The sequence below is a fragment of the Pseudomonas sp. CF161 genome, assembly GCF_000416215.1.
In the GTDB taxonomy this organism is placed as follows: Bacteria; Pseudomonadota; Gammaproteobacteria; order Pseudomonadales; family Pseudomonadaceae; genus Aquipseudomonas.
The window spans coordinates 57,672-109,537 of record NZ_ATLP01000118.1; the positions used below are offsets into that span (position 1 = coordinate 57,672).

The 51,866-nt window shown below is 58.1% G+C and carries 74 protein-coding genes and 1 tRNA gene (1 of these 75 only partly in view); 30 read left to right on the plus strand and 45 right to left on the minus strand.

The genetic code is table 11. The features are described from left to right. The 13 genes from CF161_RS28490 to CF161_RS28550 all read right to left on the minus strand — a co-directional run. Positions 1 to 780: the 5' portion of a hypothetical protein gene (locus tag CF161_RS28490; RefSeq protein ID WP_020300102.1), read on the minus strand. It extends 456 nt beyond the left edge of the window; only the first 780 of its 1,236 coding nucleotides appear in the window; its start codon is at positions 778 to 780; the stop codon falls past the left edge of the window. After that, positions 777 to 1,115 (minus strand): phage tail protein, encoded by a 339-nt coding sequence (locus tag CF161_RS28495; RefSeq protein ID WP_020300103.1) that lies wholly within the window; start codon positions 1,113 to 1,115, stop codon positions 777 to 779. Before CF161_RS28495 ends, CF161_RS28490 begins: the two co-directional genes overlap by 4 nt. A 47-nt stretch (positions 1,116 to 1,162) precedes the next feature. Beyond that, entirely contained in the window at positions 1,163 to 4,384 is a 3,222-nt protein-coding gene (locus CF161_RS28500) for a phage tail tape measure protein (protein ID WP_020300104.1), read from the minus strand. Next, complete coding sequence (locus tag CF161_RS28505) at positions 4,381 to 4,653, minus strand: DUF1799 domain-containing protein (protein WP_020300105.1); 273 nt, start codon at positions 4,651 to 4,653, stop codon at positions 4,381 to 4,383. Before CF161_RS28505 ends, CF161_RS28500 begins: the two co-directional genes overlap by 4 nt. 44 nt (positions 4,654 to 4,697) lie before the next feature. Beyond that, positions 4,698 to 5,078 carry a phage tail assembly chaperone gene (locus CF161_RS28510; protein WP_020300106.1) on the minus strand — a complete coding sequence of 127 codons (381 nt, stop codon included), beginning with the start codon at positions 5,076 to 5,078 and terminating at the stop codon, positions 4,698 to 4,700. Between the two features lie 3 nt (positions 5,079 to 5,081). Next, the gene (locus tag CF161_RS28515; protein ID WP_020300107.1) at positions 5,082 to 5,738 is read right to left on the minus strand and encodes a phage tail protein; all 657 of its coding nucleotides are present in this window, start codon (positions 5,736 to 5,738) and stop codon (positions 5,082 to 5,084) included. A gap of 70 nt (positions 5,739 to 5,808) precedes the next feature. After that, complete coding sequence (locus CF161_RS28520; RefSeq protein ID WP_020300108.1) at positions 5,809 to 6,225, minus strand: phage tail terminator-like protein; 417 nt, start codon at positions 6,223 to 6,225, stop codon at positions 5,809 to 5,811. Then, the gene (locus tag CF161_RS28525; RefSeq protein WP_020300109.1) at positions 6,222 to 6,875 is read right to left on the minus strand and encodes a hypothetical protein; all 654 of its coding nucleotides are present in this window, start codon (positions 6,873 to 6,875) and stop codon (positions 6,222 to 6,224) included. The genes CF161_RS28520 and CF161_RS28525 overlap by 4 nt, the downstream gene beginning before the upstream one ends. After that, complete coding sequence (locus tag CF161_RS28530; protein WP_020300110.1) at positions 6,872 to 7,240, minus strand: hypothetical protein; 369 nt, start codon at positions 7,238 to 7,240, stop codon at positions 6,872 to 6,874. The genes CF161_RS28525 and CF161_RS28530 overlap by 4 nt, the downstream gene beginning before the upstream one ends. A gap of 431 nt (positions 7,241 to 7,671) precedes the next feature. Next, positions 7,672 to 8,172 carry a DnaT-like ssDNA-binding protein gene (locus CF161_RS28535; RefSeq protein WP_020300111.1) on the minus strand — a complete coding sequence of 167 codons (501 nt, stop codon included), beginning with the start codon at positions 8,170 to 8,172 and terminating at the stop codon, positions 7,672 to 7,674. Positions 8,173 to 8,175: 3 nt separating this feature from the next. Then, positions 8,176 to 8,487, minus strand: coding sequence for a hypothetical protein (locus CF161_RS28540; RefSeq protein ID WP_020300112.1), 312 nt, complete (start codon positions 8,485 to 8,487; stop codon positions 8,176 to 8,178). Between the two features lie 53 nt (positions 8,488 to 8,540). Continuing rightward, on the minus strand, positions 8,541 to 9,509 hold the full coding sequence (locus tag CF161_RS28545; RefSeq protein ID WP_020300113.1) for a major capsid protein: 969 nt from the start codon (positions 9,507 to 9,509) through the stop codon (positions 8,541 to 8,543). 11 nt (positions 9,510 to 9,520) lie between these two features. Further along, positions 9,521 to 10,228, minus strand: coding sequence for a hypothetical protein (locus CF161_RS28550; protein WP_020300114.1), 708 nt, complete (start codon positions 10,226 to 10,228; stop codon positions 9,521 to 9,523). 124 nt (positions 10,229 to 10,352) lie between these two features. On the opposite strand from CF161_RS28550, the gene CF161_RS28555 reads away from it, so the two are divergent. Beyond that, complete coding sequence (locus tag CF161_RS28555) at positions 10,353 to 10,661, plus strand: hypothetical protein (protein WP_156882749.1); 309 nt, start codon at positions 10,353 to 10,355, stop codon at positions 10,659 to 10,661. Positions 10,662 to 10,698: 37 nt separating this feature from the next. Here CF161_RS28555 and CF161_RS28560 read toward each other — a convergent pair whose 3' ends face one another. Genes CF161_RS28560 through CF161_RS28575 form a run of 4 tightly spaced genes read right to left on the minus strand, consistent with a single transcriptional unit; the run spans position 10,699 to position 15,307 of the window. Continuing rightward, positions 10,699 to 11,784 (minus strand): minor capsid protein, encoded by a 1,086-nt coding sequence (locus tag CF161_RS28560; RefSeq protein WP_020300116.1) that lies wholly within the window; start codon positions 11,782 to 11,784, stop codon positions 10,699 to 10,701. Beyond that, positions 11,759 to 13,219 carry a DUF4055 domain-containing protein gene (locus CF161_RS28565; RefSeq protein WP_020300117.1) on the minus strand — a complete coding sequence of 487 codons (1,461 nt, stop codon included), beginning with the start codon at positions 13,217 to 13,219 and terminating at the stop codon, positions 11,759 to 11,761. The genes CF161_RS28560 and CF161_RS28565 overlap by 26 nt, the downstream gene beginning before the upstream one ends. After that, positions 13,219 to 14,706: a phage terminase large subunit gene (locus CF161_RS28570; protein WP_020300118.1), complete on the minus strand. Its 1,488-nt coding sequence runs from the start codon at positions 14,704 to 14,706 to the stop codon at positions 13,219 to 13,221. Before CF161_RS28570 ends, CF161_RS28565 begins: the two co-directional genes overlap by 1 nt. Position 14,707: 1 nt before the next feature. Further along, positions 14,708 to 15,307, minus strand: a complete 600-nt coding sequence (locus CF161_RS28575; RefSeq protein ID WP_020300119.1) for a hypothetical protein — start codon at positions 15,305 to 15,307, stop codon at positions 14,708 to 14,710. Positions 15,308 to 15,398: 91 nt separating this feature from the next. On the opposite strand from CF161_RS28575, the gene CF161_RS28580 reads away from it, so the two are divergent. After that, positions 15,399 to 15,602 carry a hypothetical protein gene (locus tag CF161_RS28580; protein ID WP_020300120.1) on the plus strand — a complete coding sequence of 68 codons (204 nt, stop codon included), beginning with the start codon at positions 15,399 to 15,401 and terminating at the stop codon, positions 15,600 to 15,602. A gap of 31 nt (positions 15,603 to 15,633) precedes the next feature. On the opposite strand, the gene CF161_RS28585 is transcribed toward CF161_RS28580, so the two are convergent. The 14 genes from CF161_RS28585 to CF161_RS28655 all read right to left on the minus strand — a co-directional run bounded on the left by CF161_RS28585 (position 15,634) and on the right by CF161_RS28655 (position 23,180). Further along, positions 15,634 to 15,888 carry a hypothetical protein gene (locus CF161_RS28585; RefSeq protein WP_020300121.1) on the minus strand — a complete coding sequence of 85 codons (255 nt, stop codon included), beginning with the start codon at positions 15,886 to 15,888 and terminating at the stop codon, positions 15,634 to 15,636. A gap of 61 nt (positions 15,889 to 15,949) precedes the next feature. Beyond that, entirely contained in the window at positions 15,950 to 16,198 is a 249-nt protein-coding gene (locus CF161_RS28590; RefSeq protein ID WP_020300122.1) for a hypothetical protein, read from the minus strand. A gap of 47 nt (positions 16,199 to 16,245) precedes the next feature. Continuing rightward, on the minus strand, positions 16,246 to 16,590 hold the full coding sequence (locus CF161_RS28595) for a hypothetical protein (protein ID WP_020300123.1): 345 nt from the start codon (positions 16,588 to 16,590) through the stop codon (positions 16,246 to 16,248). Beyond that, on the minus strand, positions 16,587 to 16,925 hold the full coding sequence (locus CF161_RS28600; RefSeq protein WP_043230687.1) for a hypothetical protein: 339 nt from the start codon (positions 16,923 to 16,925) through the stop codon (positions 16,587 to 16,589). The genes CF161_RS28595 and CF161_RS28600 overlap by 4 nt, the downstream gene beginning before the upstream one ends. Before the next feature lie 413 nt (positions 16,926 to 17,338). Beyond that, positions 17,339 to 18,016, minus strand: coding sequence for a hypothetical protein (locus CF161_RS28605; RefSeq protein WP_020300125.1), 678 nt, complete (start codon positions 18,014 to 18,016; stop codon positions 17,339 to 17,341). Next, a complete protein-coding gene (locus CF161_RS28610; RefSeq protein WP_020300126.1) occupies positions 18,013 to 18,615 on the minus strand; it encodes a recombination protein NinG in 603 nt (200 codons plus the stop codon). Before CF161_RS28610 ends, CF161_RS28605 begins: the two co-directional genes overlap by 4 nt. After that, positions 18,615 to 18,863 (minus strand): hypothetical protein, encoded by a 249-nt coding sequence (locus CF161_RS28615; RefSeq protein WP_020300127.1) that lies wholly within the window; start codon positions 18,861 to 18,863, stop codon positions 18,615 to 18,617. The genes CF161_RS28610 and CF161_RS28615 overlap by 1 nt, the downstream gene beginning before the upstream one ends. Continuing rightward, a complete protein-coding gene (locus CF161_RS28620; RefSeq protein WP_020300128.1) occupies positions 18,863 to 19,279 on the minus strand; it encodes a recombination protein NinB in 417 nt (138 codons plus the stop codon). Before CF161_RS28620 ends, CF161_RS28615 begins: the two co-directional genes overlap by 1 nt. Continuing rightward, positions 19,276 to 20,058, minus strand: a complete 783-nt coding sequence (locus CF161_RS31845) for a hypothetical protein (protein WP_020300129.1) — start codon at positions 20,056 to 20,058, stop codon at positions 19,276 to 19,278. The genes CF161_RS28620 and CF161_RS31845 overlap by 4 nt, the downstream gene beginning before the upstream one ends. Beyond that, positions 20,055 to 20,555, minus strand: coding sequence for a hypothetical protein (locus tag CF161_RS28635; RefSeq protein WP_020300130.1), 501 nt, complete (start codon positions 20,553 to 20,555; stop codon positions 20,055 to 20,057). Before CF161_RS28635 ends, CF161_RS31845 begins: the two co-directional genes overlap by 4 nt. A 1-nt stretch (position 20,556) precedes the next feature. Further along, positions 20,557 to 21,366 carry an ATP-binding protein gene (locus CF161_RS28640; RefSeq protein WP_020300131.1) on the minus strand — a complete coding sequence of 270 codons (810 nt, stop codon included), beginning with the start codon at positions 21,364 to 21,366 and terminating at the stop codon, positions 20,557 to 20,559. Continuing rightward, on the minus strand, positions 21,356 to 22,168 hold the full coding sequence (locus CF161_RS28645; protein WP_371106559.1) for a replication protein: 813 nt from the start codon (positions 22,166 to 22,168) through the stop codon (positions 21,356 to 21,358). The genes CF161_RS28640 and CF161_RS28645 overlap by 11 nt, the downstream gene beginning before the upstream one ends. A gap of 110 nt (positions 22,169 to 22,278) precedes the next feature. Next, positions 22,279 to 22,893 (minus strand): hypothetical protein, encoded by a 615-nt coding sequence (locus CF161_RS28650; RefSeq protein WP_020300134.1) that lies wholly within the window; start codon positions 22,891 to 22,893, stop codon positions 22,279 to 22,281. Between the two features lie 50 nt (positions 22,894 to 22,943). Continuing rightward, positions 22,944 to 23,180 carry a hypothetical protein gene (locus tag CF161_RS28655; protein WP_017479602.1) on the minus strand — a complete coding sequence of 79 codons (237 nt, stop codon included), beginning with the start codon at positions 23,178 to 23,180 and terminating at the stop codon, positions 22,944 to 22,946. 112 nt (positions 23,181 to 23,292) lie between these two features. Here CF161_RS28655 and CF161_RS28660 point away from each other — a divergent pair, with 112 nt between their 5' ends. The 5 genes from CF161_RS28660 to CF161_RS33500 all read left to right on the plus strand — a co-directional run bounded on the left by CF161_RS28660 (position 23,293) and on the right by CF161_RS33500 (position 26,899). After that, entirely contained in the window at positions 23,293 to 24,117 is an 825-nt protein-coding gene (locus tag CF161_RS28660; RefSeq protein WP_043230760.1) for a S24 family peptidase, read from the plus strand. 113 nt (positions 24,118 to 24,230) lie between these two features. Further along, positions 24,231 to 25,370 (plus strand): hypothetical protein, encoded by a 1,140-nt coding sequence (locus tag CF161_RS32960; protein WP_156882750.1) that lies wholly within the window; start codon positions 24,231 to 24,233, stop codon positions 25,368 to 25,370. Beyond that, positions 25,367 to 25,696: an STAS-like domain-containing protein gene (locus CF161_RS32580; protein WP_084471764.1), complete on the plus strand. Its 330-nt coding sequence runs from the start codon at positions 25,367 to 25,369 to the stop codon at positions 25,694 to 25,696. Before CF161_RS32960 ends, CF161_RS32580 begins: the two co-directional genes overlap by 4 nt. Before the next feature lie 2 nt (positions 25,697 to 25,698). Continuing rightward, on the plus strand, positions 25,699 to 26,178 hold the full coding sequence (locus CF161_RS28665) for a hypothetical protein (RefSeq protein ID WP_020300137.1): 480 nt from the start codon (positions 25,699 to 25,701) through the stop codon (positions 26,176 to 26,178). A 145-nt stretch (positions 26,179 to 26,323) separates the two neighbouring features. Further along, on the plus strand, positions 26,324 to 26,899 hold the full coding sequence (locus CF161_RS33500) for a hypothetical protein (RefSeq protein ID WP_020300138.1): 576 nt from the start codon (positions 26,324 to 26,326) through the stop codon (positions 26,897 to 26,899). 48 nt (positions 26,900 to 26,947) lie between these two features. Here the strand turns inward: CF161_RS33500 and CF161_RS28680 are convergent, their stop codons facing one another. Continuing rightward, on the minus strand, positions 26,948 to 27,259 hold the full coding sequence (locus tag CF161_RS28680) for a DUF1654 domain-containing protein (RefSeq protein WP_020300139.1): 312 nt from the start codon (positions 27,257 to 27,259) through the stop codon (positions 26,948 to 26,950). 513 nt (positions 27,260 to 27,772) lie between these two features. On the opposite strand from CF161_RS28680, the gene CF161_RS33505 reads away from it, so the two are divergent. From CF161_RS33505 to CF161_RS28745, 15 genes are all read left to right on the plus strand, one after another. Continuing rightward, positions 27,773 to 27,901 (plus strand): hypothetical protein, encoded by a 129-nt coding sequence (locus tag CF161_RS33505; RefSeq protein WP_020300140.1) that lies wholly within the window; start codon positions 27,773 to 27,775, stop codon positions 27,899 to 27,901. A gap of 25 nt (positions 27,902 to 27,926) precedes the next feature. Then, positions 27,927 to 28,406, plus strand: coding sequence for a DUF1566 domain-containing protein (locus CF161_RS28685; protein ID WP_020300141.1), 480 nt, complete (start codon positions 27,927 to 27,929; stop codon positions 28,404 to 28,406). 435 nt (positions 28,407 to 28,841) lie between these two features. Further along, complete coding sequence (locus CF161_RS28690) at positions 28,842 to 29,090, plus strand: hypothetical protein (protein WP_020300142.1); 249 nt, start codon at positions 28,842 to 28,844, stop codon at positions 29,088 to 29,090. Further along, complete coding sequence (locus CF161_RS28695; protein ID WP_020300143.1) at positions 29,087 to 29,305, plus strand: hypothetical protein; 219 nt, start codon at positions 29,087 to 29,089, stop codon at positions 29,303 to 29,305. Before CF161_RS28690 ends, CF161_RS28695 begins: the two co-directional genes overlap by 4 nt. A gap of 53 nt (positions 29,306 to 29,358) precedes the next feature. Then, positions 29,359 to 29,853 carry a hypothetical protein gene (locus tag CF161_RS28700; RefSeq protein ID WP_020300144.1) on the plus strand — a complete coding sequence of 165 codons (495 nt, stop codon included), beginning with the start codon at positions 29,359 to 29,361 and terminating at the stop codon, positions 29,851 to 29,853. A gap of 8 nt (positions 29,854 to 29,861) precedes the next feature. Next, a complete protein-coding gene (locus CF161_RS33510; protein ID WP_020300145.1) occupies positions 29,862 to 29,990 on the plus strand; it encodes a hypothetical protein in 129 nt (42 codons plus the stop codon). A gap of 10 nt (positions 29,991 to 30,000) precedes the next feature. Further along, complete coding sequence (locus CF161_RS28705; RefSeq protein ID WP_020300146.1) at positions 30,001 to 30,867, plus strand: ATP-binding protein; 867 nt, start codon at positions 30,001 to 30,003, stop codon at positions 30,865 to 30,867. Then, positions 30,864 to 31,535 carry a 3'-5' exonuclease gene (locus CF161_RS28710; RefSeq protein ID WP_020300147.1) on the plus strand — a complete coding sequence of 224 codons (672 nt, stop codon included), beginning with the start codon at positions 30,864 to 30,866 and terminating at the stop codon, positions 31,533 to 31,535. Before CF161_RS28705 ends, CF161_RS28710 begins: the two co-directional genes overlap by 4 nt. Before the next feature lie 9 nt (positions 31,536 to 31,544). After that, on the plus strand, positions 31,545 to 32,072 hold the full coding sequence (locus CF161_RS28715; RefSeq protein ID WP_020300148.1) for a hypothetical protein: 528 nt from the start codon (positions 31,545 to 31,547) through the stop codon (positions 32,070 to 32,072). A 78-nt stretch (positions 32,073 to 32,150) separates the two neighbouring features. Further along, positions 32,151 to 32,462 carry a hypothetical protein gene (locus tag CF161_RS28720; RefSeq protein ID WP_043230701.1) on the plus strand — a complete coding sequence of 104 codons (312 nt, stop codon included), beginning with the start codon at positions 32,151 to 32,153 and terminating at the stop codon, positions 32,460 to 32,462. A gap of 59 nt (positions 32,463 to 32,521) precedes the next feature. After that, positions 32,522 to 33,115, plus strand: coding sequence for a DUF1566 domain-containing protein (locus CF161_RS28725; protein ID WP_020300150.1), 594 nt, complete (start codon positions 32,522 to 32,524; stop codon positions 33,113 to 33,115). A 75-nt stretch (positions 33,116 to 33,190) separates the two neighbouring features. After that, on the plus strand, positions 33,191 to 33,811 hold the full coding sequence (locus tag CF161_RS28730) for a DUF1566 domain-containing protein (RefSeq protein WP_020300151.1): 621 nt from the start codon (positions 33,191 to 33,193) through the stop codon (positions 33,809 to 33,811). A 54-nt stretch (positions 33,812 to 33,865) separates the two neighbouring features. After that, a complete protein-coding gene (locus CF161_RS28735) occupies positions 33,866 to 34,222 on the plus strand; it encodes a four helix bundle protein (RefSeq protein ID WP_043230706.1) in 357 nt (118 codons plus the stop codon). A gap of 272 nt (positions 34,223 to 34,494) precedes the next feature. Further along, complete coding sequence (locus tag CF161_RS28740) at positions 34,495 to 35,586, plus strand: RNA-directed DNA polymerase (RefSeq protein ID WP_020300153.1); 1,092 nt, start codon at positions 34,495 to 34,497, stop codon at positions 35,584 to 35,586. A 44-nt stretch (positions 35,587 to 35,630) separates the two neighbouring features. After that, entirely contained in the window at positions 35,631 to 36,404 is a 774-nt protein-coding gene (locus CF161_RS28745) for a hypothetical protein (RefSeq protein ID WP_020300154.1), read from the plus strand. Here the strand turns inward: CF161_RS28745 and CF161_RS32965 are convergent. Then, the gene (locus CF161_RS32965) at positions 36,396 to 37,070 is read right to left on the minus strand and encodes a hypothetical protein (protein ID WP_156882751.1); all 675 of its coding nucleotides are present in this window, start codon (positions 37,068 to 37,070) and stop codon (positions 36,396 to 36,398) included. The two genes, CF161_RS28745 and CF161_RS32965, sit on opposite strands and share 9 nt — an antisense overlap. Positions 37,071 to 37,133: 63 nt before the next feature. After that, positions 37,134 to 37,367 carry a hypothetical protein gene (locus CF161_RS28750; protein WP_020300155.1) on the minus strand — a complete coding sequence of 78 codons (234 nt, stop codon included), beginning with the start codon at positions 37,365 to 37,367 and terminating at the stop codon, positions 37,134 to 37,136. Positions 37,368 to 37,438: 71 nt separating this feature from the next. Here CF161_RS28750 and CF161_RS28755 point away from each other — a divergent pair, with 71 nt between their 5' ends. The 6 genes from CF161_RS28755 to CF161_RS28780 all read left to right on the plus strand — a co-directional run bounded on the left by CF161_RS28755 (position 37,439) and on the right by CF161_RS28780 (position 42,158). Beyond that, a complete protein-coding gene (locus CF161_RS28755) occupies positions 37,439 to 37,981 on the plus strand; it encodes a hypothetical protein (RefSeq protein ID WP_020300156.1) in 543 nt (180 codons plus the stop codon). Between the two features lie 72 nt (positions 37,982 to 38,053). Next, positions 38,054 to 38,602: a hypothetical protein gene (locus CF161_RS28760; protein ID WP_084471767.1), complete on the plus strand. Its 549-nt coding sequence runs from the start codon at positions 38,054 to 38,056 to the stop codon at positions 38,600 to 38,602. Between the two features lie 46 nt (positions 38,603 to 38,648). Continuing rightward, positions 38,649 to 40,076, plus strand: a complete 1,428-nt coding sequence (locus CF161_RS28765) for a DNA methyltransferase (RefSeq protein ID WP_020300158.1) — start codon at positions 38,649 to 38,651, stop codon at positions 40,074 to 40,076. Positions 40,077 to 40,244: 168 nt separating this feature from the next. After that, positions 40,245 to 40,472, plus strand: a complete 228-nt coding sequence (locus CF161_RS33515) for a hypothetical protein (RefSeq protein ID WP_020300159.1) — start codon at positions 40,245 to 40,247, stop codon at positions 40,470 to 40,472. 223 nt (positions 40,473 to 40,695) lie between these two features. Beyond that, entirely contained in the window at positions 40,696 to 41,109 is a 414-nt protein-coding gene (locus CF161_RS33520) for a hypothetical protein (protein WP_224450796.1), read from the plus strand. Next, entirely contained in the window at positions 41,031 to 42,158 is a 1,128-nt protein-coding gene (locus CF161_RS28780; RefSeq protein WP_256206968.1) for a tyrosine-type recombinase/integrase, read from the plus strand. Before CF161_RS33520 ends, CF161_RS28780 begins: the two co-directional genes overlap by 79 nt. A gap of 69 nt (positions 42,159 to 42,227) precedes the next feature. Here the strand turns inward: CF161_RS28780 and CF161_RS28785 are convergent. The 9 genes from CF161_RS28785 to thrS all read right to left on the minus strand — a co-directional run bounded on the left by CF161_RS28785 (position 42,228) and on the right by thrS (position 49,682). After that, positions 42,228 to 42,304: transfer RNA gene (locus tag CF161_RS28785), tRNA-Pro, on the minus strand. 90 nt (positions 42,305 to 42,394) lie between these two features. Continuing rightward, positions 42,395 to 42,751 carry a MerR family transcriptional regulator gene (locus tag CF161_RS28790; RefSeq protein WP_007920509.1) on the minus strand — a complete coding sequence of 119 codons (357 nt, stop codon included), beginning with the start codon at positions 42,749 to 42,751 and terminating at the stop codon, positions 42,395 to 42,397. After that, the gene (gene ihfA, locus CF161_RS28795) at positions 42,732 to 43,034 is read right to left on the minus strand and encodes an integration host factor subunit alpha (protein WP_002553164.1); all 303 of its coding nucleotides are present in this window, start codon (positions 43,032 to 43,034) and stop codon (positions 42,732 to 42,734) included. Before ihfA ends, CF161_RS28790 begins: the two co-directional genes overlap by 20 nt. 3 nt (positions 43,035 to 43,037) lie before the next feature. After that, entirely contained in the window at positions 43,038 to 45,416 is a 2,379-nt protein-coding gene (gene pheT, locus CF161_RS28800) for a phenylalanine--tRNA ligase subunit beta (protein ID WP_020300162.1), read from the minus strand. A gap of 26 nt (positions 45,417 to 45,442) precedes the next feature. After that, positions 45,443 to 46,459: a phenylalanine--tRNA ligase subunit alpha gene (gene pheS, locus CF161_RS28805; protein WP_020300163.1), complete on the minus strand. Its 1,017-nt coding sequence runs from the start codon at positions 46,457 to 46,459 to the stop codon at positions 45,443 to 45,445. Positions 46,460 to 46,568: 109 nt separating this feature from the next. Further along, positions 46,569 to 46,925 carry a 50S ribosomal protein L20 gene (gene rplT / locus CF161_RS28810; RefSeq protein ID WP_002553161.1) on the minus strand — a complete coding sequence of 119 codons (357 nt, stop codon included), beginning with the start codon at positions 46,923 to 46,925 and terminating at the stop codon, positions 46,569 to 46,571. Between the two features lie 28 nt (positions 46,926 to 46,953). Continuing rightward, entirely contained in the window at positions 46,954 to 47,148 is a 195-nt protein-coding gene (gene rpmI / locus CF161_RS28815) for a 50S ribosomal protein L35 (RefSeq protein ID WP_002553160.1), read from the minus strand. 60 nt (positions 47,149 to 47,208) lie between these two features. After that, positions 47,209 to 47,760 (minus strand): translation initiation factor IF-3, encoded by a 552-nt coding sequence (infC, locus tag CF161_RS28820; RefSeq protein WP_170827566.1) that lies wholly within the window; start codon positions 47,758 to 47,760, stop codon positions 47,209 to 47,211. Next, positions 47,760 to 49,682 carry a threonine--tRNA ligase gene (thrS, locus tag CF161_RS28825; protein WP_020300164.1) on the minus strand — a complete coding sequence of 641 codons (1,923 nt, stop codon included), beginning with the start codon at positions 49,680 to 49,682 and terminating at the stop codon, positions 47,760 to 47,762. The genes infC and thrS overlap by 1 nt, the downstream gene beginning before the upstream one ends. Before the next feature lie 375 nt (positions 49,683 to 50,057). On the opposite strand from thrS, the gene CF161_RS28830 reads away from it, so the two are divergent. Both CF161_RS28830 and CF161_RS28835 read left to right on the plus strand, forming a co-directional pair. Beyond that, the gene (locus CF161_RS28830) at positions 50,058 to 50,357 is read left to right on the plus strand and encodes a hypothetical protein (protein WP_020300165.1); all 300 of its coding nucleotides are present in this window, start codon (positions 50,058 to 50,060) and stop codon (positions 50,355 to 50,357) included. A 293-nt stretch (positions 50,358 to 50,650) separates the two neighbouring features. Next, positions 50,651 to 50,863, plus strand: coding sequence for a cold-shock protein (locus tag CF161_RS28835; RefSeq protein WP_003179963.1), 213 nt, complete (start codon positions 50,651 to 50,653; stop codon positions 50,861 to 50,863). Positions 50,864 to 50,936: 73 nt separating this feature from the next. Here CF161_RS28835 and CF161_RS28840 read toward each other — a convergent pair whose 3' ends face one another. Together CF161_RS28840 and CF161_RS28845 are read right to left on the minus strand one after the other, a co-directional pair. Next, positions 50,937 to 51,248 carry an I78 family peptidase inhibitor gene (locus CF161_RS28840; RefSeq protein ID WP_020300166.1) on the minus strand — a complete coding sequence of 104 codons (312 nt, stop codon included), beginning with the start codon at positions 51,246 to 51,248 and terminating at the stop codon, positions 50,937 to 50,939. Positions 51,249 to 51,398: 150 nt separating this feature from the next. Next, positions 51,399 to 51,704 carry a hypothetical protein gene (locus CF161_RS28845; RefSeq protein ID WP_020300167.1) on the minus strand — a complete coding sequence of 102 codons (306 nt, stop codon included), beginning with the start codon at positions 51,702 to 51,704 and terminating at the stop codon, positions 51,399 to 51,401. Positions 51,705 to 51,866 lie beyond the last annotated feature (162 nt).

Genomic DNA, 51,866 nt, shown 5'->3' on the forward strand with positions numbered 1-51,866 from the left:
AAAAGTCCCATCACCACAAAGAAACTTGAGCTGATCCCCGGCCACCGGAGCCGGAACAAGCCCAGCAGTCCCCGCTAACGACGCCGAGGCGCCGGCCATGGCCTTGGTATAAAACGCCGCGTTCTGGCCATTGAGCAGCGCAGAATCAGCGGCCTTCGCGGACAGGCCAAGCTTCTGGTTGAGCTGCCCCTGCGCACGCCCCAGGGCCACTAGGATGCTGTCCGCCGACGTGATAGCGGCATTCTCCAGCGACAGGCCGGCCAGGGTGATAGCGCGAACTGCTGCCGCCAGGTCGCTGATGGTCGCCGCAAGCTGGGTCCCGGTGTGGGTCGCGCGGTCGCGCAAGGCGGCATCCGTGGCGTTCTTGGTGGCGTCCGTGGCCACGCCTGCGAGCTTGGTCTTCTCGGCAGCCGTGAAGTCGCTCGATGACAGTCCTTTGCCCGCGACCTTGTCGACCTTGTTGTCCAGGCCAAGCGCAGAGGACAAACCTGCAGTTGGGATATCACCACCCCCGTCCGGAGTGACGCCCGCAACTGTCTGGACAGTCCCGGCACCACCACCCGATGCGCTGATAACAGGGTGATCAGGATCGGTTCGGTCGATCAGGATGTTTTCGCCCGCAACCAGTGTCCGTTCGGCAGCGTCGGCGGCGGCCTGGGCGGCGGCAGTCCTGGTATCGAGTTCGGCAAAGTTGTCGTTTATGACCTGACCGCCGGAGCGCAAGTCTTGCCCAGTGCCGTCATCAGGCGCACTGCCAAGATTCAGTGGGTCAATACTCATGGGTGGAATGCCTGTTCGAAGGTGGCAGTCAGGGTGTACGTGTCACCGCCCATGGCCTTGGGCTGATACTCGGCGCAGCGGTAGAGCTGCTGGTCACCAAGTGGATCGGTCCAGTAAAACGGTGTTGCACCCGCCTGCCGATCGAGGAACGCCATGATTTCCTTGATGCGCGCCTTCTGGCCGGAGAACGTGAGGGGCCAGGACTGCGTGCGGTTGTTGATGCCGTCCGCAGCCTTCTGCTCATAGCCATCACCGAACTTGGCAGACTTCGTGCGAAAGTTGATGGTTGCCGCCGGGTCGCCGTTCGGTGTCCAGGTGAAAGTTTCCGTAGCCATGTTTTCCTCCTGGCATAAAAAAGCCCCACCGAAATGGGGCTGCTGATTTATCGACCGTTGATTGCGGCCCAGATCTGGCCGCCGGGGCGAAGATCCTTCGCGATCTGCTCCTGGGCGCCCTGCTTGGCCGACTTCGCATAGGCCTGGGCCACGGCCTGGCTGTCCGCGTCACTCGCACCGCCTTGCCCTTCAGGCACCGCAAAGCTTTGCTGGATCACCACCTGGTTGTTGCTGGAGCTCTGTCCGCCCCCCAGCGCTCGCACGCCCAGCGCGCCGCCTGCGGTTCGGGTCAAAGGCATGATTGCCTCGGGCCCAGCCTCACCCATCATTCCAGCCTGCCCGCCCGCCATACCGAACGCGGTAGGCTTGCTGACGATGGAGTTGGTGAACGCCCCGCCATCCGCGAACATCTGCACGCCGCCCGACCACATGCCGCCATTGGCCTGGTAGCTGGAGAAGTCCGTTCCTGAGGTGTAACCGGCTTGGGTAGAGCCCGCGGAGGCAGCGCCGCCGAAGTACGAACCAGCAGCGGACGCCGCCATACCAAACAGCGAGCTAAGCGCGGAGGATGCCGCCTGTCGGGCCGCAATCCGCGCCATGTCGGCAATGATCGATTTGGCGAAGTCCGCGAAGGAAAGTTTCCCGGTCAACGCGAAGTTGACGATCGCGTCTTCCATCGAGCTGAAGGCGTTGGTGAACAGGCTTTTGGTCTGGCCGGCCACATCTCGCGCCGAATCCAGGTAGTTCTGCCAGGCCGAGGACGCTCCGTTCGTCCAGTCGCCCTGGGCAGCCGACATATCGTCGTAATTGCTGACGACCGTGTCGTGGAGCTTCTGCTGGGTTGCCTCGAGCGCCTTCAGCTTGTCGTTGTACTCGTCGAGGCTCATGCCTCGAGAGCCATCGCCATACTGGTTCGCCAAATCCAGCTTCTGCTGGTTGATCCTGTCGTCGATGCCGTTCTGCTGATTTGTCAGATCTCGCTGGCGGTCACCTTGGCCAAGTCCAGCTGCAGCTCGAATACCTTGCTCCCGCAGAGTATCGACCTGCTGTTGCAGCGCACTGGTGTAGGTCTTTACCGCCAGTTCTTGCTTCTTGAGTCTGCCCTCTTCGTTCTTGGCCAGCACGCTCAGCTCGGTATCGGCATCCTTCTGCGCCTTGACCATGGCCGCACGCGCATCTGCGATCTTCTGGTCCAGCTGGATACGCTGCGCAGCCGATGTGCCGGCCTTCCCTTTCGCGGCCTCAAGCGCTGCGATCTCGGCTTCATACGCCGCCGAAACCTCGTCACGCTCGTTGCCGATCATGGCCTGGCGCTTCAGCAGGTAGTCGGCCTGAGAGACCAGGCCAGCCTTCTGCGCGGCGTCCAGCTCCTTCTGCGCATTCTTGTACTCGGCCAGGATACCGGTGAGCGTATTCTTGGAGTCGTTGAAAGCAGTTAGGTCGACTGAGCCAGCTGCAGTTTTGGAGTCTTTGAACTTGTCGTTGATGTTCGAGACGTTCTTTGCGACGACGTCCTTATCAAGGCGCTTATCGCTGGGATTCGCCTTGCGGATATCGTCTAACTGTTGCCGATACTCCTTCAGCGCTTCCGTACGCTTTTGCTCGTTCGTCCAAGCGGACTTGGCAAGGGCATCGACCTTAGTCATCGCCGCAACCGCGTCTTTCTGGATTTTTGCCTGCTCTCCTTCGAACTTGGCAATATCCGCTTCGGCTGCTTTTTGGTCCTCCAGCATATTGAGACGGTTGCTGTAGAACTCGATCATCTCATTCTTGTTCTGGAAGGCCCCAACATCGCCCTTTTGAGCCCGCGCAAGGTCCAGACGGGCCTGATCAATGTCCGAACCGATATCGCGACGACCAATATTCTTGAGGTTGTCCGCTGCCCGCGCGACTGCGTTGTAGCCCTTCTCCCAAAAACTCAGGTTTTCGAGGATTCTCGGGGTGCGCTCGTTGATCGCATCGGCGTATTGCTCAGTGGCCAGCTTTACCGCGCCAGCGTGATCGCCTTGTTCCTCCAGGGCAGCAATCTGCGAATAAACAGACGCGGTCAGGTAATGGTATTGCTCGTTGAGCGCCGCGGACGCTTTCACCGGGTCATCCGCGATCTTCACAAACTCGGCAATCGTCTCGCCCACTGCCTTGCCAGTGGCTTCCTGCATCGACACAGCGGCCTGAGTAATGCTTTGAAAGCTCTCGCCGGCAATCTTGCCATTGCTGGCCAATGCAGCGAGCGCATCGGCGGCGGCGCCAGTGGTGCCAACCAGTGAGCCAACTTGGCGGGCCATGTCCCCGAGCTGACCAGCACTCACTCCGGCAGCGCCACCAGTTAGAATCAGCGACTTGTTGTATTCGTCCTGCTCCTGGGTGCCCTTGTAATAAGAGACGCCAAGCGCAGCCACAGCGGCTGACACCAAAGCAATTGGTCCCAATACTGCCAACAGGCTTGCAGCAGAGGCCCCGGCGCCTGCGCCAAGCTGTGCGACCGCACGAACCCCGCTCCCCCAATCTCCAGACGACAGGGCGTTGCCCAGTTGAACAACGTTTTCCTGAGCTTGGCGAGAACCGAGTCGTAGCTTGTCGAAGCCAGTGGCAGTTTTCTCCAGGGCTGCGCGGTCACCGCCAATTTTTGCAAGCGCTGCACTGTAGCGGTTGGCATCAACCACACCGGCTTTGTGAGCGGCTTCCAGGGCCTTTTCCTGCGCCTCAAGCTTGGCGAGTTTTGCCGTCACGGGGTCAATGCTGTTGACGGTGCGCTTCAGCGCTTCGATCTGGCGATTCTCGGCCTCAATCAGCCGTTGCTTCTGTGCAGCCTCTTTAGCTTCCGCCTTTTCGATCTTGTCGTAGGCCTTGCCCAGTTGATCCTGGTAGCGGGTCTGCTCCTCAATCGTGACCAGGCCACCCTTGCGTGCGCGCTCCAGCAGCCCTTCGGCTTGAATCAATTGCTGGATGCTGTCGAGGCTACCCGTCATCGCCTTGTCGAGCTGGCTGATCACCGCTATTTCGCTGGTGGCGCTTTCTGTAGCTTTCCGCTGGGCGCCAGCCTGCCGCTCCCGCGCGCCGGTGGACTTATCGATCCCCTGAGCGGCCTCTGTTTCAGCCTGAACAATCTTCTTGCCAGTGCTGGCCAATCCATCGCCAGCCTTGCCCAGATCATCTACAGCCTTCTCCGCGCCCTCGGCAGCGACTACCAGCTTTCCCAGATCTTCGGCCGCTTTCACAGCTCCCGACGACTCAACTGCAATGCCAAGCGATGCGAAGTTGGTGCTCATTTGTTGTCTCTCTGTTCCGCCATCACCTGCAGGGCCTCAGCTTCCATATGCCGGATATCGCTGAAGATGCTTTGCCGTTCGCTGGCGGGCACACCACACATTCGAATGACGCTCGGAAGGACGGCATAGTCCAAACCGGTAGCGCCGCACGCACCCACGCGCCACTGGGTGCTCATTGCCTCGAAGACGGTGAAGGCCGGCCAGTTATCTGGCCAGACCTCACAGTCCTGTCCGGAGAGATCGCCGACCAAGAAGCCAAAGGTCTTCAACTCTTCAGCCGAAGGACCTTGCGCGTAGAGGGCGCGTGCAGCGCTTAGGAGTTTCCCAGGCGGGATTGGTTGAAGGCCTCGGAATATGCAGCCAACACAGCGCTGGGTACCGAGACAATGGAGCTGACGAGGATGCGGATATTCTCGTCGTTCAACTCCTCCTCAAACTCCCAGCCGGCCACAACCGCCTTGACCTGATCCACCTGCAGATCAATCTGGGCCGCGGTAAACGACTTGAGGTCCATCTCCTCGACCTTCAAGCCAAGCGCCTTATGGCGCTCTCCCCAGTCGGCATACAGATCGGCGAGCGCGGTTCGGTCCAGGTACTTGAACTCGAACCCAACCTGCACCGGATCGCCACCGACCTGAGGAACCATGACGGTCGCGTGAAAGGTCGGCCTCTGGATCAGCGTGAACTTGGCCATGGGTTAGATCACCGCAGTCAGGTAGCGAGTGGGCTCGGACTGCAACGCCAAGCTCACGGTACGAGTGAGCAGGTTGTTGCGGGAAACGGCCGGCTGCTTGGAGAACGAGGTGTATGCCCCGTAGAACAGCGTGTCGTTACCTGGAAGGTTCAAGCGAGCTGCTTCAACCTGCTTCCCGGCATCGGCCTTCATCAGCACACCGTTGAATGGCTGTGCAGGGTCATCAGCGATAGTCAGCACCATGCTGGCCGCCGACTTATCGGTGGGGATCTGCTTGCCCTGGTCGTTCTCGAGGAACACCACATCCAGGTAGTTCTGCTCGCCGCCGGAGAAGGCCAGGTCAGTTACCTGCGGGATCTGTACCCAGGTCAGCACCTTCTTCAGGGTGCCCGCACCGTTGCCGGCCGGGAAGATCTGGGTATCGGTGGTGTCGATACCTTCCAAGGTGATGGCGGCCGCTGTCGCGGCCTTCACGCGCACGACCTTGTTATCCAGCTTGCTCCAGCCGGAGGTGATCAGCACGATGTCGCCGGCATCGAGATCAGCACCGACGACAGTGGCCACCGCCTCAGCAGCATTGGAGATAGCAGTGAACGGCAGTACAGCCTCATAGGTGGCTGCGTGCTGGAAAGTGCCGCCGTTAGGAATTTTGTATCCCATGGGTTTTTCCTCTTTGCAGAAATGACAAAACCCGCTCAATGGCGGGTTCTGGGTTTGCCCAATGGGCGAATTAGTTGGTGTCAGCGCGGTACTGGAAGGACACGGGCACGGTGTAGGTGGTGTCTCCCTGAATACCCGGGCCCTGGTCTGGTGGCGTCATGGTGATCACTATCAGGCCGCCCTTCTCGCTTCGCTCATATAGCGGAAACAGCGCGCTGATCTCGTCAGCCAGGCCGCCGGCCGGACCGCGGTACTTGCCCGATGGCACTACTACGCTGGCCTGGAAGACGCCGGTGTACAACCGGTGATCGCCGCCCAGGGTGTTGCTCGTAGTATCCGCCGGCAGCGTGTAGGCACGGAGGTAGGTTTCTCCGTCTTTTGGCATGTAGGCCTCGTTCTCAACCACCACCTTCAACGGCGGAACCCTGGCTTTCGCCCAAGCAATAACCCGGGCCTGGAAGATAGTGGCGATAACGTTATGGCTCATACCTGGTTGTTCCTGATGGCTTCGTCGACGATCTGCTGGAACCTGGCGAGCGTGATTCGAACCATGCCGCCGGGGGCCTGCTTGGAATGCCCGTACTCGAGCGGAACCGCATAAGGCAGGTTGTTCACGATGTAGGCTGTCTGGCCTGCTGTCAGCTGCCCGACCTGCAGCCGCAGCTTGGCCAGGGTCACACCTCCAGAAGGATCGACCTGATCCAGCGTGCCGTCGGCCGGCGTATCGATCGAAAACTGCCAGTTCCCCCGGAAGCGGCCGCCGATATAGTCCTTGCCGGCGACCAGGCCGTTCACGTTGAAGTTCTGGTCGCGCTCGGTCTTGGTCAGGGGCTTGGCGTACTTCACACCGCGGCGCAGCTTGCCGGCCTTGGTGAAGTTGCTTTCGTCCAGGTTGATCAGCGTGTTGCGCACCGAGACCTTGAAGTCGTAGTCGTCGGCTGCGCGTGTATTGTTTGTGCGGTGCGCCACGTTGGCCGCCCAGATCTCCGGATTACCCACCGGAGACATGCGAATCACGCTGCTGCCGATCTCGATCACGATCTCGCGAAAGGTGGCGTCAATGCCCGCCTGGGCCTGCTCGGCAAACTGGCGGATGTTCTCGGCGAAGCTGCCGTTCCTGCCCACGTACCGGTTCATGACCGCACCTGCAGCTCGTAAAGAATCGGCGTACCGGCAGGGTTGATCTCTTTCAGCGGCGGAACGATGGACCAGGTCAGGCCCTGAATGACTACCTTGTTCAGCAGATCAGGCGCCCACTCCAGCCCCTGGGCGGCGATCTTGAGCTTCTTGTCGCCCTGCTTGATGAGACTGTTGTTCTGGAATTCTTGCCCGGTGAAGTCGAGCAGGATGCCCTGCGCGGTTTGCTCGATGATGGTGTCAGGGCCGGCCGAGTCGGTATCAGGATCGTACTCACCGGGCTTGATGTCGCGGATAATAACGGCCTGGCCGAACTCTGTGATCGTCTCCAGAGCCATCACGGCCATTTCGTCGTAGAAGGTCATGATAGCTCCAGAGCCAAAAAACCCAGCGCGATGGCTGGGTTTTAGTAAGACAGTGATGATCAGCCGAAAGTCAGCGTAACCGTCGAGTTGGATGGATCCAAGGCGTTAAGAATGTCCACTCCAACTTCGGGTAGCAACATCCATTGAGGTTTTCCGAAAGTCTGCGGGTAGCCCATACCCCCATCTTCATGCCATCGACACGCAACGCTTAGATTAGGCTGGCCATCCCAAAATCCCGATGCGATTGCAAACTCACCATTATTGAAAATGATGCTCTGGACTTTGAATTTGTTTGTGCTATTCAACATGCTAATAACCTCTGTCGTTATCTGATTATCCCTTCGCTTTCAGCCACCTCAGTTGCGGCTCTACTTGCTCGGGGAGTAGCTACGATCCACCAAACGAAATGCTCTGTCAAACAACCAAGGGCTTCATGCCCGAACCGCAAACAAGCCTCGCTTTTGCAGGTAATCAGCAAACTGAGTAGCACTCGGCCGATCCGGCGCCGCCGGCAACAGCCTGGTGCTGGTGCTGGGGATAGCCGCGTATTGCCGCGTCACCGCGCCCTCAACACGATCTAGCAGCACCGCCCCCTTCCGTTTCTCTACCGGATCAATATCGTCCTGATGAATCTCAGCGGCCAAGGCCATCTGCCCGTACTGGATTCGCGCCGGCAGGTAGTTGTTTGGCTTGATCTCCTGGTCCAGCAGCACCTCCCGGCGCGGCCAGGACAGGCCTTGCTCACTGTTGGTCTTGCGCCCCTTCCAGGTCATGCCATCCATCGCCAAGGCCGCCCGGCGCAGCAACGCTTCCTGCTCAGGAACACCCGCAGGAATGACCGTGCCGAACTTCACGGCATACATGGCCAGGTCCTCGGCGCTTGCGTAGCTGTCGGCGTCAGGCTTGCCGGTGCCGTCCTCGATGATGAGCATTTGTCAGTCCTGTGCTTTGAGCAGTTTCAGCAGGGTTGGCTGATCAGCCTTGTCGTCGAAGGTTACTGACTTTTCTGTCAGGGCGGCCTTCACTTGGTCGAGATCGAACTTGTCGCGAGGATCAGCCGCAGCTTTGCCCGACTCGCGATACTCAGCCTTGAGCTTTGCCTTGGGCGGCTTCTCGGCTTCATTGTCACGGTTTTCGGTCATGTTCGCATCGATGATGCGCAGGCCGGCCTTCTTCGCGAGAGCCTTTACGTCATCTTCATAGCGGTGGAAAGGGCCCGGGAGATACCAGACGTTTTTATCAGTCATCGTTGTCACTCCGCTGGGCCAGGGCTCAACACCCCGGCGCAGTCATTGAATGGTTACTTGGAGGCGTCGCCGATCAGAGCAACACCAGCGGTGTGCTTGATACTGGTGGCGGTCTTGTCCCAGTTGGTACCGGTCGCCAGCTCGGCGTCCGTTGGAGACTTGCCGCCAGTGGTGGTGTCCCAGGTGTAGCCCTTCATGCCCAGGCCGAAGGTGTAGTCGGTTTGAAGCGTAGTTTCGATACGCTCCTTGCCGTTGGTGGTCTGGACGTTGCTGATGATGTCGCGGCCGTCGTGAACCAGCGCAGCGCCTTGCACCAAGGACAGGATGATTTCCTTGTTCGGGGTGCCGGCCTGCATCAGAGCCGGGGCATCCGTCACAACGGAGATCTTTCCGAGGATGTCCACCACGCGGACGTTGCCCGCCTGGAACAGCTGCTGCTGGTTCGCCAGGTTCTGACCCACCAACTTGTGGTAGCTGGTGCCCTGCATCACCTGGGTGACCAGGTTCTGGCTTGCGTCGCCGAACTTCGCGTGAGCGTTGTTCAGGCCAGCGTAGGTGATGCCGGCGGTAGCCGACACATCGTTGACCGCGGCGGCCTGGGCGGTGATTGCTGCAACCAGAGCGGCGATCGCGGTGTTCAACTGGTCCTTCAACAGGATTTCAGCGAACGCGCGGCTGGCGACTTCGATACCTTGCGCGGTTGGACGCTCCAGCCAGGTCATCTGCGACGGCTCGTAGCGGATCGGGCCGAAGCCACCGGCGACTTTCACCGAAGTGTTCTTCAGCTCGGTCAGGTCGGTGGCAGCAACGGTGGCGTTGGTGCTGTAGCGATCCACCCGGCGCTGAGCAGCCGCCAGGGTCTGGAAGAACGACTCTTGAAGGAAGTCGCCAGTAAAACCATCAGGAGAGAGCACGATTGCGCCACGGCTGGCAGCGTTGAAAGCGGCGAGATACTGATCCAGCGTCTCGAGAGTCGCCGGCATGATGTATTCGTTGAAGACCTGCATTTGAGACAGGGACATGGGTTAAATCCTTAACTGAGAGGGAGATCTGGGAACTTGCCGGCGATTGCGGCAGTGCGTTCCGTTTTGGTGCCGCCGATGTTTCCTTTTGCGGCCCCGCCGCCACCTCCAGCACCGGCAGCCCCGCCGCCCGATGCCTTACTACCCGCGATCAACGGCGCGAAGGCCGTGTCGTTTGCGAATTCTGCTTTCAGCTCATCCAGCGTTGCCGCCGAGAGCTTGCCCTGCTGGTCGAGAACGACCACAACAGGCTTCCCGTCGCGCTGCTCGACGCTCAGGCGGCGTTCAATGTGCGGCAACAGGGCTTTGGCGCTGCCTGGGATTGCCAGGGCAGACGCGATGTCAGTAGCGGTACGGCCAACGGTCAGATCCCGGATCTGCCCACTCAGCGCCCCACGCTCCTGTTCCAGCTGGCCGCTCAGCTCAGCTTCACGGCGCGCGTACTTTTCGGACCAGGACTTTTCAAGCTCATCAACGTTGCCCGATTTGCGTGCGAGTTCTTCTCGCTCAAGACGAGCTGCTTCTTCGGCTTCGCGCGCCTTCTTCTCTGCGGCTTTCTTCTCGCCGAGCAGCTCATCAACCTTGGCCTTCAGGCCAGTTACATCTTCTTGCTGCGGCAGACCTTCAATGCCGAGTACGAACTTGCCGTCCTTCTCGGTGTAAAGGGCGCGCACGGCTTCATCTACCCCTTCCAGGGTATCCAGTTGGAATTTCAGCATTGGTTGTCTCCCAGAGACGTAGGTGCAGGCCCTGCCTGCGTTATGAGCGAATCATGCTGTGGTGTATGGTTGGAATTGGCTGCAGACATAGACCCCTATGACTGGCCGAACCGAGTGCATCAACATGATTGGTGATAAACAGTGGCGCTCTGACAAGCGCAAAAAAGGGGCAGCCCTGAAGGAGTTAGACGCCTTCATAGAGCTGCAGCGTAACCATGGCAATCTGCTTGAAGACACTTTGACTGGTGACTTCGGCCGCAGCCACGGCGACTACAACCTCGCGAACCAGCAGGCCAAGGCTTGCGTCACGTTCGTCGAGGCGATGATGGATGGTCGCACCGAACTTCCTGCAGTACTGAAGGAGGCGGTTGCTGCCAAGCGGGCCAAACCTGCGGCTGACGAGGCAGAAGTTGCCGCGCCAGCCATCGCGTAACACCGCAATAAGAGCGCGGAACTAATCACTCCGCGCTTTACAAGCCGGCCCGCTCGAACGCCAGAGGCTCAAGAGCCTTCATCTGCACGAGGGTCAGAGGTGAAAAGTTTCGATCAAGCTGCAGTTCGGCGAAACGTTCGATGCTCAGGCCGCCATCCCGCAGTAACTGGGCGCGTTTCGGGCCTATAGCCTTGTTCTGAAACGCCGCCGGTTGCCGTACAAGCCAGTCGTAGTAGCTGAGGTCTGCCCTTACCTGCTGCGGGCCAGCATCGCCGACGGAAGCCCTCGTAGCGCCCTCGGCGAACAGCGTGCTAAATCGGGTCACCGCCACCACCGTCGAGCGACAGTTGATGTGGATCGGCGGTCTTGGCCCCTCAGTCAGCTTGAAACGGCGCTTATCAAGCGTCCGGCATTGGCTGGTTGTCTTCGAATCCAGGGTGCTGACCCACTCCACCGACTGCACGACGTCGCTGTTTTCCTTCAGCGTCTCCATGCGCGCCTGGGTGGCGACGTGCTGCACCGCCGTCCGCACGATTGCGCCGGCGTTGCGGTTGGTCGTGGCCAGGATGCCGTCGTTGTAGTTGAGCGCTTTGGTGCCCCGAATGTTCTTGATGATCTGGAAGTTGGTCTGGCCTTCGAAGAAGCCCTGCCTGATCGCGCCTGTGAGGCGTTGTCGCTCGGTGGAGGTGAAGCCATCAATGAACGACTTGAGCAGCTTGCCGCCGTCCACACCGCGCACACTGAGCGGATTGGTGAGGATGGCCGTCTTGATTGCAGCAGCGCCTGGCACCGCTGCTTCGAATGACACGCCCGCCGGGGCCGCGCGAGTGAGGCTGGTGGCTTCAAACTGCGCCTCGTAGTTGGCGATATCAACCAGGTCGAGATTCAGCTTCTCGCTGTACTGATCGAAGATCCCCAGCAGCAAGCTGTCGACTTCGCTCAGTAGCCGCTCCAGGCGGGCGACGGTGTAATCAGTCAGGTCCGCCCGGGTGAGCCGCTCGCGTATCGAGCGGTCGATCTCCTTGAGGAAAGGCGCAAACTTCTCAACCTCCCCCGACTTCAGTTGCTCCAGGAAGACGGCGTGGCGAATCGTGGCATCAAGGATTGCTTGGTTTGCCGCCATTCGGGATTACCTCATCGTCATCCAAGTCAGGGCCAGTGCTTTGGGCTTCGAGCTCGCCCCGGATTTCGTCGTCCGTCTTCTCTGGGTCTATCACGCCGCGATCGCGCAAGTACTGCCAGAAGTCGCCCTCCGGTAACTTGCCGCCCTGCACCGCATTGAACAGTGCCACCAGGATCGTCGGATCCAGAGTGATCTGGCTGAAGTCCTGGTTGAGTTTGTAGATCGCTTCGCCAGGAGCATTCACGAACTCGGCCATCCAGGCCAGGCACTGGCTATACGCTTCGCTGACGTTGCTCACCACCAGAGAGAGAACGCTGTGTTCGGCAGCGCTGTCGTTGTCGGCCTGGGTTGCGGTCTTCACCGCGCTACCACGCTCGATCAATCGGGCGCCCAGGGACACCATGTCCTGCTTCTTGGCGTCCATGGCCTCCTTCACCAGCGTGTTCGGCTCAGGCTGAGCAAACCCGCACGATCCACTGGCTGGAAGTGTCAGCGGCGCCCTGGAGCCGACATAGATGCCATTGACTTCAAGGTGGTCTCGCCAAGCTTCGTCCAGGCCGGAGATCCAGAACTGCGGCTGCCCCGAGAACCAGACCGAGTCTTCATAGTCCGCACTGTTGCAGTAATGGCCGATGTTCAGCACGGCCATGTCGTACAGAGGCGAGTCGTCGATGCTGGTGTCGTTGTTCTCACTGCCGAGAAACTGAAAGGGGATAACGCGCCAAGGCTGGCCGGCGCCGCTCAGTGGTGTAAACGGCGGGATGATCATCGCCGTTTCACTTGAGTTCTCCTGCCAAACTTCCTGGGTATAGAGGCCAGCCTCATCCAGGCGCAGCACGCGATACCGCACGACCTTTTCGCTACCAAAGCCATCATCAGTGTCTATGTCAGCTTCTTCACGCAACACGACCAAGCTCAGCAGGTGCTGACCGCCGACCCTGCGGGTCTTCCAGTTCCTGATGGATTCGGCCGGATAGCTCGCCACATTGGCCCGCGCACGCCCCGCTTTTTCATCAGCCTTGCTCACCGTGCCAGCCTGAACAGCGGCGTAGTCCACCAGCAATCCGTGCCGGCCAACCTCAAGCAAATGCCCGATGACAGACTGCGACTGCTGATAAACACTCACGCCCTGCCCGTCGATATCCGTGGCGACGTAATCGAGTGCGCCAGGAACAGTCAGGGTTGGCCAGGTACGGAACACTGCGCCCACCAGGCTATGCTTCGTTCGGCCTGTGGCGTTGTAGAAGACGGCGCGTTGCTTATAGGACTTGTACCGCTCGATGTTCTCAGGGCTCGTGTCGTGATGATTGGGCTTGGGCAAATACACATCGCCGCGCCCCTTTACCGTCTCAGAGCCCTTGCACACGTCGCGCACCAGACGCCAACGGGACTGCGCCGCGTCGTATTCCGGGCGGGTGTATGTGACGTCTGCCATTAGCGTGCGAATCCCATTTTGATTGATTTGACCGGTTTCCTCGCGCTCTTCGCGACAGCGAAGTACCGGAAGCCATCGGAGCCGTGAGACGTCCAATCGTGAAGCGGCTTGTCTTTCCAACAGCCGCGCTTGTCGTCCCATTCCTTGCGGTAGTTCTCAAGGCAGGACACACCCTGTTCGCATTTCGAGTCATCAAAGACGCACTTGGGCAGTATCTCCCGCACCTGCTCGATGCCGTCATTGACGCCGAGCTTCGGAACGACCTGGAACGTCATGCAGTACTTCTGACCGTCGATGTCATAGCCCTCACGAGCCAGCTCTCGACGGGTCTTGGCATCGCTGCCGAACTCTCGGTTGTCGATGTCGTGCGGCCCCCAGTGCTCGGAGTAGGTGTAACCCTTGTCCTTGAGCACCTTCATGTAGTGCCGCAGACCCTCGCCTGAGTTTTCGTAGTAGTCGATGACGTGAAACTCTTCGCCGACCTGGCGCACGAACCAAATGGCCGTGGAGTCACCGACACCGATGTCCCAGAAGGTCATCACTGGAAGGTGGCTATTGTCGGGAATCACCCCGATCCGCTGCTGGGCGTAAAGCTTGGTCAGCTGCTGCGCGTAGTAAGCGCCCTCGACCGACTGCTGGAAGGCTTCGACGGGGATTGACGGATATTCCCGCTTCATGTCGTCGCCGAGTGTCTTTTCCTTGGCTGCGTACCAGGCGCGCTGGCCGTCATCGGTGACGATGCCATGCTTGGCGTGCAACTCATTGAAGTAGTCGGTCAGGCGCTGTGGGATGACCACATCGGTCGCGTCTAGGCTGTAGGCCTTGTTGTTCCACCAGCTGAAGAAAAAGAACTTCCAGTCGAGCAGGCCCAGCGGTACACCGGAAAGCTGCTGCCTCTCCGCCGATTGGCTGTAATCAAAGAAATACCCCGCCCGGCCCTCTGCCGTTGACTCGATGGTGACGAAGCACTCAGCGGCCACCGCCTCGAAAGCGCCGGTGACGATCTCCCGCGCCTTATGCGGGAACTTGGCGCAGATCTTCCCAAACTCGGATACGTGCAGGTAGCGCAGCGTGCCGCCCCGGAACGAGGTTGAGACATACAGCGAGCCGCCCTTACTGAACACCAGCTCACCCGCAGCGTCGTTGCGCGCCGGGTTGGCAGCACGGAGCTCTTTCGGCAGATTGTCGTAGGCGTACTTGACCTTCTCCCGGAAAAGCCGCTTCGCGTCGTTGAGTGTGTGAGCGATAAGCGCGCACTTCGCAGCCTCGAACAGCGCCGCATCCAGCTGGACGATGCACACCAGTGTCGTGAAGCCCAACTGCCGAGCCTTCAGGATGATGTTTCGGGTATGCATCCCCTGGAAGTAATCGATCTGCTCCTGCGTCATGCGGAAGCGAACCTTCTTACCCTGCTTGTCGGTGATGAAGTAGAGGTTATTCAGTCGCCAGAATCGATCCCGAAGCAGCTTCAAGTGCTCGGGCTTCATGTCAGGCGTCCTGTGTTAGTTCATCCATCATCTTCGAGATCTCGTCGGCGTCGTCCGTCTTCTCCTTCTCGTCCAGGCTGAATGCCTGACGCTCCAGGACTTGCAGGTTCTTCATTGCAGAGGAAAGCTGGAACAAGGTTTTGGAATTGCTGGGTAGCGCGACAGCAGCGAGCATTGAGGCCCGACGCATGCCGTTGTTGTCTTCGCTTGTCTCGTCGATGATCGCGTCTTCGATCTCTTCGCGGCGCTGGATGGTATTGAGCAGGTCATCCATCAGCAGGTTCGCAAGGTTCGAGGCCTTGCGAATATCTCGGCGATGGCTGCGAACCACCCGAGCGCCTTCTTCTGCGGCCTCTTCGATGATCTCGGCGTCAAGTTCGCAGTTCGCGCCTTGGTCGTTGCGAACCTCTCCGCGAACCAGCTTGCTGCGAACCTCTTTACGTACCTGGTCGGAAAGGTCTCTCGCCCATCCTTGAACCTTGGCTTTCTTCCGGATTGCCGTGTCGCTCACGCCTTGGCGCTCTGCGATGGTCCTGATGGAAAGCGCCCCGGCCCGGTAGGCGCGTTCGATTGCCTCCCAGTCGGGTTGCTTGGTTGTCATAAATTATCTCAGGCAAGCCTAAAGGCGGGATTGAAATAGTGGTGCGTTGCCGGTATTGATGAGGATCAATCGAACGGAAGGAGCAATACTGATGCCAACGCTTTTGGAAACCGTCCACTCTGCTGGCAAATACATAGAAACGCCGGTCGTATCTCGCCCTTACGCTGTAGCGGCCGCACTAGAAGTGATTGCGGGCCTCGCGGCGAGTGGCAGCCCGGCCACGAACCTGGCTGCCGAGTTCGAAAATCTCTCGCTTTACGCTGACAAGATCCAAGAAGCCCTGAAAGTTAAGTGACCCATCTGTGCCGCACTCACCTGCGGCACACCTACCCTTCCCCGATGTCGAGCAGCACATCAATCAGCTTCTGCTCACCCAGGCGCATCGCGCCAAGGCATTGCAGGTCGTCGCACTTGGGGCCGAGACCGAACACGGTCACCTCTCCTTTCGCTCCGATAAGCGTCAAGGCGCCTACAGTGCATTCCGGATGCTCACCTGCATCAAGGTCGTCGGCGATCTTACGCAGGGTCTTGGCAGCGTCGCGCCAGTCCTCCCGCTTGAACTGCAGAACGTTGATAGTCATGCCGCCCCTCACACTTGCGCGCCACGATTTGGCGCATTCGAAAACGTGGCGCGGATCGCAGTTACCCGACGCGCTGGCCGGAGATCACCTCGCCGAGCGTCAGGCCATGCCGGCTTCGCTGTGACTCGATACCCGCCGCTATATCCTTGGCGACCATCCCTTCCGCAACGTCGTCGGCGATCTGCCCGTTGGCGAATTCACCGATGACACTGGATGCTGCACCGTGCTGCGAACCGTCCTGATTCGACATTGCTTCGTAGCGAGTCACGACGTAGCGAGTTACTGGGCGAACTTGGTATTCGTTACTCATAAAGCCTCCGGCCTGCGCACAGGCTGATTGTGGGTGAAGCGTGTCTGCTACTTAACCCGCCGCTCGATACCACCTGGCGCCTTGTCGCAGTGCAGGCAGTGCTCGCAATTCAGAGTCCGACACAGCCAGGCTTTTACGGGCTGCCAGTACGTGACCATGAAGATGTGCCGGGCACCGGCCAGGGCCAGGGACACATGCAGCGTCAGGCCGGCCGAGCTCGGACCGAAGAAGATGTTCTGACTGCGCGCCATCACGACAAACCCGCTGATGGCGATCGCCGAGTAGATCAGCTTGCCGAGGATGCCGTCTCTCACCTTCCCGCTCAGAACGCACCAGGTAGCCCACAAGGCGATCAGGCCGCAGGCAATGGAGTTGATCAGTTCAAGATTCATGGTGGATTGCCTCCCCCGAACCTCTGGCGGATAAGAGCCCAGAGGTCAGCGGATTTGATAGCTCGGTTGATGGCAGCCAGAAGCGAGCCGCCGAACGCCCCCAGGAGAAAGCCGACACCCGCAACGATCTTCGGCTCGGTAACGCCAAGGTAGGTGCTGACCATGCTCGTCAGGTAGATCGAGCAGGCCATGCCTGTGATCAGAAAGATCACCCAGGCTCGCCAATCACTCAGATCGTCCTTGTGCCACCAGCTGGCGATCACGGCACCAACGAGGCCTGCGATCAGCAATTCGAACCTGTCGATCTTGTCGAGCAGGCGCTGTAGATACTCCATGCGCTCGACTCCGGGGGGCATGATTGAAGAAAAAAGGCCTGCGTCGGCCTGGGCATTGCCCAAAACAAAAAGGCCCCGATCAATGTCGAGGCCCTGAATAGGTGCGCAGTCTTTCCCGCTGTCAGCCAAAGACCTCCCCAGCGTCGACGCCCCTATGCATCGATCTCGCTGTTCTTGTCTCGCACCACCTCGTAAGCATGTGAGTCCGAGGCGCGCGGGCTGCCGGTGTTGATTCCGTACGTCGCACTATCCGGCTATCGACGTCCAGGCGTTCCCGAGGGCTGTCCTGGCTACAGTTGGATTTTGGGCAATAAAAAACCCGGCGCTGGGCCGGGTTCAGGGTTTCGTGTGCGTTTCGCGTTACTTGTGCACTATGGGAAAAGTACGCGTAAAACCCCGTCATGTCAATATTATTATGCCGCTTCTTGATCTTTTTCCGAGTGGATCACCTGCCATAGCGGCTGCTGTGCCTGAATATCCACTTCCTTTATCACTTCTTTCAGGGATTCCCATAGGTCTAGCCAGTCGCGCGTCCAGTTCTTCGGGTCGATGGTGACGCCGAAGAATGTCAGCATCTCAGCGGCAACACGGGCCGGCCCCCACTCTGCCGATCCGGCGACCTCCCCCTTGTACGATTGCAGGGCCAGCGTGACCAGGTACTGCGCCTTAACGCGCTTGGCCGATGTAAGGTCTGGCAATGCAGCCTTGGCGGTGATCAGCAGGACCGCATTCAGCAGGTGCCGCATGTTCATCGCCGGGTGATACAGGTAGTGTCCGAACTGCTGCACCTGGAACGGCAGCGTGTCGATGGCCCGCAGCACCTTGCCGATCGTGGCCAGGTGCGCGGCGCGGGCGGTTGACCGGCCAAGCGGCGTACCGCGCGTCTCGCTGATGCTGATCTTCTGGCGCACAACCTGAATGCGCTCCTCCTTGTCTTCCCCAAGCGCAGCGAACACGGCCTCGGCGCGGCGCATACGCTGCCCCTTCTTTATCGGTGCCGATTGGGCCTTGTCGATGGCCACAGCGCTGATCGACGCATTCGATTCGTGCTGAGCCTCAGTCCATACCTGCCTTGCGTTGATCAGTTTCATGCTGCGAGCCCCTTTTTCAGTTCTTTGGTCTTTGCCCGGTACTCGGCCTTGATGGCCTTGATCTCTTCCACGGTGTACTTGCAGGCGGGATGCAACCCTTCCAACCAGGCCACCTTCTCGGCGCCGATGCGCTGCACCAAGCGGATTCGGTACTCCACGGCGTTGCCGGACAGGTTGCGGTTGCACTTAACGCACTGCCGGTGGATGTTCAGCGGCTCGAAACGCAGCTCAGGGCATGCGCCCACGGAGCGGTAATGCCCGGCGTCCCACCGGCTTCCGGTCATGAGGTCGCTGTCGTTCGGCGTCGAGTCGCAGCTGATGCACGGCAGGTGCGCGTCACGCAGGCGCACGTACTCGTTAACCGCGGCCTGGGCTTCGCGCAGGTGATCCGCCCGGCTCTTGAGCTTCTCCTTGCGGACCCGGATCTCAGATCGCTCGACCTGGCCCAGCGACTTGCGCGCCTTCGCCTCGTTCACGTCCTTGATGGCCAGGCCGCACTTCGGGCTGCACACGGCCTGCCCCAGACGCTGCGGGACGAATAAGGCCCTGCATGCTGGGTTCTTACAGGTCTTGGGCTTGGGTTGCTTGGTGGCGAGCATCAGCGGTCCTCCCGCTTCTGGCGCATGTAAAAGTTCGCCACCACTTCGGCAAGAAAACGGCAGCCAAGCTCAGACAGACCGCTGGCGAACTCGCAGGCCGCTTCTGCCCGACTCGCATACTCTCTATCCAGTCGAAGCGCGACAGCACTGCAAAAACCTGCAATGTCTTCCGCGTCCATTTCCTTGACCAGCTTGTCGACGGACAAAAACACGGTCGTTTCGGTGGTTATTCCAAGTCCGTCGCTCATCAATACCGCCCTCCCCAATTGTCTTTCTGCGTCCACCGAACCTGGTGTTCGGCGCCAAAAGCAAAAACCCATTCGATCAACTCGGAGCACTGCTTCACGGTGAGCTTGCTTGTGCGCTCGTAGATGACGTCGAAGCCGTTGCCGTCTACCGCTGGGATCATCTGCGGCTTGTCGCCCGTCTCGCGAAGCCAAGCAGCCGTCAGCAGGCGCTTCCAGATCAGGACGTCCCACTTCTTCCCGGCGTGCTCGACCTGGGCGGCGATATCGGCCAGCGCCGCGTGCAGGGCCTTGTTCTGCTCCCCACTGCGATCCACGTCGGTGATGGCCAGCTTCTTGGGCTTGGCCAGGTCCAGACCGGCGATATAGCCCATGGCCTTGGTGCGCTCTGATTCGTTGCGGATCTGGAGGCTGGTCATGGCCGATCTCCCTTGCCCATGGCGGCGCGGCGGCCTTCGTGGAACGCCATAACCTCTTGCATCCCGTCATCGACGGCGACAATCTCCCGGTCGAAGTAGGCCTGACTGTCGGTTTCACCTTCTGGAGGCAGCTCGCCAGGGCCCGCCAGCGAGTTGTAGATCCACTCCATTGCGGCAGCCGGGCCCTTGCCATGCTCTTCCTCGATGAGAGCCGACCGCATGGCGAGGATGTAGCGGCCAAAAAGCAGGTCCATCTCCCTGATCCGCATGCACGAGAGTTCGTAGTCAGCCTTCAGCCCCTTATTCACGGACTCATAGGCTTCGTAGCCGGTGCGCAGGCCAGCGAGTTCGGACTTGAGCTGGTCGCGCTCGGCAGCCAGCGCTTCGAAATCTTCCAGCGGCCCAAGAACGCCATCCCCGCCGCAGGTGCCGCACACGTCCATGTCAGGTTCTGGCGGCTGGTTGTGACCCTGGTAGGAACTGTGACCGGAATAGACTTCGCCCTGGCCACCGCAGTCGCGGCACACGAAAAGACGAGCCTTGACGCGTTCGTTCTCGGCGATCAGGGCCAGAATGGTCGCGGGATTGGCAGCAAGCACCAGATCCGCATAGTCCTTGTTCTGCGCCATGAAATCTGGGAATGACCGGTTCTGATGAACGTCAAAGACGATGCCGTTGTCATTGCGGATGTACAGCGCGCCGTGACTGGGCATGAAACGAAGCGGCTGATGCTGCTGGCACGTCTCGGCAATCGCTTTCAAATCGCGGAAGTCATTCATTCGGCGAACTCCTTAAGCAGTTGGCGAGCGCCCATGACGGCCCCCTTGTCGCCGGATGTGCGACTGATGTCCTTGAGCCATTCCAGCATTCGCGTGTTCTGAGCTTTCAGGTCGATGACAAACCCGAGCAATGCATCGCCGTCATCGTCCATATCTGCCTTGAGCGCTTCTCCGATCGCGCCAATGTCGCAAGCGGCGGCCAGAAGCATGCGTTTATGGCTCTCAAGATCCTTGATCAGGGCCAGGACGCCTTCCCGCGCCGCAACCATGAATTTCGCAAAGTCGGCATTGCAGGCTTCAACGTAGGTCTGGCCGTCGTAGTCGTAGTCCTCACCCTCGAGTCGGAATGGCTTGCCGTAGACGGAGTAAAAACCAGTCGCGCCTCCGCCCAACGATTCCCCCGCTGGGCCATTGAAGAACGGCTCGGCGTTGCTATCCCAATCCAGATCGGCCGGGAATGCCTCGGCCAGCCGCTTCAGTTCGGTGTAGTCAGTCATGTCAGAAACCCTCCTTGCCGCGCTGCGATTCCCACTCGAACGGAATGACGATCACCCCGCCCTCCCGAAGCCTGTCTGCGCAACGCTCTCCGATAGCGATGGCCAAGGCCTTCGCGTCGAGGTTGGAAACGATGACGGTTGGTCGCAGCTCTTCGTAGCGGCCATTGATGATTGCGAACAGGGTGGTCAGTTCGAAATCGCTGGGCTTCTCCTTGCTCACGCCGATTTCGTCGAGGATCAGCAGCGATGGGCTGATCAGGCTCGCCAGGATCTTGCTTTCACTTTGGTCGGTGGAGGAATCGTTGAACGTCGCCTTGATGGCTTGGAGCACTGAGCCGATGGTGCGATACACGGCGGTAGCGCTCGACGTGGCAATGATTTGGTTGGCAATGGCGACCGACAGGTGAGTCTTGCCGGTACCGGGTTTGCCCAGCAGGAGTAGGCAGCGGCCGGCGGCGGCGATCTGCTTGAACTCAGCGGCATACCGGGCACAGGTCTTCAGCGCCTTCTTCTGCTCGGCAGTGTCCGCGATGTACCCAGCAAACGTCTTGCCCGCGAAGCGCTTGGGGATCAGCGCGGCGCCCAGTTTTTCCACCATGCGCATGCGCAGTGCCTGGGCCTCCTGGGCCTCTTTGCGTGCGGCTTCTTCCTCGTTGCGAATACGACTGCACTCTGGGCACCCGGTCTTGAACTCCCGGCCAAAGATCACGTTCACCTGTTGCGGGAACTGGCCGTGGTCTTCGCACACGCCCGTAGCTTGCTGCAGTGCCGCAGTGGCACTGGGCATCGAAACGATCTTGTCAGAACCCATAAGATCCATCCTCACGCTGAATCAGGCCATCGGTGTAGTTGCGCTCAGAAAAGCCTGTGTGACGCGATTTGGGCGCTGGCACCGGCGCGGATTCCGCCAGGCGCTTAATCACCCAGGAAGCCTTGAAACCCTGCCAGCCGGAATTCAGCGCTTCGGTGATTGCATCGTCTGCGGTGATCCCGGCCTCGGCGCACTTGGCCAGCTCGGTGTTCACGGTCGCCCAGACGGTGGCGGTCACGGCGGCACGCTTGGCCTTGCGCTGGGTCAGCCAGTCGGCCAGCAGTTGCTCAGGGACGTTGTGTGGGTTGTCGGCCAGCAACTGGGTCATACCGAACGGTGCCTTGCGATCAGGCTTCGTCGGTTCGGTTTTTGGTTGGGGCGGATTAATCTCTTTCGTAGAAAGAGTTAATAGGGGTTCTTTCTTTGTATAAAGAAGGGAGTGAGCAGTTTTGGCCTCACTCGCAGGCGGTCTCAGTGAGACGATATTGTCTGAGTGAGACGTTTTGGTCTCAGTGAGACTCGGTTGTTTTTCTTCGAAGAAAGACCACTCGCGGACAGGCGCGATACCGATATCCCCACGGCTCCCGCCAATGCGAAAAATGATCCGGCGCTCAAGGAGGTGACTGATCGCCTTCGACGTGACGTCACGGCGCAAGTTGGTCTGTTTGCCGATATCGTCGGCAGTCAGGCGTTTGGTTTCCAGTTGATAGCCGATGGTCTGGCGTGCAATGGCCATGAGCACGCGCAGCTCACGCGCTGGCAGGTCAACCGTAGCCAATGCCTCCATAAGGCTATTGTCCATACGGGTAAATCCCCGAGGGTTGTGTAACGCAAAAATGTTTGGCATGATTTCTCTCGCATAAAGCTGTTGAAGAAGCCGACCTCGTACGTCGGCTTTTTTGTGCCTGGAATTCAGGCGATGGATTTCAATGGCCGCGCCCCGGCGAGCAACTGCTCCGCACGACGCCCCAACTCCCCCGCCTTCGCTTCAACCTGGCGGCACTGCTTGGCGAATGCTGGCAAGTGCGGCAGGTCCTGCTCGCACATAACCTGGTCGTCAAACACTTCGCTGCCGGTGTCGATCACGTCGCCAAGGGCTCGGATCAGCGCGCCGAAGCTCTTGTTCGCACATTGCTCGCTGGTCATCTGGCGGGCGCCAGTCAAGCCATGGCGGCTCGCCAGCTCGTTCAAGCAGTGATCACGGTATTCAGGCTCGAGAGCGTTGACCCACGACTCTTCCAGCCAGGACGGTATTTCCTGATCGCCGTTCAGCCAGCGCTGTACACGCTTGAGCCAGCGGCCGGTCGCCTTCACGAACTCACTCACATCGCCGGTCAGTTCGGGCGAATTGAAGTCGGGCACTTCCTTCTTCTTTGCACGATCAGGGATCGATAGATGCAGCTCGCGGCTGAGCGCCTGGGCGAAATCGTCCTGGCTCAAGCTGGTCCGGGCGATCTGGTTTTGAGCGTGGGCGACCAGCACCTGATCACGGGTTTGTACGGCCTGTCTGGAACTGGACGTTTGCATAGGAACTGCTCTCTTCTAATCTGGCTTCAATGGAACGGCGGACAGGGATGTCAGGCGGCGCCGCGAAGGACTTTGTGCGCCAAGTCGAGAAGATCAGGGCGAAGACCCGCAATGGTGATCTCGCCACCAGATGCGTCCTGAAGGCGTTCAGCCAAGTCCGCAGAGGCTTTGCGGTGACCGCCTGCCAGCTGCCACAGGTGCCCTACCGTCGTCTTAGCAGCGGCAGCCACTGACTGGCGCCGTTCGTTTGAAGCGCTGGCGAGCCAGTCACGCAGATGGTCATTCATGGGATCTCTCCTTAAACATAGGAGAAATTTAGCTTATGGCTAATATCGTAGCAAGGAATATTTAGCTTTGAGCACATTTAGCATTCAGCTAAAGGCTGGCATTCTTGCCCGCATGGATATTTATGCGATTCGCAAGCAGAAACTGATCAGTCTGATAGGAACCCAGAGAAAGGGCGCTTGCGCCGAGCGCTGGGGAATGGCACCTGCACACCTGAGTCAGATTCTGTCGGACAAGACTGCAAAGAACCTTGGGGACGATGTTGCGCGGCGAATTGAGGTTGTCGAGAAACTCCCTAGGGGTTGGTTTGACTCCATCTCGGCCGATGAGTCGTCATCTCTAAATGGCGGCGACGCGGAAGGCGAAGCATCGGCGCAGAGCGCGGCCGACCAGGTAAGGAAAATGCTTGCGAAGGTCAGCGGTTTGACGAGTGCCGCTCGCGACCGGATCATCGCGGCGGCTGACGAGACGAGTAATATCATAACCGTCGACTTCTCCCGCCCCGGCCAGGTCGGTGACGAGGTGTGGATTGCCCACTACGACGTGCGCGCAGCCATGGGCGGCGGGCAAATTCCGCACGAGTACCCGGAAATGCTCCAGGACATCAGGGTCAGCCCGAAGCACCTACGTGACCTGGGCCTCACGTTCAAAGAGCACTTCCACCTGAAAATGATCACCGGATGGGGCCAGTCGATGGCGCCGACGATCAAAGACCGCGACCCGCTGCTCGTCGACATCACGATCCGAGAGTTCACAGGGGATGGCATCTACCTCTTCTCCCACGACGAGATGCTGTACGTGAAGCGCCTCCAGAAGAAAGGAAAAGACCGGTTCAAGATGATTTCGGATAACAAGCACCATGACCCAGAGGAAATCCGAGTGGATGACACCCATATTCTGGCTCGAGTGCTCTACGTTTGGAACGGACAACCGGTGTAACGCAATGGCCTTGAACAAAACCCGTCAGCAGCTGCGCCGCGACCTCAAAGAGGCTGCGGCCCCGCTCAAGTGGTCAGGCGTGGATCTGAGATTACAGAGAGCAAGGAGCACCAGTGAGAAAGATTCTGCATCGCCAAGGGCCAGCAAAATTAAGGGCGGCCTACAGAAGATTTGCGCGGTCCATACGGGCAAATGTAGGACACCTTAATAAAAAAGGAAGGCGCTCCGAAAAGAGGAAACTTGCCGAAAAGCCTCACATAGTAGATGCGCCTAGTAAGATGGATCTTTACAGCCCAAAAAATCACCGGGCATTCGTTTTGTTCCTCCAGCGAATTAGACAGTGTGTAAGCACGACCAGTAAAACTGTGATAAACCTAAAAAACTGCTCACGGATAACTGCCGGTGCGGGGCTTCTTTTTTTTGCAGAGATTGACCGACTAGTTAAAGCATTTCCGCAAAACAGTATTAGGTGTATAAATCCAGAAAACCTGAGAAGTGGCCCCGGAAGGTCTGACAACAGTAACTTTGTGGAAGGCGCTCTAAATCAAATCGGATTTTATAGATTGATCGGGCAGAAAAACAACACCAAATCGTCCGTAAGATCGGTAAAAAGATGGCACCAATTATCTGGCGATTCTGCGGACGGGAGTCTTGCTAGTTCGCTACTCCAAACGCTGTCTAAAGAAGTCTCTCCCCAAATCTTGAAACAGTTATACCGAGGGGCAATTGAAGCAATCGCCAACTGTGTAGAACACGCCTATCCCTCTCCTCGACAGGACGGCCTAGGAATACCTGACCCACGCTGGTGGATGCTCGTCGGCATAGATGATGAGAATCTAACAATTATCGTTTGTGATTTAGGTGTCGGAATACCAAGCACTTTACCTGCAAAGCATAGTGACTCATTCCTTAGCAATCTAAAGAGCAGACTAGGAATTACTGGAAGTTCTGACTCTGAAATGATTAGAGCCTCAACTCACATTAAAGAGACCAGAACGAAACTTAAGTATAGAGGCAAGGGTGGAAAGGACTTCCGAAGTATGCCAGCGACCTTCACGTCATCGTTCTTAGCCATAAGAAGCAACAAAGGGTCATTTTTCATTACCGGAAGAGATCATCAACCATTTAAGTCAGTATCTTCTCGTAAGTATATTCCCGGAACAAACAATTCAGAGTCTACGATTGAGCACGACGAATCAATATGTGGTACGCTTGTTGAGTGGGCAATCCAAGTGAAGGATTTGCAAAAATGAAAGATATTTACGTTAAAAACTTTAGTGAATTTCCGGGACCAAGAAAAGAATCAATCGGTCCGAACTCAGGTGAGCGCTTCAGAGATGAAGTTTTATATAAAGCAATTAAAGATTTACCAAACGAAACTTTTCGCATACACCTCGATGGAACTGCCGGATATGGCTCATCTTTCCTTGAAGAGGCTTTCGGCGGTCTAGTTAGGCTGGGGGTTTCAGAGCAAACCATGAGAGGAATCATTGATAATTTGGTCTCGGAAGAAGACCCATCTTTGATCGTGGAGGTTTCCGAATACATAGACGATGCCATACAGGCGCTAAAGGAATAGGCATGGCATCTAGCACTTTTCAAATTGCATTCTGGACTATAAGCATATTGTTTGCGATGTTTGGCTTAATAGTCACAATTATCGGATGGCGAGTCAACGCAGCAAACTCTAGAAATCTGGCGCGAGTGAAGGACATCCACGACTCTATTGATGGCTGTGTAAAAGCGTTATCAGACCTGGAAGATCTCGCCTACTCATTTTGGCTTGACGCCGATGAAAAGGCAAAGCCATATCAAATGATCGTAGGCCATCGCCGACTTACTCATCGACTTAAGCAACTTCAAGCGCTTACCAGCGGACCCATTCCAAGTCACGCGATGATAAGTCTGCGACAGAGCTGTACCCTCGACTGCGAGATTAGAACAGTACCCTTGAGTGGGGAGGATGTGCGCATTAAGCGTATTTCCCTTGCTGCCTCCAACATCCTTCAGTCCAGCATCTTGCAGAAGAGCTGGGAGGAGAATACGGAAAGGGCTGCTTGATTCGCTTGCTGGAGTCTTGCACCTGTTAGCCCGGCCCAGCGCCGGGCTTCTTGTATTTGCCCTCCCCGATCTGAATCCGTAGCAAGCCAATGGTGGCTGTACGCCATGAATGGTAAAGTGCCAGCTCATTTACGGGAGGGATCCAATGAAAGGGTTTGGGACGTTCGCACTGATTGTCGGCATCTGCTGGCTGATCTTCGCGATGAGCATGGATGTGTCCGTCTCGACTGGAGTAGGCGGCCGGGTAAACAACCTTGGCCTCATGGCTGAGCGACAGGTGCACACCATCGTCGGCGGCATGATTGCGCTCGCCGGACTGCTTATGGTTTTGCTGGGCGGCAAAGGCTCCCCCGATGCTGCCCAGGCGGAAAAAGACACTCGCCCCTGCCCAATGTGTGCCGAGAACATCAAGACTGCCGCAGTCAAGTGCAAGCACTGCGGGGCAGACGTTGAGCCGGTGGCCGCACCAAGGCTTAAAAATGGCTGGGTTGCCTCCACCGCCTGCCGTGACCAAGAGGAACAGCAGCGCACCACTGAAGCCATTGCCAGTACCGGGCTGCCGGTTGTTCCAATGATCGGTCTGGCCGTGGGTGCGGGCCCTTTTGAAACGAAGGAAGAGGCCAAGCAAGCCCTGGCCACGATGCGCGACGGCCCCCGGCTTTTCAGCGAAATCGTCTACAGAGACTCGGCGAGTGGAAAATACCCACCGATTACGGACTAACGCCTCAAGCACACCATGGCCCGCCAAGCGCGGGCTTTTTCTTGCCCGTCAAAAAGGCGCAGCCTCTTCCTCTAGCTCAAACTCCGGGTCGCCCTTCCCTGCCGGCTCGACTTCCTGCTGCACCCACCTCACCGTCACGCTGCCGTCGTCGTTAAGCGTCAGCTCAAGTTCTTCGGTATCAGCGATCACGCCCAGCACCTCTTCCCACTCCCGATCCCCATCCGTGTCCAGGCGATGGATCGTCACCCACCGCTGCGTCTGCGCGACTGGGTGATTGATCATCGATGAGACGCGCAGCGCAAGACGCTCCATGCCACTCAATTCTCCCCGAGATGCGGGTGCAGCCTGCTTCTTCGCCATGAAATCCCCTTCCAGCCAAATGCTGTATATCCATACAGCTTATGGAAAAATCATAGCTCACTGCTAACTGGCGCGTAAAGCGCTTATGGACTCAAGCCAACGGTGCGGAGAGATCTGTCGAGTCGATTTAATTTCGCCACTCGCTAAATATTTAGCTTGGGGCTATTGACGGCATTTTAGCTTGAGGCTAAATTAACTCCATCGCAGCGACACAGTCACTGCGAAGGGCCTCCGGCCTGCCGCTCTTTAAAAACATGACGTGACCACCGCGACGTACCCAGGCAATTACTTGGGTCGGAAGAAGCTAAATCGCCGCCCATGCAGCCTCTGGATAGCTGCCGTACTCCCTCATGTGAGTACGCGAAACCACGCACACAAACTGGCAATGCATCGAACACGAAATGTGCGGCGCCGGTGAGAGACGACTCGGCAGCTGTGAGTGGTGGAGACAACAGATTTCACTGGCTGGCCTTGGCGACAGGGCCAGACGGGAAACCAACCGGAGTAACAGCCATGAATGAAGTTCTCGTGCAACAACTGCTGGCCAAGGCACGCAAGAGCCTGGCTGCCGGCGACAAGCTTCAAGCCGCGGCGTGGCACAACCTGGCCAAGTCGGCCCGGGGCGCTGATCACCGGATCTGAATAAATCCCGACAAGGAAAACCACCATGCAAGCTGCAGAGAAATCACAAGTCACCATTCCTGAAATCGGCGTCGTATGGCCTGGCCAAGGTGGCATCTACGCCGGGTTCATGCCGGCTCGCAACGGCGCGGAGGGCTACCACCTGATCCTGGGTGAAGAGCTGGGACGCTTCGAGTGGGGCCAGTATGGCGATGAGTCGCCGGCCACCAGCCTGATTGATGGCCGTGCAAACACCTTGGCGCTTATAGAGTCAGGCGGCCAATACCCCGCAGCTACCGCGGCTCATGAGCACGAAGCCGACGGGCACGCCGACTTCTACCTGCCGGCCGCTGCCGAGCTGTACGAGATCTGGCTGAACCTGAACGGCAAGTTGAGTGGTTGGGTGTGGTCGAGTTCGCAGCGCTCCGCCAGCTACGCATTCTACGTGTACTTCGGTGATGGCAGTCAGCTCAGCTACGGCAAGACCAACGAGCTCCGCGTTCGCCCCGTCCGCAGATTCATTTGATTCTTCATTAATTGCTCTTCGCAGGTGATTCGCGGGGCTGCTCAGGTACGAGTGGCCAGACCTGAAACGTGCCGGGGAGTGCCGGCCGCCTGAACCCTCAACTGGAGAATCACATGCTCCTACTGTTCCTGATCGGCGCAGCGCTCAGCCATGCGCGGCCAGAACCGCCAACTGATGACGGCCTGCCAACCGATCCTCTGCGCTTCCATCGTGAGACCTGGCGATGTACTGAGGGTCGGCGGTCGTTCTGGTGACCGCCGCCCCGCCCCAAATACTGAATCTGAGATCACTGCATCTGAAAGGCCGGACGTCCAACCGGCCTTTCTTTATTCCGCCTCTACCCGTCAGCACTCCTCCCCCGCGCCCATCGGCAACCAGCGGGAGGCATGAGTGTTGACGAATACAGGTGAACAACCCGCCACCTTGGAGGTGACCATGCACCACAGCATCCAATCACGCCGCGAGATTGTCGACGGCTTACATCAGCGTTCCCGCCTCGCCACCATTGAGCTGTACCGGCTGATCGGTCAGCCGGAGCCAGTGGTCGCTTTCCGAATGGTGGTCAAGCCATCGGGACGTAGCTTCTTCCATGTCGTGGATACCAAGACCGACAAAGTTATGGGCTTCCGCCGCAACCACAATGAAGCCTGCGCCCTTGCTCGTTGCCTGGAGCGTGCCCGGTGAGCCTCCAGCAGCGTGACCACGACACCGCCGTCGGCTGGATCAATGCCGAGCTTGCGGAGCTTTGTAGAGAAGTGGGAAAGCCCAACGCCAGCGCAGCAGCGCGATCAGCGATAACCCTGGCCTTCCTTTTGCGGGCTATCAGCGACACCGAGCAGCGAGAGTTTCAAGCCCGTATCGACGACATCTACAAGTCCTATCACGCAGCAGCTGCCTGAACCCCATTCCAAACATCAAACGCGGCGCCTTCTGATGCCGTGATGGAGGCTATATGTCTCAAGAAAGTACCCGCCCCCCACTCTCCGCCGAAATGCGGCTCACCGCCTACGCAGCCCCAACCGCTGAAATTGAGCGTAAGGAAATGGTAGCGGCCAGCCAGCAGGCCGAAAGGGAGCGCCTCGCAAAACTGGCAGGATCTGCGGAAATGGTGCGGGATCTGGAATCCAGGCTCGCAGCTGCAGTCGATGATCGAAAGCGCGCCCAGGTCGAGGCGAACTACGCCAAGAAGAAGCTGGAGCAGGTTTTCGAGTCGGTCAGCACGGCGGTGGGTCGGGACGTACGCCAACTTGGAATTGTTCACCTCGGAATGGCGCTGACGGATAGCAAGTCGAAGCTGGTCACGCTGGCCGGGTACATCGATAAGGCGCTAACACTGGATGACCTGGTGGTGATCAAGCGCGTAGCAAGCAACCTCGGCGTGATTCAGCCGCAAACCATGGCGCAGGCCGCCCAGTTGATGGGCCTGAGTAGTCGGAGGGCTGTATGAGCCCCGCAATGACCGCTCATTTCGACTGGAAGAGCGAAGGCGCCTTCTCGCCCGAGCAGTTCACTGGTGATGAGCGCAAAGAGTATGAAGAAGCCGCGCGCCGCATCCAGCGGCAGTGGGACAACCAACCAAACTGAGGAAACTCAAATGTTCAAGAAAGCCGAACGCAAGCAGGCCAAGCTACGGCTGGCACTTGCTGGGCCATCTGGATCAGGAAAAACCTACTCCGCACTTCTGCTCGCACAGGGGATTGGCGGGCGAATCGCGGTTATCGACACCGAGCACGGCAGCGCCTCGCTGTATGCGGACATCGCAGACTTCGACACGCTAGAGCTGCATGCGCCCTACTCCCCCGAGCGCTACGTCGACGCCATCACTGCCGCCGAACAGGCCGGCTACAACGTGCTGATCATTGACAGCTACTCCCATGAGTGGACCGGTTCAGGCGGATGCCTTGAGGCGAACGAGAAGCTTGCTCACCAGAAATTCAAGGGCAACACCTGGGCGGCGTGGAACGAGACAACGCCGCGGCACCGCCGGTTAACCGACAAGATACTGACCAGCTCGCTGCACATCATTTGCACCATGCGGAGCAAAACGGAAACGGTCCAGGGTGAAGGGAAAAAGATCCTCAAGCTGGGCATGAAGTCCGAGCAGCGAGACGGCACCGACTACGAATTCACAGTGGTGCTGGACCTGACCCACGACGGTCACACCGCCATGGCAAGCAAGGATCGGACGAAGCTCTTCGAAGAGCCAGAGCTGATCACTGTAGAGACCGGACGACGGTTGCTGGCTTGGCTCAACTCTGGCGTAAGCCCTGAGGAGCGCGCCAAGGAGCTGCTGGTGGACGCTCTGGCTGACATTGCGTCAGCCAAGGATATGGGCTCACTGCAATCGGCGTTCAACGCGGCCAAGGCGATTGCCGTCGGCTTCGAAGACCTTGTTCAGCAGGTTGTGACAGCCAAAGACAAGCGCAAAAGCGAACTCTCTCCACAAAGGCAATCAGCATGACCGCATACATCTTCGACAGCGAAACAACCGGTTTGAACGATCCACACCTGGTGGAGGCTGCCTGGCTGAAACTCAACGATTTGAGCAGTCTCGCTGTAACCGACTCGTTCCTGCAGCGCTACAAGCCGGGCAAGCCGATTGAGCTGAGCGCGCTCGCCACCAGCCATATCCTCGACGAGGAATTGGCTGATTGCCCACCACACACCGATTTTGCTTTGCCGGGAGATGTCGTCTATCTGATCGGGCACAACGTCGACTACGACTGGCGCGTGATCGGCGAGCCAGATGTGAAGCGGATCTGCACCCAGGCCCTGAGCTCGAAGCTTTGGCCGAACGTAGGTAGTCACACGCAGTCGGCAATGATCTACCTTCACTACCGAGCCGCGGCGGCCGGCATGCTCCGCAATGCCCACGCTGCGTTAGACGACGTAAAAAACTGCCGCCTGCTGCTGGTGAAGATCCTCGATCAACTAGCAGCTGAGCTCGGCCGGCCGGTCAATGACTGGGAAGAGCTGTGGCAGATCTCCGAGGATGCGCGCATCCCCACCATCATCGGCTTCGGCAAGCACAAGGGCGCAGCCTTCGCTGACCTGCCGAGCGACTATCGGCGCTGGCTCCTCAATCAGCCAGACCTCGACCCATTTGTTCGCAAAGCGCTTTCGCGCTGATGGTGAATCATGATCAGCAACCACCTCAGCCTTATTGAACACCTCCGCAAAAGCTCAAACGACTTGTCATCCCAGGTTGCAAGCTGGGTCGCAGCCGGCGGCACGATTGAGCAGGCAGAGCCTTTCAAGTTTGAGCCGCGGCCTCTGCGCAAGGAGGCCGAGTATTCAGCACCGGCGCAGCCCGAACCAGGTCAAACCAAGCGAACTTACCAGTCCCAGATTGCAGCGCGCATGGCCTATGTAGCGTCCATCCGGGAGATGGCCAAAACCATGACCATCGACCAGGCCATGGCCGCCACCGGAAAGTCAGAGTCAGCCATGCGCCGCGCTGCCCAAGAAGGCGACTTCACCTTCAAGAGCAAACACGCTGACCTGGACCGGGATATGAAGATGATCGAGCGACTGACTGCGCTCAGGGATGCCGGGATATCGCGATTCAGTGGCTGCAAGCAGGTCGAGATATCCGACACCCTCCTTCGCAGGCTTGAGATGCAATACGACTTCAGCTATCCCAAGCGCTGGTCGAAACGCCCGTGAAGCGCATAGCCCGCATCCAGCAACGCAAATGCCAAACCTGGCTGGGCCTACCCGCCAGCGCAATCGAAGAGGTAAGCCATGGCTGCCGCCCCGAAAGAACGCTCAGCAAAGACTGCGGCGAGGCGAAAGACTCGCGGCGAGGAAGAATTGCGACTCCACACCATGGCCGGCACCCGCCAGGCCTTGGCTGATTTGATGGCCTGGCACGGCATTGAGGAACAGGGCGAGGCAATGACGCTGATGATTCACCACCTGCACGGCCTTGGCCCGGCGGGATCAGCTCAGTTCCTCGCGCCGCCGCGACACGAAATCACTATCAGCGAAAACGTGTCGCGGAAATTGGAAATCGCCTACCAACGCGAATCGCTCCGCATCTGCCACGACGAATAACCCACGAACTCACGCTGCGAATCCGGTCTCGGAGGGCGGCGCCATCCTGAGGAATACCCATGAAGCCCGAAATGATCACCCTCAAGCACGGTGACGCATCAATCAAGATGCCCGCCTCCGCCCTGGCAAAACTGGCCATGGCCAGCGTGTTCGCCCAGGTACTACCGCCGGCGGCCAATGTCCAAATAGCTGCGGCCTCTTCAGTCCCTGCTATCGGCACTTACTGGCCGGGCCAGGGTGGCATCAACGGCGGCTACGTCGAAGCCCGTGGTGATGTGCCGGCGCATTACCTGATCTTCGGTGACAAAGACCTGGGCGAGTTCGTGTGGGGCCGGTACCGGGAAGAGTCGGAAGCCATCAGCAAGTGGGATGGAAAGGCGAACACTGACGCTCTGATCGCTGCCGGAGGCCACCCTGCGGCCGAAGCGGCCCGGGCATATACCGCTGACGGGCACAGCGATTTCGACCTGCCAGCGGCAACACAGCTCTATCAGGCCTGGGCCCATGATCTGATCAGCGAGGGCTACTACTGGTCGAGTTCGCAGCGCTCCGCCTACGTCGCGTTCCACATGCTCTTCGTTGGTGGCAGTCAGGGCATCAGCGCCAAGGACGACGAGCTCCGCGTTCGCCCCGTCCGCAGATTGTTTCTTTGATCCTTCAATAATTCGTTCTTGATCGGCCCGAGGCGCAGCAGCGCCTTTTTGTTGCCTTCTAAAAGAGGAAAGACCATGTCCGCCACTGCTCAAGCAGCATCAGCACAAACCATCCCAGCCATCGGCCAAGCCTACGGCGGCGGTTTCGTTACCGGCATCACCCGCGACCCGGTCACCGGCAAGCGCTCTCTACACATCACCGCCGGCGCAGCGCATGAGCTGGTAGGCAAGTGGGGCGAGTATGGCGAGAAGATCGAGGGCGCCGACAGCTTCACCGACAGCCTGGCCAATACCCAGGCCATGGCTGCGGCTGGCAGTGATCTGGCCGTGAAGGTGCTGACGCTGAACATTGATGGCTTCACCGACTGGGCGATCCCGGCGCGCGACGTACAGGAACTGCAGTATCGTCACTTCAAACCGACCACCGAAGAGAACTGGGCCGGCCGCCGCGATGGTGACAACCCGAACAGTGTCCCGATCGGCCAGCTTTACAGCGAGAAGTCTCCTCTGCAAACCGTGCACACGGACTTCCAGGAAGGGGGTGCCGAAGCATTCCGCGACACCTGGTACTGGTCGAGTTCGCAGCGCTCCGCCTACGGCGCGTTCTGCGTGGGCTTCGTTGATGGCAGTCAGGACTTCTACGGCAAGTACGGCGAGCTCCGCGTTCGCCCCGTCCGCAGTGAATTTCTTGATTAATTCATTCCTTTAATCCGGCCGCCAGCGGCCGGTTGCTCTTGGAGAGCAAGCCTTATGGCAATGCACACGGAACTTGCGATCTACGCATCGGCGATGGGCCTGCTACACATGGCCACGAACCTGACCCGCAACATCCCCCGCGACCTGAAACAGCAGCTCGGGAAGCGCGTTATCGATGAGTGCATCGATGTCTTGATGCTGATTGCCCGGGCCAACTCGACCCGGGAGCGACGCCCCTACTTGGTCGACCTGGTTGAAAAAGTCCAGGTGATCGAGTTCCTGATGCGGCTCTTCAAAGAGAACCGCTTCATCAGCGTGGGCCAGCATGCCAAGGCTATCGAGGTGACCACCTCAATTGGCAAGCAGGCGAACGCCTGGAAACGCTCCACCCCAACCGCGCCCGCCACCTGAGAGCCAAGGTTTTCTGGTCTGTGCGAATTGAATCTGGTCGTGCCGCTGGCCCCTGGGCCACCGCCATGCGCATCAGAGATACCGACGGTCTAAAGCGTCCGTGCAGGTCTCGCGCAGTTTCCGAGCTGAGCAATCGGTCCGGCGACGTAGATAGCACGATAGGTCGCAGCGCTCCGCCAACAACGCATTCAACATGAACTTCGATGATGGCAGTCAGAACAACAACGACAAGAACAACGAGCTCCGCGTTCGCCCCGTCCGCAGATTCAACTTTGGGTCCCTACCCGTTTCAGGATCTGGTCCAGGCTTACTACGACTGCCGGCGTTCCAAGCGCAACAGCGACAGCGCGCTGGCTTTCGAGATCGACCTCGAGCAGAACCTGATCCAGCTACACGACGACCTGGTCACCGGCACTTACCGACCAGGCCGCTCTATCTGCTTCGTGGTCACCCGACCAAAAGCCCGGGAGGTTTGGGCGGCGGCCTTTCGGGATCGCATCGTCCACCACCTGCTCTACAACCACATCGGGCCACGGATCGAGCGCAGCTTCATAGCGGACAGCTGCGCCTGTATCAAAGGCCGCGGCACGCTATACGCAGCAAAGCGCCTTGAGTCGAAGATCCGCAGCGCCAGTGAGAACTGGTCGAGGCCGGTCTTCTACCTAAAGCTCGACTTGGCCAACTTCTTCGTCGCCATCGACAAGGAGGTGCTACGCAAGCAGCTGGCCGCCCGGATCACCGAACCCTGGTGGTTGGCCCTGGCCGAACAGATTCTCATGCACGACCCGCGCGAAGACTACGAGGTGCGCAGCCCGGCTCATCTGTTCAACCGGGTACCGCAGCACAAGCGCCTCACTGCCCAGCCTTCACACCTTGGCCTGCCGATCGGCAACCTGTCCTCGCAGTTTTTCGCCAACGTCTACTTGAACGCCCTGGACCAGTTCGCCAAGCACCAGCTCAAGGCCAGGCACTACATCCGCTACGTCGACGACTTCGTGTTCCTGCATGAGTCGCCGCAGCAGCTCAACGAGTGGCTGGCCCAGGTCGAAGCATTCCTGCCCAGCCTGGGCGCCCGGCTCAACCCGACCAAAACCATCTTGCAGCCGGTCGAGCGCGGCGTGGACTTCGTCGGGCACGTGATCAAGCCCTGGCGCCGCACCACTCGCAAGAGGTCGCTGGCCCAGGCGCTGAAGCGTACAGCCGCAGCGCCGGCCGGGGATCTACGCGAGACCGCGAACAGTTACTTCGGCCTGCTCAGCCAGGCCAGCCACAGCCAGAAGGATCGCGCCGCCCTGGCGAATGTCGTGCTCAAGCGCGGCAACATGGTAAACGCAGCGCTGACCAAGACCTACCAGAAGAAATAGACCCACCCCCATCAACGAATCACGCCAGCCGGCGAGGATCCCCTATGTCCGCACAACGACCACGAATCGTCTGTCAGTTTAGCTGCGGCGCTGCCTCGGCGGTTGCCACAAAGCTCGCACTGGCTCAGTACGGCGCAACACACGATGTGCAGATCATCAATGCGTTTCTGGCCAACGAGCATGAAGACAACCGGCGGTTCTTGCTGAACTGCCAGGAGTGGTTCGGGCAGGAAATCGTGCAGTTGCGCGACGAGAAGTATGGCGCCGACATCATCCAGGTATTCCGCCGAGAACGCTTCATGAAAGGCCGTAATGGCGCACCCTGTACCAAACTGCTGAAGCGCCGCTTGCTTGATGCCTGGAGGCAATCGGGTGACGTCATGGTGTTTGGTTACACTGCGGAAGAGGTGGATCGCCTGGATGACTTCCGCGACCGAAATCCCGATAGGCCCGTCATCGCGCCACTGATTGATGCGGGTCTTGGGAAAGACGACTGCAAGGCAATGGTCGAGCGCGCAGGCATCGAGTTGCCGCTGATGTACCGCCTGGGCTACGACAATGCCAATTGCATAGGATGCGTGAAAGGCGGTGAGGGCTATTTTCGAGCCATCCGAGAGGACTTTCCCGACCAGTTTGAAGAGTTATGCCTTATCCAGGATGACCTGGGTGAGGGCTCATACCTGTTTCGTGACCGCACCACCAATATACGCTTCTCCCTACGGGACCTTGGCAATGGTCCAGTGAGGCGTAACGAGCAAATCCCATCCTGCTCGTTCTTCTGTGAGATTGCTGAATCAGAGATCAACAAGTCATTCTAAAGTGTCGATATCCGGCCTGTGCCCATACATTTCTTCACCCGTTGGAATTGGAGCACCTCTATTTGAAGCCTGATGGCAAATGCGGCTGGCAACCGTTAACAAGTCTAGAGCCTCGCGGGTCGAGGAATAAAGCTGTCCATGCCAAAATACTTTCTTCATTTGTGGAACATTGCCCCATCCAACCACTTCAATTCTGCCCACCAAAACAACGACATTTTCAACACAGCTAAGGCCTCTCGCTATTCGGTGAGCGCAGCCCTGCTCCAAGCAGGCCATTCGCACAAGGCTCTCATGCGCAATACTATTTGCCAGTAGACCAAGAAATTTTATCCTCTCCAACAAATCCACCTTTACCTCATGATCGTCCTTAAATAAAAACATGGCCTGAACAGAGCCTAATTCTGAGACTAGAGATTCAAGGAGTGGAGAGACGCGGGCAGCCTCCAATTCTGCGATTACAAAGTCAGACTTAATCATTCGACTTTCTGTTTTGTGAGAAAGCAGCATCGCGACAGCGACGGCCCCCACAGTTCCAACAGCTGATAAAAAGCCGAGCATTAATGTCAAACGCTGGCCGTCCAGAGCCTTATCAAAAATCTGGAAAAAGATTCCACCGGCAGCAAATAGACCAAAGCAAACGCCAAAAACAACTCTGTCTATTTTCATAAAATACCCCACACATTTTTTGCCGAACTATACCTGCGAGGTATCCCCGTTCCCACAGAAAACCTATAGGTTTGCCCCGGCTACCAGCTTGGCACCCAGCTCTCGGCCGGCCACCTGCGCCAAGCCACGGTCAACGTAGGTGCGATCACCCGCAACAACCGGCACCACCACTTCTCCGCCCCGCTTCACTTCGACGTTGATCCGCCAGGTCTCCCGGCCCTCCTCGTCCTTCTCGCACTCCATGTAGTTCCAGAGCTGAAAGCCTTCGTGCTCATCATAAATATCGTGCTTTGTCATGGGCTTGCTCGTTTGAGTGAGGCGCCATCGTAGCACCCACCGCCTGGGCCTGGCCCGGCAAGGACTCCCTTATGAGTAACTTGAAACAATCCAAGGAAGAACTGGACGCCGTGCTGCTCTGGCGCGGCAAGCATGCCGCTGCGATCAAAGAGCGGGACGCGCTGCAGCAGCGACTGACTGCAGCGCATGAGCGGATTGATGAGCTGGAGCGAGACAAGGCCAGGCTGGACGAGCTCGAAGCGAATTGCTGGGACGTCCGATTTGACAGCCACCCCAACGGGGATGCCGGCGACAGCAGCATCAGCATTGAGGTCGTCGGCCACTGGATGGATAAGCCGAACGAGCGCGTGATCGGTGAGGACTACAGCGAGAACCTTCGGGCCGCCATTGATCAGGCTATGGCAGCACCAGCCTATCCGCCGGCCCGACCGGAATACCCGGATCTCGAACCGGACCAGAATGCTGAATGGCATATGAACCCCTGCAAGCAAGGTCATCGCGATGTCGGCGCGGCCGGTGGCGTGGCTCACTGCTACACCTGCGACGAGAAAATCGAAGCAGCCACCACGCAAGAAGCATTCGAGCGCTGGAACGCGACACACCCTCAGCAGTAACCCCCTCCCCCTTCAAAGTCAGCCGCTATAGCGGCAAGGACGAGTGTTGCCGTGAGCATCATCGATGACGTAATGACCGACAAGATCACCCTGCACGGCCTGGGCTTTGTGCAGGTCCAACTGGAAGGAAATCAGCGCCTGCACGTCTGGCACCCCGAGCTGCCGCGCCGAGCCTGCTTCAAGCACTCGGCGATCCACGACCACCGCTTCAACTTCACCTCTCGAGTGATCGTCGGCAAGCAGATCAATCACTGCTTTGAGCTGGAGCGCAGCGACGAAGGCGGCTTCGTGCTGTATCTGCACGAGGGCGCCCGCACACCAGGTGGCGGCAGGCCGTGGACGCCAGACGGCCGCGCGCACCTGATACCGGATGGAACGATAACCGTGGAAGCCGGCAACGACTACAACACCCGCGCATACCACTACCACCGCACCGAGCCCGGCGGTGATGGCCGAGTCGCCACGATTATGGCGAAGCGCGGCGAGTATCCGGCCGGCGCCCACTCCACCTGCGTCTACGGCATACAGCCCGACACCGACTTCGATCGGTACCAGTGGTCACCGGCCCAGCTCTGGGAAATCGTCACGGACGTGATGCTCGGCCAGCGGGTGACCCCATGATCGCCCTCGCCTACATGGCCTGGCTCATCTACACGGGGCCAAGGCCATGATCAAAAAATTTAAGATCCTTGTCGGTGACTGCCTGGAATTGATGCGAACTCTGCCTGACAACTCCGTAGACAGCGTTGTGACCGACCCGCCCTATGGCATCCGGTTCATGGGCAAGAGTTGGGACGGAAAGGATATCGAGGAACGCGCCGCGTACCGGGCAAGCATGCCATCCCATGCTGCCGCATGCGGCGAGAATGGCGGCCACCGCTCGATCGCGGCCGAGGCCGGCAAATACGACCTGACCCCGGCGGGCATGCGGGCGTTTCAGGACTTTAGCTACGAATGGGCGAAGGAAGCCCTGCGCGTGCTAAAGCCCGGCGGCCACTTGCTGTCATTCGCGTCAGCTCGAACCTACCACCACATGGCGGTCGGCATTGAAATGGCTGGCTTCGAGATCCGTGACCAGATCATGTGGGTGTTCGGCAGCGGCTTTCCGAAGTCCATGAACGTCGGCAAGGCCATGGACAAGGCGGCGGGCGCAGAGCGCGAAGTGCTTTCTGAGGGGAAGCCAGTCAAGCGGATGATCCCCGGCGCTGACCAGAACGACACCGGATCGTGGATCAAGGACAACGGGCGCGAATATGTGCCTACGGTCACCTCTCCGGCAACCGCCGAGGCGGCGCAATGGGACGGCTGGGGCACGGGCCTCAAGCCAGCGCATGAACCAATCTGCATGGCCCGCAAACCACTGATCGGCACCGTCGTCGATAACGTGCTGGCACACGGCACCGGTGCAATCAACATTGATGCCTGCCGCATCCCGGTGGCCGACGCGGACTATGCAAGGAATTGCTCGGGCGATCGCGGCCATGACGGCACTCGATCGATCGAGGAAGAAGGTGCGACCAACCTGCACACTGGCGGTGGCACTGCTGCATCCGGCCGCTGGCCCGCGAACCTTATCCACGATGGTCACCCTGAAGTGGTTGCCCTATTCCCGGCCGAGGCTGGCGCGAGCGCGCCCGTGCTGGGTACCGAACCGACCGCCAACGGTTTCAGCGGTGCGGTGGCGTATAGCGGCATGCTCGGCCGAGTGGCCGGCGCCTTCCACGGCGACACCGGCAGCGCGGCACGATTCTTCTACTGCGCCAAGACCAGCTCTAAGGATCGGCACGAAGGCCTGGAGCACCCCGGGCACCAGTTCAAGCAGGGCACCACCCTGCGCAAGGTCGAGAACACCGAAACGAAAGGCAACAACCACCCCACGGTCAAGCCCACCGACCTGATGGCCTACCTGCAGCGCCTGGTCACGCCGATCGGCGGCACGACACTGGACCCGTTCATGGGGTCGGGCAGTAGCGGCAAGGCAGCAATGCGGGAGGGATTCGAATTCATCGGCTGCGAGATCGACGAGCAATATGCGGCGATAGCTAAGGCTCGCATTGAACACGAGTTCTCAAAACCAACGCAATTGCACTTCTGAGAAGAGCCCACCCAGCCCCACAACGGTCAGCGGGATGGCCAAGGACATAGGCCGGGCGAGCCACGCAACATTAGCCAGGCGCAACGCCAGCGACCATCAGCAAGATCTGAAACAACCCACTCAATAATCTGAACAGCCTGCCGGCGATGGCGGGCGAGGTACGCACGCATGAGCAAGCAGGCCGCAAAAGATGTTCTCGATGAAATGACAAAGGATGACCTGGTTGCCTGGATCAGGAGCCAGCACTACCTGCGCCCAAAACGAAGCGATGTTCTTTATCTGCGCTGGGAGCGGCAGTCGGCCGAGGTGCTGGAGGAAATGCAGAAGGAAAACCGCGCACTCGATGGAGTGGATTTCAAGGAGCGCGACCGGCTGGCCGTCCAATTCAATGAGTAAAACGACCCTGCTGAGAAGATGCGACTTCTTGATCTGATGGCACCTTACAACAAGGCAATGTCGGACCACATCAAGCGATCCCAGGCCATCGACAGAAAAAGCAAAAGGGTCGATGCCCTCTATGAGCAGATCGACGTAGAGCGCCAGAAAGAAAACGGTCGCCTATCAGCGTAGCCAACCTCCTAACCCCTCTTCTGCCGCCATGCGCGGCATGGAGCATCACATGGCAAACGCCACAGCGGCAAAGGCCAGCAGCATTCAACCGCGCTTCATCAGGTTTGGCGATGCTCCTGGCTACCTCGGCATGTGCCGGGACGAATTCAACAAAACGGTGCGCCCGAGTGTTCGGGAATTCCCGATCGGGAAACAAGGCGTGGCCTTCGACCGGATTGAGCTTGATGAATGGGCAGACGCCTACGTCGAGCGCAAGTCGGTTGAAAAGGCGGCGAATCAGGACAACAATCACCCCCGCAGCGAGCGCCAGGGTGAAGCCAAAGGAGGCAAACCATGGCGAGAAAAGCGATCTCCGGTCTCTACCAGAAAGGTGGAGTCTGGCAAATCGACAAGGTTTTCCGAGGTGAGCGACTTCGAGAAAGCACTGGAACTGGTGACAGGCAAGAAGCAGAGCAGTACCTGATTCATCGCCTTGAGCAGCTTCGGCAGCAAAAGGTATACGGCGTACGCCGAACCAGAACGTGGGAAGAAGCGGCGACGAGGTTTCTGATTGAGAGCAAGGATCAGCCATCAATCAAGCTGACGGCGCATCACTTGAAGCACTTGCACCCTTATCTCAAAGACCTGCCATTGACGCATATCGATGACCAGTCGCTTGAGCCATTCGTGAAGGATCGTTTGAAGGGAATGGTATTGCCGTGCGGCAAAAAGTTGAAGCCGGTAGCACCGCGCACGATAAACATTTCAATCGAGCGGGTAATCCGGGTCCTATCGCTTTGCGCAAGGAAGTGGCGGGATGAGGAGCGCAGGCCCTGGCTTGATTCGGTGCCAATGCTGGCCAAGCTGGACTTGAAGAAAAAGGTTCGAGAGCCCTACCCGATGACATGGGAAGAGCAGTCGATCCTTTTTGGAGAGTTGCCGGCGCACCTGCAAACGATGGCCCTGTTCAAAGTGAACACGGGTTGTCGCGAGCAAGAGGTCTGCAAGTTGAGGTGGGACTGGGAGATTTCGGTACCAGAACTGGGCGCCAGTGTGTTCCTGATACCGTCTGACTTCGGCGGCCGCAACGAGCGGTCAGGTGTGAAGAACGGAGATGAGCGACTGGTAGTGCTCAACGCCGTGGCCAAGTCAGTCATCGACAAGCAGCGAGGCCTGAGCAAGGAATGGGTTTTCCCTTACAACGGCACTGCCCTGCATCGCATGAACGACTCGGCTTGGAAAAAGGCGCGGGTGAGAGCGGCGAAACTCTGGCAGGAGGAAAACCTTCGCCCCGCTCACCCTGGGTATGCATCCATCAGGGTGCACGACTTGAAACACACGTTTGGCCGTCGCCTTCGGGCGGCAGGTGTTACCCAAGAAGATAGGAAGGCCTTGCTGGGGCACAAGAACGGCAGCATCACCAGTCACTACTCGGGCGCTGAGCTTGGGCATCTGATTGAGGCTGCGAACATGGTATCAGCAACCGACTCGCGGGGACCGGTACTGACGATCTTGAAGAGGAAAACAGGATGAAGTCCCGAAAAACTCCCCACCAATGAAAAAGCCCAACTGGCTAGAGTTGGGCTAAGTCATTGAAAAATATGGTCGGGACGGAGTGATTCGAACACTCGACCCCTAGCACCCCATGCTAGTGCGCTACCGGACTGCGCTACGCCCCGACTAGGCGTGATACTGGGTTCGCTTCTAACGAAGCGATGAAGAATATATCGCAAGCTTTTGAAATATGGAAGTATTTTAAAAGCAAAAAATCACTTCTTGAGCACCACCAAGACATCCTCCAGCTCGGAGATCATCTGGCGGATCAATTGCTTGTACTGGGTAGTGTCGTCTTTGGCCTCATCACCGGAAAGGCGCAGGCGCGCACCTCCGATAGTAAACCCTTGATCGTAAAGCAACGCGCGGATCTGCCGGATCATCAGCACGTCCTGGCGCTGATAATACCGGCGATTTCCGCGGCGTTTGACGGGGTTGAGTTGAGGAAACTCCTGCTCCCAATAACGCAGCACATGCGGTTTGACCGCACAGAGCTCGCTGACCTCACCGATGGTGAAGTAGCGTTTACCCGGGATGACGGGTAGCTCGTCGTTATGACTTGGTTCCAGCATAAGCCTCAACTCGGGCCTTCAACTTCTGCCCTGGACGAAAGGTGACCACACGGCGAGCCGTGATCGGGATTTCTTCTCCCGTTTTCGGGTTGCGGCCAGGACGCTGGCGTTTATCCCGAAGGTCGAAGTTACCGAAACCGGACAATTTGACCTGTTCGTTGTCTTCGAGAGCGTGTCTGATTTCTTCAAAAAACAGTTCGACCAATTCCTTGGCCTCACGTTTATTCAGACCCAGCTCTTCGTAGAGACGTTCGGCCATTTCAGCTTTCGTCAGAGCCCCCATACGTCACTTCCTTAACGTGGCGTTCAACCTTTGTTCGAGCGAGGTGAGGATATTTTGTGTCGCAGAATTCACCTCATCATCATTAAGAGTGCGTGATGGATGCTGCCAGGTCAAGCCAACTGCAAGGCTTTTTCTATGAGGATCAATGCCTTTACCCTGATACACGTCAAATAGCCTGAGGTCTGTCAGCCATTCACCTGCATTTTCACGGATTACATCCAACACAGCGCTGGCTGCGACGTCTTTGTCGGCCACCAGTGCAAGGTCACGACGCACTTCAGGAAAACGCGACAACTCCTGGAATTTAGGCATTTTACCCAGAGCAACTTCGGCCAGAACGAGCTCGAAGACAAAGACCGGTCGATCCAAACCGAGGTTTTTCGACAGCTCAGGGTGGATAGCGCCCACATAACCCACCAGGCGACCTTCACGCTCGATACGAGCTGTTTGCCCCGGGTGCAACGCCGGATGGCTACCGGGCACGAAACTGAACGAATCCAGAGCACCGGCAAAGCCCAATACCGCCTCGACATCAGCTTTGACGTCAAAGAAATCCACAACATCGCGACCTTGCGCCCAGCCTTCCGGCAAGCGGCTGCCACAAACCACACCAGCCAGCATTGGCTCTTGCTTCAGACCTTCCAACTGACCAACAAAGCGCAAGCCGCTTTCGAACAGGCGGACACGATCCTGCTGGCGATTCAGGTTGTGCTGAAGTGCCTTGACCAGACCAGGCCACAGAGAGGCGCGCATGGCTGCCATGTCATTCGAAATCGGGTTAGCCAACAACAGCGGCTCAACGCCAGGGCTGAACAATTCGAACTGCTTCGGATCGATAAAGCTGTAGGTAATCGCTTCCTGATAACCACGAGCGACCAAAAGACGACGCAACTCAGGCAGGTCGCTACGCGCTTCCGCCTTGGCTTGAGGTGCCAGGCGAGCCTGCGGGTAACGAACCGGCAGACGGTTGTAGCCGTACAGGCGAGCCAACTCTTCGATCAAATCAACTTCCAGGCTGATATCGAAACGATGGCTTGGCACCTCAACACGCCACTGCCCTGCCCCATCAGCGGAAACTTTCAGACCCAAACCTGTGAGCAGACGCTCGACTTCGGAAGCGTCGATTTCCAGGCCAAGCATTTGGGTGACGCGCTCGGCACGCAAGGTGATAGGCGCGACCGAAGGCAGATGCTGTTCGCTAACGGTTTCGATGATCGGGCCAGCTTCGCCACCAGTGATTTCCAGCAGCAGGCCAGTAGCGCGCTCCATGGCTTCACGGGCCAATTGCCAATCCACGCCACGCTCGTAGCGGTGCGAGGCATCGGTGTGCAAGCCGTAAGAACGCGCCTTGCCGGCGACCGCTATCTGATCGAAGAACGCGCTTTCAAGGAAGATATCGCGAGTACCAGCGGTAACGCCGCTGTGCTCGCCCCCCATGACACCGGCAATCGCCAGGGCACGCGTATGGTCAGCGATGACCAGGGTATCGCCACGCAGGGTAATTTCCTGGCCGTCGAGCAAGACCAGCTTTTCGCCTTCGTCAGCCATGCGCACACGGATGCCGCCATTGATTTCGGCGAGATCGAAAGCGTGCAGCGGCTGGCCGAGCTCCAACATCACGTAGTTGGTGACATCCACGACCGCATCGATGCTGCGTACGTCGCCACGACGCAAGCGCTCAACCATCCACAGCGGAGTAGGCTTGGACAAGTCGACATTGCGGATGACGCGGCCCAGGTAGCGCGGGCACGAAGCAGGCGCCAGCACTTCAACCGGACGCACTTCATCATGTACTGCTGCAACGGCAGCCACAGCTGGACGCGCAACCGGCGCGGCGTACAAGGCGCCGACTTCGCGAGCCAAGCCCGCCAGGGACAGGCAGTCGCCACGGTTCGGGGTCAGGTCGACCTCGATGCTGGCATCGTTCAGGTTGAGGTAGGCACGAATGTCTTCACCCACCGGCGCGTCTGCAGGCAATTCCATCAAACCGGAGTTGCCTTCACCCACCTGCAGCTCTGCCTGGGAGCACAACATACCGTTGGACTCGACGCCGCGCAGCTTGGCCTTCTTGATCTTGAAGTCGCCAGGCAGCTCGGCACCGATCATGGCGAATGGAATTTTCAGGCCTGGACGCACATTGGGCGCCCCGCATACCACCTGAAACGTTTCCGCGCCATTGCTGACCTGGCATACGCGCAGCTTGTCAGCATCCGGGTGCTGCTCGGTGCTCAGCACCTCGCCCACTACCACACCACTGAAATCACCGGCGGCCGGCGTTACGCTATCGACCTCAAGACCGGCCATCGACAGACGAGCAACCAGCTCGTCGCGACTTACCTGCGGGCTTACCCAGCCACGCAGCCATTGTTCACTGAATTTCATCCTGCTCTCCTAAAGATCCGTTACGACTAGCGAAATTGCGCGAGGAACCGCAAGTCGTTGTCGAAGAACAGACGCAAGTCGTTCACGCCGTAACGCAGCATGGCCAGACGTTCAACGCCCATGCCGAAGGCAAAACCCGAGAACTCTTCCGGGTCGATCCCGGACATGCGCAGTACGTTCGGGTGCACCATGCCGCAACCCATCACTTCCAGCCAGCCGGTCTGCTTGCAGACGCGGCAGCCTTTACCGCTGCACATCACGCACTCCATATCGACTTCGGCGGAGGGTTCGGTGAAGGGGAAGTAGGAAGGACGGAAACGTACCGCCAGCTCTTTTTCGAAGAACACCCGCAGGAACTCTTCGATGGTGCCTTTCAGGTCGGCAAAGTTGATATCACGATCGACCAGCAGGCCTTCGACCTGATGGAACATCGGCGAATGGGTGATATCGGAATCGCTGCGATACACACGGCCCGGGCAGACGATGCGAATTGGCGGCTTGGTCGATTCCATGGTGCGGACCTGTACCGGTGAGGTATGGGTGCGCAACAGCATGTTCGCGTTGAAATAGAAGGTGTCATGCATCGACCGGGCCGGGTGATGGCCTGGGATGTTGAGCGCCTCAAAGTTGTGATAGTCGTCTTCGACCTCAGGGCCTTCGGCGATGCCGTAGCCGATATGGGTGAAGAACTGTTCGATACGTTCCAGAGTCCGGGTAACCGGATGCAGACCGCCAGAGGTCTGGCCGCGGCCAGGCAGGGTCACGTCAATGGATTCGGCGGCGAGCTTGGCCGCAAGATCGGCCTCCTCGAACAACGCCTTGCGCGCATTGAGAACCTCTGTGACACGCTCCTTGGCAACGTTGATCAGGGCGCCGACTTGCGGACGCTCTTCTGCCGGCAAATTCCCCAGGGTCTTCATCACCTGAGTCAACTCGCCCTTCTTGCCAAGGTAGTGAACCCGGATTTGCTCCAGGGCATTGATATCTTCAGCGCTTTGCACAGCCTCTAGTGCTTGAGAGACCAGCGCATCCAGGTTTTCCATGTACAGACTCCAGATACAAAATAGGGGAAGAGCTTGAAGGCTCTTCCCCTATTTATGACGTTTAACACCCTAACCCACAGAGGTGAGCCCAGGTGACTGTCGGGGGTACTTAAGCCAAGGTGGCTTTAGCTTTCTCGACAATCGCAGCAAACGCCGCTTTTTCGTTCACTGCCAGATCAGCCAGAACCTTACGGTCGATCTCGATGGACGCTTTTTTCAGGCCAGCGATGAAACGGCTGTAGGACAGACCGTTAACACGTGCACCAGCGTTGATACGAGCGATCCACAAAGCGCGGAACTGACGTTTTTTCTGACGACGGTCACGGTAGGCGTATTGGCCTGCCTTGATTACCGCTTGCTTGGCAACACGGAATACGCGCGAACGTGCACCGTAGTAGCCTTTAGCAAGTTTCAGAATTTTTTTGTGACGCTTACGGGCAATGACGCCACGCTTTACACGAGCCATGAGTTACTTCCTCTATTCTTGACTAAAATTAACGAAGGCGCAGCATGCGCTCGACTTTTGCCACGTCGGACGGATGCAGCAAGCTGCTACCGCGCAGTTGACGCTTACGCTTGGTCGACATTTTAGTCAGGATGTGGCTCTTGAAAGCGTGCTTGTGCTTGATACCGTTAGCAGTTTTCAGAAACCGCTTAGCAGCACCACTTTTAGTTTTCATCTTTGGCATGTTCGGATACTCCGCATTCAGTTGATAAACATAATCAGAAGGCCTGCCGTGCCCTATTGATTACTTCTTCTTTTTCGGGGCGATGACCATGATCAGCTGGCGTCCTTCCATCTTAGGATGCTGTTCGACCGAACCGTACTCGAGCAGGTCAGCTTCAACCCGCTTGAGGAGTTCCATCCCCAGCTCCTGGTGGGCCATCTCACGGCCGCGGAATCGCAAGGATACCTTGGCCCTGTCCCCATCACTCAGGAAACGTACCAGGTTGCGCAGTTTTACCTGGTAATCCCCTTCCTCCGTCCCTGGACGAAACTTGATTTCTTTTACTTGAATCTGCTTCTGGTTTTTCTTCGCTGCGGCTACCTGCTTCTTCTTTTCGAAGATCGATTTGCCGTAGTCCATCAGTTTGCAAACAGGGGGCACTGCATCGGCGGAAATCTCCACCAGATCCAGCTTGGCCTCTTCAGCCTTAAGAAGCGCGTCTTCAATTGACACAATCCCAAGCTGTTCACCTTCAGCCCCAATTAACCGAACCTCGCGTGCCGAGATATTCTCGTTGATCGGGGCTTTCGGTGCAGCTCGTTTATCTTGTCTCATTTCACGCTTAATAGTAATTACTCCGAATCTGGGCGACCACGCCGGGAAACCGCTTGTGCGAGGAACTCCGAAAACTGGGCGATGGGCATCGAGCCCAGGTCAGCACCTTCACGGGTACGCACAGCGACAGTCTGCATCTCGACTTCCCGATCTCCGATAACCAAGAGATAAGGAACCTTGAGCAAAGTATGCTCGCGGATTTTAAAGCCGATCTTTTCATTTCTCAAGTCGGACTTGGCACGAAATCCGCTTTGATTGAGAGTTTTTTCGACTTCAAGGGCAAAATCTGCCTGTTTATCAGTGATATTCATGATCACTGCCTGAGTCGGAGCCAGCCACGCAGGGAAAGCCCCTTCGTAGTGCTCGATCAGAATTCCGACGAAGCGCTCGAACGAACCGAGAATCGCCCGGTGCAACATGACCGGATGTTTACGGCTGTTGTCTTCGGAGACGTATTCGGCACCCAGACGGATCGGCAGGTTGAAATCGAGCTGCAAGGTACCACACTGCCAGACACGGCCGAGGCAATCTTTCAGCGAGAACTCAATTTTCGGACCGTAGAACGCGCCTTCACCCGGCTGCAAGTCGTAAGGCAGACCCGCGCTATCAAGCGCCGCAGCCAAGGCCGATTCAGCCCGATCCCACAACTCATCAGAACCCACGCGCTTTTCAGGGCGAGTGGAAAGCTTCATTTCGATGTCTTTAAAGCCGAAGTCGGCATAGACATCCATGGTCAGCTTGATGAATGCAGCAGATTCAGCCTGCATTTGCTCTTCAGTACAGAAGATGTGCGCATCGTCCTGAGTGAAAGCGCGCACGCGCATGATGCCGTGCAACGCACCCGACGGTTCATTGCGGTGGCAAGCACCGAACTCGGCCAGGCGCAGCGGCAGCTCGCGGTAGCTTTTCAGACCCTGGTTGAACACCTGCACGTGGCACGGGCAGTTCATCGGTTTAATCGCGTAGTCGCGGCTTTCCGACTGAGTGGTGAACATGTTTTCAGCGTAGTTGGCCCAGTGCCCGGATTTTTCCCACAGGCTGCGATCCACGACCTGAGGTGTCTTGATCTCCAGGTAGCCGTTGTCGCGCTGAACCTTGCGCATGTACTGCTCGAGCACTTGATACAGGGTCCAGCCGTTCGGGTGCCAGAACACCATACCCGGCGCTTCTTCCTGGGTATGGAACAGGCCGAGACGCTTGCCGATCTTGCGATGGTCGCGTTTTTCAGCCTCTTCGATACGCTGGATGTAAGCCGCCAGTTGCTTCTTGTCAGCCCAGGCGGTGCCGTAAACGCGCTGCAACTGCTCGTTCTTGGCATCACCACGCCAGTAGGCGCCGGACAGCTTGGTCAGCTTGAACGACTTCAGGAAGCGTGTGTTCGGCACGTGCGGACCGCGGCACATGTCGACATATTCTTCGTGGTAGTACAGGCCCATGGCCGTTTCATTCGGCATGTCTTCGACCAGGCGCAACTTGTAGTCTTCGCCACGGGCCTTGAACACATCGATCACTTCGGCGCGCGGAGTGATTTTCTTGATCACGTCGTAATCTTTTTCGATCAGCTGCTGCATGCGCTGTTCGATCGCCACCAGGTCGTCCGGAGTGAAAGGACGCTCATAGGCGATATCGTAATAGAAGCCTTCATCAATGACCGGGCCGATAACCATCTTCGCAGTCGGATACAACTGCTTGACCGCATGGCCGACCAAGTGGGCGCAAGAGTGGCGAATGATCTCCAGCCCCTCTTCATCCTTTGGCGTGATGATTTGCAGGGTCGCGTCGCCGTCGATCAAATCGCAGGCGTCGACCAGCTTGCCATTGACCTTGCCGGCCACGGTGGCCTTGGCCAAGCCTGCACCAATGGATGCGGCGACCTCGGCTACGGAAACCGGATGATCGAATGAACGTTGACTGCCGTCGGGAAGAGTAATGGTGGGCATGGCGCCTCCTCTCCTAGTGGTGACCCCTACCAAAGGTCACGTGGGTTGGGATGAGCCAGTACGCGGTTCAATCCAGGCCGTTGTCTGACAACGCCTGCCTCACAGTGGCAGGGGCCTTGGCGGCCAACCGGAAAATCGAACCAGAGTGACTGGGATTCAAATCAAAAGATTGGGGCATAAGGGACAGGGACAATTGAATTCGTCCAAAGCCGGTAAATACCCAAGCCGGGCATGCTAGCACAGATGAACGGTCATCGCGCTGCGACCACCTGGTTAATAGGCTTTTGTGCAAGAAAGTGAACTTGATGTGTACCGGCGGCCTCAAATAATCGGAGAATCGCCATTCTTGCTATCGACCTCAGGAGAGCCCGACTTATGCGCCTCACTAAATTACTCGCCCTAGCCGCCCCCTTTGCCCTGCTTTTGCCTCTTAGCGCCCAAGCTGCCTGGCCTACCGGTCTGCGCGCCGACTATATGAAGGATTGCACCGCCGCCGCCAGCCAGAGCGTCGACGCCAAGACCGCCGAAAAGCACTGCGCATGCGGCGCGGACAAGCTGAATGAAAAATTCACCGGCGAACAAATCAAAGAGCTGATGAGCAAGCAGAACCCGCCCAGCGCAGAACTCAGAACCAAGGCGCTGGATGCAATCGCAGCTTGCCGGGTAGTGAAATAGCTCGAAGCTATCGGTGAAGGGACACTTTTTCAGGGCTAAAGCTGGCTGAAAAAGTGGCTTTTTTCACAATTTACGCAGCTTTTACGGCTTTTTTTATAACCGATTATTTTCTGCCAAAGCCCCTTAAACCGCGGGTTTCAGCCGACCAGAGCAACAAAAAGCATGCAACTACCAGGTAAACAGCACTGCCGGGGGGCTCCCAAGTCGAACATTTCGACTATGATAGCCCGGTGTGCCCAGTTGGCCTGAGCAGCACAGCACTACTGAAAATATATGTTTCTTGGAGATACACCATGTCTAATCGCCAAACCGGCACCGTAAAATGGTTCAACGATGAAAAAGGCTTCGGCTTCATCACTCCTCAAGGTGGCGGTGACGACCTGTTCGTACACTTCAAAGCTATTGAAAGCGACGGTTTCAAAAGCCTGAAAGAAGGCCAAACCGTTTCCTTCGTGGCTGAGAAAGGCCAAAAGGGTATGCAAGCTGCACAAGTTCGCCCAGAGTAAAATCTACGCGAGCTAAAAAAACCCCGTCCATGTGACGGGGTTTTTTATGCGCGCTGACAATGTCTTGAAGCAATCAGCCGCAGTTGACCCGAGTAATCACCAGGTTGGCATCGGTGTTGAGGTTCAGGCGATCAGAACGGTATTCCAGGGTAATCATGTCATTGGGCTTGAGGATCCGGGCATTCTGCGCCCCCGCACGGGTACGGGCCTGCTCCAGCAGTTCAGGGGAAGCCTTCTTGCCAATAGCGAACTCGGCGGCCTTCGACTCACAACGGCTGCTACCGGAATCAGCAACCACTGGGTCCTTTTCCGCTCCCGAGGTGCTGCACCCAGCCAGGGTGATTGCAGCCAGCAGGGTGGCGAATGATGCAAGCTTCCAAGGCATGAAGCCTCCTTTTCAAAAATAAGCAGAGATCGTGCGACAGCGGCAGGGACGTTTGGTTTCAAAAAATGGCCATTTGCCCTGTGGCGGACAAGTCTGCCTCAGTCGCGGCTCAAGCCTGAGCACACAATCGTCACTGAATATGAACAGCGTTCAATAGATGTCGATGTAGTCGAACGGCGGCTTGGGCCAGTTCTGTTTCAACGCGTTGAAAATCTGCATGACCCAGACTTCATCGCTGGCCGCCACCAGGCCTACATAACCAGAGCCGGCGGCCCAGGTTTCGAGCCGGAACAGCAGGTCATCGATATCAACGCCTCCCACCACTCCCGAGGAAAGGTAGGCAATGCCGCCTTTGGTAACCCGCAATTGGGTATGAACGTTGTCACTGGCCGACGCCAGCAACTGCCGAACCGCCTCAAGGGTCAAGGCGTCAGGGTTATTCAAATCGATCTGCACGCGAGCTTCCTTGAAAACAGACAAAGCCCAAGTGTCGCATAGCCCTCCCCTCATGCCTAAGTAGCAGTGCTAAAAATCTGGCAAGATGTTTAACTTTGCCGCACGCCAATACCGCACCAGTGCCTTTCAGGCCCCGCCTCAACTACAGACTTCGTGAGATTT

Bases quoted from the DNA above. Each gene is read 5' to 3' on its own strand.
- CF161_RS28495 (WP_020300103.1), bottom strand. From the start codon at position 1,115: ATGGCTACGGAAACTTTCACCTGGACACCGAACGGCGACCCGGCGGCA.
- CF161_RS28500 (WP_020300104.1), bottom strand. From the start codon at position 4,384: ATGAGCACCAACTTCGCATCGCTTGGCATTGCAGTTGAGTCGTCGGGA.
- CF161_RS28510 (WP_020300106.1), bottom strand. From the start codon at position 5,078: ATGGCCAAGTTCACGCTGATCCAGAGGCCGACCTTTCACGCGACCGTC.
- CF161_RS28515 (WP_020300107.1), bottom strand. From the start codon at position 5,738: ATGGGATACAAAATTCCTAACGGCGGCACTTTCCAGCACGCAGCCACC.
- CF161_RS28520 (WP_020300108.1), bottom strand. From the start codon at position 6,225: ATGAGCCATAACGTTATCGCCACTATCTTCCAGGCCCGGGTTATTGCT.
- CF161_RS28525 (WP_020300109.1), bottom strand. From the start codon at position 6,875: ATGAACCGGTACGTGGGCAGGAACGGCAGCTTCGCCGAGAACATCCGC.
- CF161_RS28530 (WP_020300110.1), bottom strand. From the start codon at position 7,240: ATGACCTTCTACGACGAAATGGCCGTGATGGCTCTGGAGACGATCACA.
- CF161_RS28535 (WP_020300111.1), bottom strand. From the start codon at position 8,172: ATGCTCATCATCGAGGACGGCACCGGCAAGCCTGACGCCGACAGCTAC.
- CF161_RS28540 (WP_020300112.1), bottom strand. From the start codon at position 8,487: ATGACTGATAAAAACGTCTGGTATCTCCCGGGCCCTTTCCACCGCTAT.
- CF161_RS28545 (WP_020300113.1), bottom strand. From the start codon at position 9,509: ATGTCCCTGTCTCAAATGCAGGTCTTCAACGAATACATCATGCCGGCG.
- CF161_RS28550 (WP_020300114.1), bottom strand. From the start codon at position 10,228: ATGCTGAAATTCCAACTGGATACCCTGGAAGGGGTAGATGAAGCCGTG.
- CF161_RS28555 (WP_156882749.1), top strand. From the start codon at position 10,353: ATGATTGGTGATAAACAGTGGCGCTCTGACAAGCGCAAAAAAGGGGCA.
- CF161_RS28560 (WP_020300116.1), bottom strand. From the start codon at position 11,784: ATGGCGGCAAACCAAGCAATCCTTGATGCCACGATTCGCCACGCCGTC.
- CF161_RS28565 (WP_020300117.1), bottom strand. From the start codon at position 13,219: ATGGCAGACGTCACATACACCCGCCCGGAATACGACGCGGCGCAGTCC.
- CF161_RS28570 (WP_020300118.1), bottom strand. From the start codon at position 14,706: ATGAAGCCCGAGCACTTGAAGCTGCTTCGGGATCGATTCTGGCGACTG.
- CF161_RS28575 (WP_020300119.1), bottom strand. From the start codon at position 15,307: ATGACAACCAAGCAACCCGACTGGGAGGCAATCGAACGCGCCTACCGG.
- CF161_RS28580 (WP_020300120.1), top strand. From the start codon at position 15,399: ATGCCAACGCTTTTGGAAACCGTCCACTCTGCTGGCAAATACATAGAA.
- CF161_RS28585 (WP_020300121.1), bottom strand. From the start codon at position 15,888: ATGACTATCAACGTTCTGCAGTTCAAGCGGGAGGACTGGCGCGACGCT.
- CF161_RS28590 (WP_020300122.1), bottom strand. From the start codon at position 16,198: ATGAGTAACGAATACCAAGTTCGCCCAGTAACTCGCTACGTCGTGACT.
- CF161_RS28595 (WP_020300123.1), bottom strand. From the start codon at position 16,590: ATGAATCTTGAACTGATCAACTCCATTGCCTGCGGCCTGATCGCCTTG.
- CF161_RS28600 (WP_043230687.1), bottom strand. From the start codon at position 16,925: ATGGAGTATCTACAGCGCCTGCTCGACAAGATCGACAGGTTCGAATTG.
- CF161_RS28605 (WP_020300125.1), bottom strand. From the start codon at position 18,016: ATGAAACTGATCAACGCAAGGCAGGTATGGACTGAGGCTCAGCACGAA.
- CF161_RS28610 (WP_020300126.1), bottom strand. From the start codon at position 18,615: ATGCTCGCCACCAAGCAACCCAAGCCCAAGACCTGTAAGAACCCAGCA.
- CF161_RS28615 (WP_020300127.1), bottom strand. From the start codon at position 18,863: ATGAGCGACGGACTTGGAATAACCACCGAAACGACCGTGTTTTTGTCC.
- CF161_RS28620 (WP_020300128.1), bottom strand. From the start codon at position 19,279: ATGACCAGCCTCCAGATCCGCAACGAATCAGAGCGCACCAAGGCCATG.
- CF161_RS31845 (WP_020300129.1), bottom strand. From the start codon at position 20,058: ATGAATGACTTCCGCGATTTGAAAGCGATTGCCGAGACGTGCCAGCAG.
- CF161_RS28635 (WP_020300130.1), bottom strand. From the start codon at position 20,555: ATGACTGACTACACCGAACTGAAGCGGCTGGCCGAGGCATTCCCGGCC.
- CF161_RS28640 (WP_020300131.1), bottom strand. From the start codon at position 21,366: ATGGGTTCTGACAAGATCGTTTCGATGCCCAGTGCCACTGCGGCACTG.
- CF161_RS28645 (WP_371106559.1), bottom strand. From the start codon at position 22,168: ATGGACAATAGCCTTATGGAGGCATTGGCTACGGTTGACCTGCCAGCG.
- CF161_RS28650 (WP_020300134.1), bottom strand. From the start codon at position 22,893: ATGCAAACGTCCAGTTCCAGACAGGCCGTACAAACCCGTGATCAGGTG.
- CF161_RS28655 (WP_017479602.1), bottom strand. From the start codon at position 23,180: ATGAATGACCATCTGCGTGACTGGCTCGCCAGCGCTTCAAACGAACGG.
- CF161_RS28660 (WP_043230760.1), top strand. From the start codon at position 23,293: ATGGATATTTATGCGATTCGCAAGCAGAAACTGATCAGTCTGATAGGA.
- CF161_RS32580 (WP_084471764.1), top strand. From the start codon at position 25,367: ATGAAAGATATTTACGTTAAAAACTTTAGTGAATTTCCGGGACCAAGA.
- CF161_RS28665 (WP_020300137.1), top strand. From the start codon at position 25,699: ATGGCATCTAGCACTTTTCAAATTGCATTCTGGACTATAAGCATATTG.
- CF161_RS33500 (WP_020300138.1), top strand. From the start codon at position 26,324: ATGAAAGGGTTTGGGACGTTCGCACTGATTGTCGGCATCTGCTGGCTG.
- CF161_RS28680 (WP_020300139.1), bottom strand. From the start codon at position 27,259: ATGGCGAAGAAGCAGGCTGCACCCGCATCTCGGGGAGAATTGAGTGGC.
- CF161_RS33505 (WP_020300140.1), top strand. From the start codon at position 27,773: ATGAATGAAGTTCTCGTGCAACAACTGCTGGCCAAGGCACGCAAGAGC.
- CF161_RS28685 (WP_020300141.1), top strand. From the start codon at position 27,927: ATGCAAGCTGCAGAGAAATCACAAGTCACCATTCCTGAAATCGGCGTC.
- CF161_RS28690 (WP_020300142.1), top strand. From the start codon at position 28,842: ATGCACCACAGCATCCAATCACGCCGCGAGATTGTCGACGGCTTACAT.
- CF161_RS28700 (WP_020300144.1), top strand. From the start codon at position 29,359: ATGTCTCAAGAAAGTACCCGCCCCCCACTCTCCGCCGAAATGCGGCTC.
- CF161_RS33510 (WP_020300145.1), top strand. From the start codon at position 29,862: ATGACCGCTCATTTCGACTGGAAGAGCGAAGGCGCCTTCTCGCCCGAG.
- CF161_RS28705 (WP_020300146.1), top strand. From the start codon at position 30,001: ATGTTCAAGAAAGCCGAACGCAAGCAGGCCAAGCTACGGCTGGCACTT.
- CF161_RS28710 (WP_020300147.1), top strand. From the start codon at position 30,864: ATGACCGCATACATCTTCGACAGCGAAACAACCGGTTTGAACGATCCA.
- CF161_RS28715 (WP_020300148.1), top strand. From the start codon at position 31,545: ATGATCAGCAACCACCTCAGCCTTATTGAACACCTCCGCAAAAGCTCA.
- CF161_RS28720 (WP_043230701.1), top strand. From the start codon at position 32,151: ATGGCTGCCGCCCCGAAAGAACGCTCAGCAAAGACTGCGGCGAGGCGA.
- CF161_RS28725 (WP_020300150.1), top strand. From the start codon at position 32,522: ATGAAGCCCGAAATGATCACCCTCAAGCACGGTGACGCATCAATCAAG.
- CF161_RS28730 (WP_020300151.1), top strand. From the start codon at position 33,191: ATGTCCGCCACTGCTCAAGCAGCATCAGCACAAACCATCCCAGCCATC.
- CF161_RS28735 (WP_043230706.1), top strand. From the start codon at position 33,866: ATGGCAATGCACACGGAACTTGCGATCTACGCATCGGCGATGGGCCTG.
- CF161_RS28745 (WP_020300154.1), top strand. From the start codon at position 35,631: ATGTCCGCACAACGACCACGAATCGTCTGTCAGTTTAGCTGCGGCGCT.
- CF161_RS32965 (WP_156882751.1), bottom strand. From the start codon at position 37,070: ATGAAAATAGACAGAGTTGTTTTTGGCGTTTGCTTTGGTCTATTTGCT.
- CF161_RS28750 (WP_020300155.1), bottom strand. From the start codon at position 37,367: ATGACAAAGCACGATATTTATGATGAGCACGAAGGCTTTCAGCTCTGG.
- CF161_RS28755 (WP_020300156.1), top strand. From the start codon at position 37,439: ATGAGTAACTTGAAACAATCCAAGGAAGAACTGGACGCCGTGCTGCTC.
- CF161_RS28760 (WP_084471767.1), top strand. From the start codon at position 38,054: ATGACCGACAAGATCACCCTGCACGGCCTGGGCTTTGTGCAGGTCCAA.
- CF161_RS28765 (WP_020300158.1), top strand. From the start codon at position 38,649: ATGATCAAAAAATTTAAGATCCTTGTCGGTGACTGCCTGGAATTGATG.
- CF161_RS33515 (WP_020300159.1), top strand. From the start codon at position 40,245: ATGAGCAAGCAGGCCGCAAAAGATGTTCTCGATGAAATGACAAAGGAT.
- CF161_RS33520 (WP_224450796.1), top strand. From the start codon at position 40,696: ATGGCAAACGCCACAGCGGCAAAGGCCAGCAGCATTCAACCGCGCTTC.
- CF161_RS28790 (WP_007920509.1), bottom strand. From the start codon at position 42,751: ATGCTGGAACCAAGTCATAACGACGAGCTACCCGTCATCCCGGGTAAA.
- ihfA (WP_002553164.1), bottom strand. From the start codon at position 43,034: ATGGGGGCTCTGACGAAAGCTGAAATGGCCGAACGTCTCTACGAAGAG.
- pheT (WP_020300162.1), bottom strand. From the start codon at position 45,416: ATGAAATTCAGTGAACAATGGCTGCGTGGCTGGGTAAGCCCGCAGGTA.
- pheS (WP_020300163.1), bottom strand. From the start codon at position 46,459: ATGGAAAACCTGGATGCGCTGGTCTCTCAAGCACTAGAGGCTGTGCAA.
- rplT (WP_002553161.1), bottom strand. From the start codon at position 46,925: ATGGCTCGTGTAAAGCGTGGCGTCATTGCCCGTAAGCGTCACAAAAAA.
- rpmI (WP_002553160.1), bottom strand. From the start codon at position 47,148: ATGCCAAAGATGAAAACTAAAAGTGGTGCTGCTAAGCGGTTTCTGAAA.
- thrS (WP_020300164.1), bottom strand. From the start codon at position 49,682: ATGCCCACCATTACTCTTCCCGACGGCAGTCAACGTTCATTCGATCAT.
- CF161_RS28830 (WP_020300165.1), top strand. From the start codon at position 50,058: ATGCGCCTCACTAAATTACTCGCCCTAGCCGCCCCCTTTGCCCTGCTT.
- CF161_RS28835 (WP_003179963.1), top strand. From the start codon at position 50,651: ATGTCTAATCGCCAAACCGGCACCGTAAAATGGTTCAACGATGAAAAA.
- CF161_RS28840 (WP_020300166.1), bottom strand. From the start codon at position 51,248: ATGCCTTGGAAGCTTGCATCATTCGCCACCCTGCTGGCTGCAATCACC.